General features: G+C 62.4%; 55 protein-coding genes and 1 pseudogene (2 of these 56 cut by a window edge). 30 read left to right on the plus strand and 26 right to left on the minus strand.

Going from position 1 to position 57169, the window contains the following annotated elements:
* The 5 genes from ACKAMS_RS21345 to mqo all read right to left on the minus strand — a co-directional run.
* Positions 1-1237, minus strand: the 5' portion of a protein-coding gene (locus tag ACKAMS_RS21345) for a cobyrinate a,c-diamide synthase (RefSeq protein ID WP_047888845.1). 140 nt of this gene lie to the left of the window's left edge; 1237 of the gene's 1377 nt are visible here — the first part of the coding sequence; the start codon lies at positions 1235-1237; its stop codon lies off the left edge, out of view.
* Complete coding sequence (gene cobO / locus ACKAMS_RS21350; RefSeq protein ID WP_019748043.1) at positions 1231-1845, minus strand: cob(I)yrinic acid a,c-diamide adenosyltransferase; 615 nt, start codon at positions 1843-1845, stop codon at positions 1231-1233. The genes ACKAMS_RS21345 and cobO overlap by 7 nt, the downstream gene beginning before the upstream one ends.
* 21 nt (positions 1846-1866) lie before the next feature.
* Positions 1867-3831, minus strand: a complete 1965-nt coding sequence (locus ACKAMS_RS21355) for a magnesium chelatase subunit D family protein (RefSeq protein ID WP_408989489.1) — start codon at positions 3829-3831, stop codon at positions 1867-1869.
* A 224-nt stretch (positions 3832-4055) separates the two neighbouring features.
* On the minus strand, positions 4056-4532 hold the full coding sequence (locus tag ACKAMS_RS21360; protein ID WP_003942808.1) for a GNAT family N-acetyltransferase: 477 nt from the start codon (positions 4530-4532) through the stop codon (positions 4056-4058).
* Between the two features lie 11 nt (positions 4533-4543).
* Positions 4544-6082 carry a malate dehydrogenase (quinone) gene (mqo, locus tag ACKAMS_RS21365; RefSeq protein WP_408989490.1) on the minus strand — a complete coding sequence of 513 codons (1539 nt, stop codon included), beginning with the start codon at positions 6080-6082 and terminating at the stop codon, positions 4544-4546.
* Between the two features lie 146 nt (positions 6083-6228).
* On the opposite strand from mqo, the gene ACKAMS_RS21370 reads away from it, so the two are divergent.
* Positions 6229-7278 (plus strand): alpha/beta hydrolase, encoded by a 1050-nt coding sequence (locus ACKAMS_RS21370; RefSeq protein WP_069146005.1) that lies wholly within the window; start codon positions 6229-6231, stop codon positions 7276-7278.
* On the plus strand, positions 7275-8651 hold the full coding sequence (mtr, locus tag ACKAMS_RS21375) for a mycothione reductase (protein WP_408989491.1): 1377 nt from the start codon (positions 7275-7277) through the stop codon (positions 8649-8651). Before ACKAMS_RS21370 ends, mtr begins: the two co-directional genes overlap by 4 nt.
* A gap of 77 nt (positions 8652-8728) precedes the next feature.
* Here mtr and ACKAMS_RS21380 read toward each other — a convergent pair whose 3' ends face one another.
* A complete protein-coding gene (locus ACKAMS_RS21380) occupies positions 8729-9274 on the minus strand; it encodes an alpha/beta fold hydrolase (RefSeq protein ID WP_003942671.1) in 546 nt (181 codons plus the stop codon).
* Positions 9275-9507: 233 nt separating this feature from the next.
* Positions 9508-10137, minus strand: coding sequence for a TetR/AcrR family transcriptional regulator (locus ACKAMS_RS21385; RefSeq protein WP_264614413.1), 630 nt, complete (start codon positions 10135-10137; stop codon positions 9508-9510).
* 102 nt (positions 10138-10239) lie between these two features.
* Here ACKAMS_RS21385 and ACKAMS_RS21390 point away from each other — a divergent pair, with 102 nt between their 5' ends.
* Complete coding sequence (locus ACKAMS_RS21390; RefSeq protein WP_021343973.1) at positions 10240-11385, plus strand: hypothetical protein; 1146 nt, start codon at positions 10240-10242, stop codon at positions 11383-11385.
* A complete protein-coding gene (locus ACKAMS_RS21395; protein ID WP_047271349.1) occupies positions 11378-12409 on the plus strand; it encodes a phosphotransferase family protein in 1032 nt (343 codons plus the stop codon). The genes ACKAMS_RS21390 and ACKAMS_RS21395 overlap by 8 nt, the downstream gene beginning before the upstream one ends.
* A 34-nt stretch (positions 12410-12443) precedes the next feature.
* Here ACKAMS_RS21395 and ACKAMS_RS21400 read toward each other — a convergent pair whose 3' ends face one another.
* From ACKAMS_RS21400 to ACKAMS_RS21410, 3 genes are read right to left on the minus strand one after another with little or no spacing between them, the layout of a single operon-like run.
* Positions 12444-13250: an enoyl-CoA hydratase/isomerase family protein gene (locus ACKAMS_RS21400; RefSeq protein ID WP_408989492.1), complete on the minus strand. Its 807-nt coding sequence runs from the start codon at positions 13248-13250 to the stop codon at positions 12444-12446.
* Positions 13247-13864: a TetR/AcrR family transcriptional regulator gene (locus ACKAMS_RS21405; protein WP_264614412.1), complete on the minus strand. Its 618-nt coding sequence runs from the start codon at positions 13862-13864 to the stop codon at positions 13247-13249. Before ACKAMS_RS21405 ends, ACKAMS_RS21400 begins: the two co-directional genes overlap by 4 nt.
* Before the next feature lie 49 nt (positions 13865-13913).
* The gene (locus ACKAMS_RS21410; protein WP_113682944.1) at positions 13914-14375 is read right to left on the minus strand and encodes a PPOX class F420-dependent oxidoreductase; all 462 of its coding nucleotides are present in this window, start codon (positions 14373-14375) and stop codon (positions 13914-13916) included.
* Between the two features lie 121 nt (positions 14376-14496).
* On the opposite strand from ACKAMS_RS21410, the pseudogene ACKAMS_RS21415 reads away from it, so the two are divergent.
* Both ACKAMS_RS21415 and ACKAMS_RS21420 read left to right on the plus strand, forming a co-directional pair.
* Positions 14497-15165: pseudogene (locus tag ACKAMS_RS21415) on the plus strand (PhzF family phenazine biosynthesis protein); the annotation flags it as partial.
* Between the two features lie 288 nt (positions 15166-15453).
* The gene (locus ACKAMS_RS21420; protein WP_029255162.1) at positions 15454-15879 is read left to right on the plus strand and encodes a DUF6069 family protein; all 426 of its coding nucleotides are present in this window, start codon (positions 15454-15456) and stop codon (positions 15877-15879) included.
* Here ACKAMS_RS21420 and ACKAMS_RS21425 read toward each other — a convergent pair.
* From ACKAMS_RS21425 to ACKAMS_RS21445, 5 genes are all read right to left on the minus strand, one after another.
* Positions 15876-16709, minus strand: a complete 834-nt coding sequence (locus tag ACKAMS_RS21425; RefSeq protein WP_019748033.1) for a GAF and ANTAR domain-containing protein — start codon at positions 16707-16709, stop codon at positions 15876-15878. The two genes, ACKAMS_RS21420 and ACKAMS_RS21425, sit on opposite strands and share 4 nt — an antisense overlap.
* Before the next feature lie 76 nt (positions 16710-16785).
* On the minus strand, positions 16786-17355 hold the full coding sequence (locus tag ACKAMS_RS21430) for an RNA polymerase sigma factor (protein WP_021333021.1): 570 nt from the start codon (positions 17353-17355) through the stop codon (positions 16786-16788).
* 84 nt (positions 17356-17439) lie between these two features.
* Positions 17440-18951 (minus strand): cobyric acid synthase, encoded by a 1512-nt coding sequence (locus ACKAMS_RS21435; protein ID WP_408989493.1) that lies wholly within the window; start codon positions 18949-18951, stop codon positions 17440-17442.
* A gap of 8 nt (positions 18952-18959) precedes the next feature.
* Positions 18960-19817, minus strand: a complete 858-nt coding sequence (gene map / locus ACKAMS_RS21440) for a type I methionyl aminopeptidase (RefSeq protein ID WP_007734970.1) — start codon at positions 19815-19817, stop codon at positions 18960-18962.
* Positions 19818-19846: 29 nt separating this feature from the next.
* A complete protein-coding gene (locus ACKAMS_RS21445) occupies positions 19847-20566 on the minus strand; it encodes a transglutaminase domain-containing protein (RefSeq protein ID WP_020907403.1) in 720 nt (239 codons plus the stop codon).
* Between the two features lie 53 nt (positions 20567-20619).
* On the opposite strand from ACKAMS_RS21445, the gene ACKAMS_RS21450 reads away from it, so the two are divergent.
* The 4 genes from ACKAMS_RS21450 to ACKAMS_RS21465 all read left to right on the plus strand — a co-directional run bounded on the left by ACKAMS_RS21450 (position 20620) and on the right by ACKAMS_RS21465 (position 23385).
* Positions 20620-20970 (plus strand): multidrug efflux SMR transporter, encoded by a 351-nt coding sequence (locus tag ACKAMS_RS21450; protein WP_019748028.1) that lies wholly within the window; start codon positions 20620-20622, stop codon positions 20968-20970.
* Positions 20967-21293: a multidrug efflux SMR transporter gene (locus ACKAMS_RS21455; protein ID WP_019748027.1), complete on the plus strand. Its 327-nt coding sequence runs from the start codon at positions 20967-20969 to the stop codon at positions 21291-21293. The genes ACKAMS_RS21450 and ACKAMS_RS21455 overlap by 4 nt, the downstream gene beginning before the upstream one ends.
* Before the next feature lie 54 nt (positions 21294-21347).
* A complete protein-coding gene (locus ACKAMS_RS21460; RefSeq protein ID WP_019748026.1) occupies positions 21348-22166 on the plus strand; it encodes an AraC family transcriptional regulator in 819 nt (272 codons plus the stop codon).
* 142 nt (positions 22167-22308) lie between these two features.
* Positions 22309-23385 (plus strand): ABC transporter substrate-binding protein, encoded by a 1077-nt coding sequence (locus ACKAMS_RS21465; RefSeq protein WP_020907401.1) that lies wholly within the window; start codon positions 22309-22311, stop codon positions 23383-23385.
* A 17-nt stretch (positions 23386-23402) separates the two neighbouring features.
* Here ACKAMS_RS21465 and ACKAMS_RS21470 read toward each other — a convergent pair whose 3' ends face one another.
* The gene (locus ACKAMS_RS21470) at positions 23403-23996 is read right to left on the minus strand and encodes a GNAT family N-acetyltransferase (protein ID WP_021333024.1); all 594 of its coding nucleotides are present in this window, start codon (positions 23994-23996) and stop codon (positions 23403-23405) included.
* Positions 23997-24158: 162 nt separating this feature from the next.
* Here ACKAMS_RS21470 and ACKAMS_RS21475 point away from each other — a divergent pair, with 162 nt between their 5' ends.
* Together ACKAMS_RS21475 and ACKAMS_RS21480 are read left to right on the plus strand one after the other, a co-directional pair.
* Positions 24159-24557, plus strand: a complete 399-nt coding sequence (locus tag ACKAMS_RS21475) for a hypothetical protein (protein ID WP_019748023.1) — start codon at positions 24159-24161, stop codon at positions 24555-24557.
* A 78-nt stretch (positions 24558-24635) separates the two neighbouring features.
* Complete coding sequence (locus tag ACKAMS_RS21480) at positions 24636-26081, plus strand: ABC transporter ATP-binding protein (RefSeq protein WP_046379885.1); 1446 nt, start codon at positions 24636-24638, stop codon at positions 26079-26081.
* Here the strand turns inward: ACKAMS_RS21480 and ACKAMS_RS21485 are convergent.
* Entirely contained in the window at positions 26059-26436 is a 378-nt protein-coding gene (locus ACKAMS_RS21485; protein ID WP_020969370.1) for an SHOCT domain-containing protein, read from the minus strand. The two genes, ACKAMS_RS21480 and ACKAMS_RS21485, sit on opposite strands and share 23 nt — an antisense overlap.
* A gap of 131 nt (positions 26437-26567) precedes the next feature.
* A complete protein-coding gene (locus ACKAMS_RS21490; RefSeq protein ID WP_019748020.1) occupies positions 26568-26819 on the minus strand; it encodes a three-helix bundle dimerization domain-containing protein in 252 nt (83 codons plus the stop codon).
* A gap of 219 nt (positions 26820-27038) precedes the next feature.
* On the opposite strand from ACKAMS_RS21490, the gene ppk2 reads away from it, so the two are divergent.
* From ppk2 to ACKAMS_RS21510, 4 genes are read left to right on the plus strand one after another with little or no spacing between them, the layout of a single operon-like run.
* The gene (gene ppk2 / locus ACKAMS_RS21495; RefSeq protein ID WP_408989510.1) at positions 27039-27806 is read left to right on the plus strand and encodes a polyphosphate kinase 2; all 768 of its coding nucleotides are present in this window, start codon (positions 27039-27041) and stop codon (positions 27804-27806) included.
* A gap of 27 nt (positions 27807-27833) precedes the next feature.
* On the plus strand, positions 27834-30596 hold the full coding sequence (locus ACKAMS_RS21500; RefSeq protein ID WP_408989494.1) for a cation-translocating P-type ATPase: 2763 nt from the start codon (positions 27834-27836) through the stop codon (positions 30594-30596).
* Positions 30593-32287 (plus strand): SulP family inorganic anion transporter, encoded by a 1695-nt coding sequence (locus tag ACKAMS_RS21505; RefSeq protein ID WP_019748017.1) that lies wholly within the window; start codon positions 30593-30595, stop codon positions 32285-32287. Before ACKAMS_RS21500 ends, ACKAMS_RS21505 begins: the two co-directional genes overlap by 4 nt.
* 47 nt (positions 32288-32334) lie before the next feature.
* On the plus strand, positions 32335-33300 hold the full coding sequence (locus tag ACKAMS_RS21510) for an endonuclease/exonuclease/phosphatase family protein (RefSeq protein WP_019748016.1): 966 nt from the start codon (positions 32335-32337) through the stop codon (positions 33298-33300).
* Between the two features lie 36 nt (positions 33301-33336).
* Here the strand turns inward: ACKAMS_RS21510 and ACKAMS_RS21515 are convergent, their stop codons facing one another.
* A complete protein-coding gene (locus ACKAMS_RS21515) occupies positions 33337-34335 on the minus strand; it encodes an Lrp/AsnC family transcriptional regulator (RefSeq protein WP_223257884.1) in 999 nt (332 codons plus the stop codon).
* A 136-nt stretch (positions 34336-34471) separates the two neighbouring features.
* On the opposite strand from ACKAMS_RS21515, the gene ACKAMS_RS21520 reads away from it, so the two are divergent.
* The 7 genes from ACKAMS_RS21520 (at position 34472) to ACKAMS_RS21550 (ending at position 42895) form a co-directional block, all read left to right on the plus strand.
* On the plus strand, positions 34472-35815 hold the full coding sequence (locus tag ACKAMS_RS21520) for a DUF3100 domain-containing protein (RefSeq protein ID WP_020969365.1): 1344 nt from the start codon (positions 34472-34474) through the stop codon (positions 35813-35815).
* An 84-nt stretch (positions 35816-35899) separates the two neighbouring features.
* Positions 35900-37114, plus strand: coding sequence for an amidohydrolase (locus tag ACKAMS_RS21525; RefSeq protein WP_408989495.1), 1215 nt, complete (start codon positions 35900-35902; stop codon positions 37112-37114).
* Positions 37111-38469, plus strand: a complete 1359-nt coding sequence (locus tag ACKAMS_RS21530; RefSeq protein WP_408989496.1) for an L-serine ammonia-lyase — start codon at positions 37111-37113, stop codon at positions 38467-38469. Before ACKAMS_RS21525 ends, ACKAMS_RS21530 begins: the two co-directional genes overlap by 4 nt.
* A 113-nt stretch (positions 38470-38582) precedes the next feature.
* Positions 38583-39488, plus strand: coding sequence for a hypothetical protein (locus ACKAMS_RS21535; RefSeq protein ID WP_252858551.1), 906 nt, complete (start codon positions 38583-38585; stop codon positions 39486-39488).
* Positions 39489-39614: 126 nt separating this feature from the next.
* A complete protein-coding gene (locus tag ACKAMS_RS21540) occupies positions 39615-40775 on the plus strand; it encodes a serine hydrolase domain-containing protein (protein WP_408989497.1) in 1161 nt (386 codons plus the stop codon).
* 296 nt (positions 40776-41071) lie between these two features.
* Positions 41072-41758 carry a TetR/AcrR family transcriptional regulator C-terminal domain-containing protein gene (locus ACKAMS_RS21545; RefSeq protein ID WP_020969360.1) on the plus strand — a complete coding sequence of 229 codons (687 nt, stop codon included), beginning with the start codon at positions 41072-41074 and terminating at the stop codon, positions 41756-41758.
* Between the two features lie 9 nt (positions 41759-41767).
* Positions 41768-42895 (plus strand): NAD(P)/FAD-dependent oxidoreductase, encoded by a 1128-nt coding sequence (locus ACKAMS_RS21550; RefSeq protein ID WP_070386953.1) that lies wholly within the window; start codon positions 41768-41770, stop codon positions 42893-42895.
* Positions 42896-42915: 20 nt separating this feature from the next.
* On the opposite strand, the gene ACKAMS_RS21555 is transcribed toward ACKAMS_RS21550, so the two are convergent.
* Both ACKAMS_RS21555 and ACKAMS_RS21560 read right to left on the minus strand, forming a co-directional pair.
* Complete coding sequence (locus tag ACKAMS_RS21555) at positions 42916-43512, minus strand: methyltransferase domain-containing protein (RefSeq protein WP_408989498.1); 597 nt, start codon at positions 43510-43512, stop codon at positions 42916-42918.
* 5 nt (positions 43513-43517) lie between these two features.
* Positions 43518-44261 (minus strand): GntR family transcriptional regulator, encoded by a 744-nt coding sequence (locus ACKAMS_RS21560; RefSeq protein WP_182261083.1) that lies wholly within the window; start codon positions 44259-44261, stop codon positions 43518-43520.
* A 96-nt stretch (positions 44262-44357) separates the two neighbouring features.
* On the opposite strand from ACKAMS_RS21560, the gene ACKAMS_RS21565 reads away from it, so the two are divergent.
* From ACKAMS_RS21565 to ACKAMS_RS21590, 6 genes are read left to right on the plus strand one after another with little or no spacing between them, the layout of a single operon-like run.
* Positions 44358-45485, plus strand: coding sequence for a TIGR03364 family FAD-dependent oxidoreductase (locus ACKAMS_RS21565; protein WP_408989499.1), 1128 nt, complete (start codon positions 44358-44360; stop codon positions 45483-45485).
* A gap of 25 nt (positions 45486-45510) precedes the next feature.
* Entirely contained in the window at positions 45511-46188 is a 678-nt protein-coding gene (locus ACKAMS_RS21570) for a phosphonatase-like hydrolase (protein WP_019748003.1), read from the plus strand.
* Between the two features lie 25 nt (positions 46189-46213).
* Positions 46214-47263, plus strand: coding sequence for a 2-aminoethylphosphonate ABC transporter substrate-binding protein (locus tag ACKAMS_RS21575; protein ID WP_020969356.1), 1050 nt, complete (start codon positions 46214-46216; stop codon positions 47261-47263).
* Positions 47264-47265: 2 nt separating this feature from the next.
* On the plus strand, positions 47266-48441 hold the full coding sequence (locus tag ACKAMS_RS21580; RefSeq protein ID WP_020907382.1) for an ABC transporter ATP-binding protein: 1176 nt from the start codon (positions 47266-47268) through the stop codon (positions 48439-48441).
* Complete coding sequence (locus ACKAMS_RS21585) at positions 48438-49340, plus strand: 2-aminoethylphosphonate ABC transporter permease subunit (protein WP_019748000.1); 903 nt, start codon at positions 48438-48440, stop codon at positions 49338-49340. The genes ACKAMS_RS21580 and ACKAMS_RS21585 overlap by 4 nt, the downstream gene beginning before the upstream one ends.
* Positions 49315-50100, plus strand: a complete 786-nt coding sequence (locus ACKAMS_RS21590) for an ABC transporter permease (protein WP_029255145.1) — start codon at positions 49315-49317, stop codon at positions 50098-50100. The genes ACKAMS_RS21585 and ACKAMS_RS21590 overlap by 26 nt, the downstream gene beginning before the upstream one ends.
* 57 nt (positions 50101-50157) lie before the next feature.
* On the opposite strand, the gene ACKAMS_RS21595 is transcribed toward ACKAMS_RS21590, so the two are convergent.
* Complete coding sequence (locus tag ACKAMS_RS21595) at positions 50158-51780, minus strand: AMP-binding protein (protein ID WP_019747998.1); 1623 nt, start codon at positions 51778-51780, stop codon at positions 50158-50160.
* Positions 51781-51958: 178 nt separating this feature from the next.
* Here ACKAMS_RS21595 and ACKAMS_RS21600 point away from each other — a divergent pair, with 178 nt between their 5' ends.
* Complete coding sequence (locus ACKAMS_RS21600; protein WP_060939588.1) at positions 51959-52768, plus strand: LuxR C-terminal-related transcriptional regulator; 810 nt, start codon at positions 51959-51961, stop codon at positions 52766-52768.
* A 4-nt stretch (positions 52769-52772) separates the two neighbouring features.
* Here ACKAMS_RS21600 and ACKAMS_RS21605 read toward each other — a convergent pair whose 3' ends face one another.
* From ACKAMS_RS21605 to ACKAMS_RS21620, 4 genes are all read right to left on the minus strand, one after another.
* The gene (locus ACKAMS_RS21605) at positions 52773-54587 is read right to left on the minus strand and encodes a penicillin-binding transpeptidase domain-containing protein (RefSeq protein ID WP_020907378.1); all 1815 of its coding nucleotides are present in this window, start codon (positions 54585-54587) and stop codon (positions 52773-52775) included.
* A 69-nt stretch (positions 54588-54656) separates the two neighbouring features.
* Complete coding sequence (locus ACKAMS_RS21610) at positions 54657-55493, minus strand: GNAT family N-acetyltransferase (protein ID WP_003942692.1); 837 nt, start codon at positions 55491-55493, stop codon at positions 54657-54659.
* 111 nt (positions 55494-55604) lie between these two features.
* Entirely contained in the window at positions 55605-56762 is a 1158-nt protein-coding gene (gene ispG, locus ACKAMS_RS21615; protein ID WP_007734888.1) for a flavodoxin-dependent (E)-4-hydroxy-3-methylbut-2-enyl-diphosphate synthase, read from the minus strand.
* 87 nt (positions 56763-56849) lie between these two features.
* A protein-coding gene (locus ACKAMS_RS21620) for an RIP metalloprotease (protein WP_019747995.1) crosses the window boundary here: on the minus strand, positions 56850-57169 show its end. The gene runs 901 nt beyond the window's last position; 320 of the gene's 1221 nt are visible here — the last part of the coding sequence; its start codon lies beyond the right edge, outside the window; the stop codon is at positions 56850-56852.

Below are 57169 nucleotides of genomic sequence, written 5' to 3' on the forward strand. Positions count from 1 at the left end.
CACTTCCGCAACCGTCCGCGTCTGCCGAGACGAGAGACGTTCGGTGGAACTCGTGACCGGTGACGCGGGAGCCTGCGTCGAAGAGGGTGGAGTCGCTGATCGCCACTGCTTCGCGGTACCCGAGGGTCAGGCGTTTCCCGAATGTGGCATCCACCCCGACAACACCGGCCATGCTGTGACCGTCCAAGCTGCGAGCGAGGTAGAGCAGACCGGCACACTCGGCGTGGATCGGTGCGCCGCCGTCCGCCAGGTCACGAACCTGCTGCAGCAGAACGGTATTGGCCGCGAGGTCCACCGCATGCTCTTCCGGGAACCCGCCAGGAAGGACAAGAGCAGCAGTTCCCGCGGGAAGCTCGTCCCGCAACGGGTCGAACACCTGCACGTCCGCGCCGGCAGCAGTCAGGAGTTCACGGTGCTCGGCATAGCCGAAGGTGAAGGCAGGGCCGCCCGCCATGGCAACCACGGGACGAGACTCGGCATGTGCGCCGACCTCGGCAACCGGATCCCATGCAGCTGCACCCACGTTCGAGGCGGCCAGTGCACGAACAGCATCCAGTTCGACGTGCGAGGCAATCAAGTCGGACATCGCGTCCACTGCGGCCACAGCGGCGGCGCCGTGCTCGGCCGCCGGAATCAGACCGAGGTGCCGGGAGGGAACTTCTAGTTCCGTCAACCGTGGCACAACTCCGAGCACTGCGACGCCGACCTTGTCGCACGCATGACGCAACACCTGCTCGTGACGAGCGCTCCCGACGCGATTGAGAATGACGCCGCCGATGCGCACACCTGCGTCGTAGGTCGCGAAGCCGTGGAGTACGGCGGCCAGACTCTGACTGTGCCCACGGGCGTCGATCACGAGGATTACCGGCGAACCGAGGATCGACGCGACCTGCGCCGTCGATCCCTCCGCCGACGGCTGCGAGTTGGCCTCGTCGATCTTTCCGTCGAACAGACCCATGACGCCTTCGACCACGGCGATGTCACAGCCGGCGGTTCCATGCCGGTAGAGCGGTCCGATGCGATCCGGGCCGACCAGAACAGTGTCGAGGTTGCGTCCGGGCCGCCCTGCCGCGAGTCCGTGATAACCCGGGTCGATGTAGTCCGGCCCCACTTTGAAGGGTGCAACGCTGCTTCCGGACCGTCGCAGCGCGCCGATCAATCCCGTTGCCACCGTGGTCTTTCCGCTACCCGAGGCAGGAGCGGCGATCACCACGGCCGGAGTGGAAGGACTTACCATTCGATGCCCCGTTGACCCTTTCGGCCGGCATCCATCGGGTGCTTGATCTTCGTCATCTCGGTCACGAGGTCGGCGGCGTCGATCAGTGCCTGCGGGGCATCACGCCCCGTGATGACGACATGCTGGTTGCCTGGGCGATCGCGCAGTGTCTGCACCACCTCGTCCACGTCCACCCAACCCCACTTGAGCGGGTACGTGAACTCGTCGAGGACATAGAATCGATGCTCCTCGCCTGCAAGCCTTCTCGCGATCTCCTGCCAACCCTCCGCAGCGGCAGCAGCATGATCTTCCTCGCTACCGGCCTTGCGTGTCCATGACCAACCTTCGCCCATCTTGTGCCACTGCACCGGCCCACCGACGCCGGTTTCGTCATGCAGGTTTCCGAGCGCGCGGAACGCGGCTTCCTCGCCGACCTTCCACTTGGCGCTCTTCACGAACTGGAACACGCCGATGTCGAACCCCTGATTCCAGGCACGCAGCGCCATGCCGAAAGCGGCGGTGGACTTACCCTTTCCCGGGCCGGTGTGCACGGCAAGTACCGGCGCGTTACGACGCTGACGCGTGGTCAGACCGTCGTCGGGAACTGTCTCGGGAACACCCTTGGGCATCGTGAACTCCTGAGCTGGGATCTAGGCTGCGGCGCGGACGACACCCGCGACCTGCTGCGCTGACAATTCGGCAAGGCGGACGTAACCGCCACGTAGTTCTCGGGCCAACTCGGCTGCCAGCCCCAGACGCACGAGGCCGGTCTCGCAGTCGACGACGATGGAAGCGACGGACGCGTCGGCAAGAAGATGCGCGGCGACGCGGGCGCGGTGCAGCGCGTCCTTGCCTCCGGTAGCCCGGCCGTCGGTGAGCGTGACGACGAGGGCGCGGCGCTGCGGGTCACGAAGCCGTTCACGCAGAACCACTTCGCGAGCACGCAGGAATCCCTCTGCGAGTGGGGATTTGCCGCCGGTACGCATCGACTGCAGGCGACGGACGGCGATGTCCACCGAAGAGGTCGGCGGCAGTACGAGCTCTGCTTCACGACCACGGACAGTGATGACCGCGACCTTGTCGCGGCGCTGATAGGCGTCGCGGAGCAACGAGACAACCGCACCGGTGACCGCGGAGAGGCGGTCGCGTGCTGCCATCGACCCCGACGCGTCGACAACGAAGACGATCAGATTGCCTTCTCGCCCTTCACGAATCGCGCCGCGGAGATCAGCAGGTGCCAGCCGCAGCCGTCCAGCAGTGCGACCACGGGCAACTTGAGACTCGGCTGCGGCGAAGACCGTGCTCGTCAGATGCAATCCGTGGCCACGTTCCCGCGTGGACCGCACGACTCGTCCACGCGGCGACATGGACCGCGAGCGGCGTCCCGGTGCACCTTCGCCGACACCAGGAACCTCGAGGAGCTTGGCCTTGAATTCGCCGGCCGGTGGCGCCGAGGGGCGATCGGTAGCGCGTACTCCCCCACCAGGTCCGTCAGGGTCTTCCGGGCCGTCGTCGTCCGGACCCTCGTCGTCAGGACCGCCCTCTTCGGGGCCACCATCTTCCGGGCCACGGTCTTCGTCAGGGCCACGGTCTTCGGGATTCTCGGGAGGTTCGGGCTCTCCGTCGCGCGCGTCGTCCTCTACCTGCGACTGGGCGTCCTGATCGGCCTGCTCGAGTGCATCGTCCAACTGCTGCTGATCCAAGCCGGGCTCGTCGAACGGATCGCGGCGGCGGCGGTGCGGCAGCGTCAGTTCCGCAGCCACTCGCACGTCCTCCGCAGTGACCTCACTGTCGCCTCGCCAGGCAGCGTGGGCGGTCGCGGTGCGCGCCAGCACCAGGTCCGCGCGCATACCGTCGACGTCGAACGACGCACACAGTGAGGCGATTCGACGCAGCTCGCGGTTGCTCAGCTCGACCGAGTCCAGTTTCTCACGCGCCGTGCGGATTTCGGCCGCGAGCTCCTCATCGGCGGATTCGTACCGAGCGACAAACGCCTCGGGGTCGCGCTCGTAGTCGAGCCGGCGACGCACCACTTCCATGCGTACGTCGACGTCGCGGGAAGCTGCGACATCGACCGCCAGTCCGAAACGGTCCAACAGCTGCGGACGCAGTTCTCCCTCTTCGGGATTCATCGTGCCGACGAGTACGAATTTAGCCGGGTGCGAATGGGAGATTCCGTCACGCTCGATGTGAACGCGACCCATCGCCGCGGCGTCGAGAAGCACGTCGACCAGGTGGTCGTGAAGCAGATTCACCTCGTCGACGTACAGAACTCCCTGGTGAGCCGCGGCGAGCAGTCCAGGTTGGAAAGCGCGCTCACCGTCGCGGAGAACCTTCTCGAGGTCGATGGACCCGATCACTCGGTCCTCGGTGGCGCCGACGGGCAGTTCCACCAAGCGGGCCGGTCGTGTCGTTCCGGCGTCGTCGACCGCGGGCAGCAGCGCAGTCAGCGCGCGCACGACCGTCGACTTGGCAGTTCCCTTCTCACCGCGGACCAGGACTCCACCGATCCCCGGATGCACAGCACACAGAATCAGCGCCAACCGCAATTGATCCTGGCCGACCACAGCACTGAACGGGAAGCCCGCCACTGGTCGATCTTCTTCACTTCGCACGTCGATATCCCTCCACCTCTCGGTTTCCTCGCCGAGAATTTGGCTGCACTCGAATGTCGCGGCAACCTGGCTGAGATCTCCCGGTCAGTCGGTAGAGGAGAGATCTTTCACAGTGGCGGGACCGCGCCTGGATCGAACAGGACTTCCCCGCGAACATTCGGTATCGAAAAAACCCTAGTCGGCTCGCTTTTCCACGAGCCGACCAGGGTCAAATCTCCGACAAACTAGCTGACAGCCACGAAAGGCTCTCCCCCGCCACGGCGCATCGGGGTGTGCGGGATGCCGTCTTCGATGAACTCTTCGCCGTCAGCCTTGAATCCGTGCTTGGCGTACATCTCGACCAGGTAGGTCTGGGCGTTGATCCGACACGGCGCTTCGCCGACCTCGGCAAGTGCGGCCTGCAGGAGGCGGGTCGTGTGGCCCTGGCCGCGAGCCTGACGCGACGTGCAGAGACGCCCGATTCGGAAACTCTTGTTTCCGTCGTCGTGCTCTTCGAGCAGACGGAGTGTGCACACCACCTGGCCGTCCTGCTCGAGCCAGAAGTGGCGGGTTTCCGTCAGCAGGTCCCGCCCGTCCAACTCGGGATACGGGCAGGCCTGCTCGACGACAAAGACCTCCACTCGAAGCTTCAACAACTCGTAGAAGGTCTTGTTGTCGAGGTCGAGTGCCCATGAACGCTTCAAAGCTGCTGTTGCCGTCATGGGTTGGACTATCACACAGTCGCGGCGGTATCCGCGACCGGAGCCGATTCGGAAGCACCGGCAGAATCGAGCTCGAGAACCTTCGAGGACCAATCCCAGACCTGGTTGAACAGGCCCTCGTTGTCAGTGAGTTTGACGCCGATGGACGGAACCATCTCGCGAAGCTTGCCCTTCCAACCCTGGAACTCGGTCGGGAAGCAACGCTCGAGCACGTCCAGCATCGCCGGAACGGCCGTCGACGCACCAGGCGAAGCACCGAGCAGGCCGGCGATGGAACCGTCCTCAGCGGCGACCACAGCGGTGCCGAATTCGAGAACACCACCCTTGCCCTTGGCCCGGCGGATCACCTGGACACGCTGGCCGGCGGTGATGAGTTCCCAGTCCTGCGCCTGCGCCTTGGGCGCGAATTCACGCAGATCCCAGATGCGACCGGCTTCGTTCTTGGCGAGCTCGCTGACCAGGTACTTGACCAGGCCGAGCTCGCTGACACCGACGCCGAGCATCGAGAGGATGTTGTTCGGCTTGACCGAGCCGGGCAGGTCCGTGACGCGACCCTGCTTGAGGAACTTCGGCGACCAACCGGCGTACGGGCCGAACAGCAGACCCGGCTTGTTGCCGATGACACGGGTGTCGAGGTGAGGCACCGACATGGGCGGGGCGCCGACAGCAGCCTTGCCGTAGACCTTGGCGCTGTGCTGGTCGATGAGTTCGGGGTTGGTGCAGCGCAGGAAAGCGCCGCTGACCGGGAAGCCGCCGAAGCCCTTGGCTTCCTTGATGCCCGACTTCTGCAGCAGGTGCAGGGCGCCGCCACCGGCACCGACGAACACGAAGCGCGAGCGAACGGTGCGCTTTTCGCCGGTGCGACGGTTGGTGACCTTGACGGTCCAGGACTTGTCCGAGTTCTGGGTCAGGTTGGTGACCTCGTGGCCGAAGTACATCTTGCCGCCGGTCTTACCGATGTAGCCGATGAGCTGCTTGGTGAGCGCTCCGAAATCGACGTCGGTGCCGTCTTGGCTCCAGTTCAGGGCGATGGGATCCGAGAAGTCGCGTCCCTTGGCCATGAGTGGCAAACGCTTGCTGAACTCGGCCGGATCGTCGATGTATTCCATGCCGCGGAAGAGCGTGTGGCCGGCAAGTGCGTCGTAGCGAGCACGCAAGTACTTGGCGTTGGCCTCACCGTGAACGAAGCTCACGTGTGGGATGGGGTTGATGAATTCCTTGGGCTGGGTCAGGACGCCCTGCTCGACCGCGTGTGCCCAGAACTGGCGGGACACCTGGAACTGCTCGTTGACGTTGACGGCCTTCTTGATGTCGACCGTGCCGTCGGAGTTCTCCGGGGTGTAATTGAGCTCACACAGGGCGGAGTGACCGGTTCCCGCGTTGTTCCAGGGGTCGCTGCTCTCGGCTGCAACGGCATCGAGCCGCTCGAAGGTCGAGATCGACCAATCGGGCTGCAGCTGGCGCAACAATGCACCCAGCGTGGCGCTCATGATGCCTGCGCCCACGAGCACTACATCCGTCTTCGTCTCTACCGCGTTCTGATTCGACACTGGAGAATCGACTTCCTTGTCATTAGCCGTGCGCGCATCCGCCTGCTGTGTTACGCCGAATAGGTTACCCGTGCGTACTCGCGCGGTTCACCACCCCCAATTGTGCTCTACAACGCGCACCCGAAACGACGATTAGATTGTGATTTGTGACTACTTGGGTTCCAGACGTCCTCGGTGACGGATATCAGCAGCTGACGATCCCGCTCGGAACGGATCCGGACGGCGAAGGCGAGGTGGACGCAACACTGGTCCGCTATCAACCGCGGAAGGAGGCGGTGAAGACACGTCGTGCCGTCTTGTACGTGCACGGATTCACCGACTACTTCTTCCAGAAGCACCTGGCCGAGCATTTTGCCGAGCAGGGCTACGCATTCTTCGCACTCGACTTGCGCAAGTGCGGGCGATCCCTCAAGCCGGGACACACGGCGCACTACGTCTCCGACCTTGCGCTCTACGACGCCGAACTGAACGAGGCGCTGCGCATCGTCCGCAGCGAGACCGACGGGAGCGAGGTGCTGCTCATGGCGCACTCGACCGGCGGTCTGATCGTCCCGCTGTGGCTGAACCGTTTGCAGCGCAAGCCCGGTGGCAGCGACGGCGCCGGAATCTGCGGGCTGGTGCTCAACAGTCCCTGGTTCGATCTTCAGGGCCCCTCGGTGGTGCGTAACGTGGGAACCACCGCGATCGACGCCCTCGGACGGGTATCGGCGAAGACGGTGATCCCGGGAACCGGACTACCGACTTACGGTTCCAGCCTTCATGTTTCGGCAAACGGAGTGTGGGACTACAACCTCGACTGGAAGCCGCTGGCCGGCTGCCCCGTCACCTTCGGCTGGATGCGGGCCGTCCGAGCGGGTCACGCGAAACTTCACCGCGGCCTCGACATCGGAGTGCCTGCGCTGATTCTGCGCTCGAAGAAGTCGCAGTTCGCCAAGGCGTACAACCCGAGCGTCGACCTCGCCGATTCCGTTCTCGACGTCAAGCAGATCGCACGCTGGGCGGGTTGCCTAGGCGATCGCACCACCATCGTCCCGATCGACGGCGCCCGTCACGACGTGTTTCTTTCGACCGAGAAGCCCTTGGCCACAGCCTTTTCCGAACTCGACCTGTGGCTGGAGTGGCTCGACGGCCACCTCACTCAGGCCGCAGAAAGTTCGGCAAGCACAGCAAGCAACACACAGGAGATCGCGCAGTGACGCACTACGACCTTGCAATCATCGGCAGCGGATCCGGAAACTCGCTGCCCGACGAGCGGTTCGACGGCAAGAAGATCGCAATCCTCGAAGAGGGCACCTTCGGCGGAACGTGTCTCAATGTCGGGTGTATCCCGACCAAGATGTTCGTCTACGCCGCCGAGGTGGCACGCACCATCACCACTGCCGAGAAGTACGGCGTCGACGCCACGCTCGACGGCGTCCGTTGGTCCGACATCGTCAAGCGTGTCTTCGGCCGCATCGATCCCATTTCTGCAGGTGGTGAGCGGTACCGCAGCGAAGACAGTCCCAACACCACCGTCTACCGCGGCCACGCCACGTTCACCGGCGACAAGACGATCGACACCGGAACCGGAGAGACGATCACCGCCGACCAGGTGGTCATCGCAGCCGGTTCGCGTCCGATCATCCCGGACGAGATCGCGTCGAGTGGTGTGAAGTACTACACCAACGAAGACATCATGCGACTGCCCGAACTTCCCGAGCACCTGGTGATCGTCGGCTCCGGATTCATCGCCACCGAGTTCGCACACGTGTTCTCCGCGTTGGGTTCTCGCGTTTCGATCATCGGTCGCAGCCAGAGACTGCTGCGGCACCTCGACGACGAGATCTCCGAGCGCTTCACCGAGTTGGCCGAACAGAAGTGGGACGTCCATCTGGGCTCCCCCCTCACGTCGGTACGCGGCGACGGCGACAACATCGCCGTCGAACTGGCAAACGGCACAGTCGTTTCCGGTGACGTCCTTCTCGTAGCAGTGGGCCGCCAGCCCAACGGCGATCTACTCGGTCTCGACAAGGCCGGCGTCGAACTCGACGACAAGGGCTCGATCGTGGTCGACGAATACCAACGCACCACCGCCGAGGGCGTCTTCGCACTCGGTGACGTCTCGTCGCCGTACCAGCTCAAGCACGTCGCCAACCATGAAGCGCGCGTTGTTCAGCACAACCTGCTCCAGGACGCTTGGAAGGACACGTCCGGGCTTCGCAGCACCGATCACCGCTTCGTGCCGGCAGCCGTGTTCACCGACCCGCAGATCGCCGACGTCGGAATGACGGAGAAGCAGGCTCGCGACGCCGGACTCGACATCACCGTCAAGGTGCAGGCATACGGCGACGTCGCGTACGGCTGGGCGATGGAGGATCAGGAAGACATCTGCAAGGTGATCGCCGAGCGCGGCACCGGACGCATCCTGGGTGCCCACGTCATGGGTACGCAGGCTCCGACCGTCATCCAGCCGCTCATTCAGGCGATGAGCTTTGGTTTGTCAGCTCAGGACATGGCACGCGGCCAGTACTGGATCCACCCGGCCCTGGCCGAAGTGGTCGAGAACGCGCTGCTCGGCCTCGACATCTGAGCCCCGCAGCCCTAATGACGCCGAAAAGGCGGGCACTCCGCACAGTGGGAGTGCCCGCCTTTTCGTAGGTCAGAGTTTCACCAGGGGCTGGTACGCAGCACGATCTCGGTTGCGAGTTCGGCCGGTGCCGACTTGACGACGTCGTCGACACCCGGAAGTTCCGTCACGCGGAAGTCGGAGTACACGAAACGACCGCTGGCGTCGGCGATGGCCCGACCTCCACTGCCCACGACTACGGTGGTCGGAACCTCGACCGGCGGTACGCCGGCAATATCGCTGGCCGACGGATGTCCACGGTCCACGGCGATCAAACTCGCGAAGCGGCCGAACTGACGTGCAGCCAACAGCCACGCGAGATCGGCGCCCTCCCGGTGACCGACCAGGTTCACCCAGGCGATGTTCAACTCGTCCAGAAGTACCACTGCCGAGGTCTCGTCGAGATTCTCGATCGATTCCACCGCGACGGTCCGCAGATCCGAATGGTGCAGTCGCTCACACACATCGTCGTACAAGTCGACGGGGTCGCCCTTGCCGGGGAGCAGGAGTACCGCATGCTTGCTGACCGGCCCGTCGATCCGAACGGTGCACGAACCACTGCCCACCGCTACTCGAGTCAATTCCATGTCTGGAAACGGTACGCGATCCACACTGTGGAGGACCCTGGAGTCGACAGAAGTATGACCACTCATACATTCTCACCACCGCCGGCGAGTCCGATTTGTTCGCTCTGCACCGCCTCTCCCCTGAGCGAAAGTGGCTTTCGGCGCATCTGAGGCGACGGACGTACCGTTCGCTCGAGGTGGGGAGTGGGCGAAGCACCGAGCGTCTGACCGGAGGAAGCGCCTCGGTCAGCCCCTCACTGCCGGCTGATCTCGGTTCCCGTCGACGTAACCAGCAGAACCAGTGCGTCCGCAGTGCGCGTGCAGAACGCGTCACCGTCCGCGAGGCCACTCGTGAGGCCCCGCACGATGGTGGTTGCAACGAGAATGTCGAAGGCCACATCGGCGGTCGACACGATTTCCGCGTCGGACCGCTCGGGAAATTCGACACGCACGCGCTCGGCGAGTGCGAGCCGGGCCGGGTCTTCCGATCTCCGAACCAGTTGTTCGTAGGCGCCGTCTTCTTGATGGTAGGCCGACAGCAGGCCGGGAATCGCTGCGCGCGTTGCCGGTTCGGCAACTCTCGCAAGGAACCATCTCGTCCAGGCTTGCATGTCGTCACGCAAATTCGACGTGGTCACCGGTAGCGCCGCATCCTGCATTCCGAAGACCGCATCCTCGATGATGGATTCCTTGGTCGCCCAGCGCCGATAGATTGCCGCGGTGCCCAGTTGAGCCCGTCGCGCGATGGCTGTGATCGTGGTCTTCTGGTAACCCTGCTCCGCCAGCAACTCGCGGGCGGCGGTGAGGATGGCGTCGTCCACCTGCGGATCTCGAGGGCGCCCCACTCCGACGGTGCCGATACGTCGATCTCTGCGTTCGTCCACAACTGCGGACAGTACCCGACCGGTTTCGCCGAAAACCATTACGTTGCGTAGCGCTCCGTAATAGATTGTGAACACCCCACTCCGTCGACACAAGGACCGACTGTGATCACACCGCACGACGAACTACTCATTCATCAACTCCCGACGACACTCGACCACGTCTCCCAAAGTGACCTGCGCTGGACCGAACGCATCGTGATGTACGGCTTCGACAAAACGGGCGAGATCAGCATCATGACGGGACTGGCCAAATACCCGAACCGCAACGTCCTCGACGCCTACGCGATGGTGACGCGCAAGGGTGAGGAAGCCCGCGTGGTGCGCCTGTCCACCGAGTTGAACCCTCAGACCGGAGGACTGGCAGCGTGGAGTGTGGGGCCGTACACCTATGAAATCGTCGAACCACTCCGCCAGGTACGTTCCACGGTCGACGCAAACGAACACGGATTGAGCCTGCAACTCGACTTCCACGGCGACTTCCCGGTGTACGAACAGACGGCAGCGTTCCATCGCACGCGCGGCCGCGTTCGCGAAGACGCCCGACGCTTCTACCAGAACGGCACCATCACGGGTTGGATCGAAATCGACGGCACCCGCATCGACATCGATCCCGACAACTGGTGGTTCGGCCGCGATCACTCGTGGGGCGTACGACACGGCGGTGGCGGCGGCAGTCTGTCCGAGGGCGCGAACCTGCAGCCGTCCGAGGTTCCGGACGGAGTCCTCTATTACATGGGGATATTCCAATTCGACGACGAGGTAGTGCATTTCGCGCAGCGCGAAACCAGTACCGGCGCGCGCTGGCAGTTCGAGGGCGAGGTGCTCTTCCCGATCGGTTCCGGCAAGGACGCGCTACCGATCATCGACGTCGAGCACGACCTGAAATTCCGTGACGACATGCGGGTGGTCGAATCCGGCACTTTCACCGTGCACCGAGCGGACCGGACCACCGACGTGATCGAGGTGAATCCAGTGTGCGATTTCTGGCCCGGACTGGCCGGTTACGACGAGTACCGGGGGTACGCCTCCGGCATGTACCGCGGCAAGGACTTCAGCGACAGCTTCACCGTCGACATCACGAACCTCGATGAAATCCGGCAGGTGAGCATGCTCAGCGAGACACTGTGCGAGGTCCGCATGGGAGACAAAGTCGGATACGGGCTCGTGGAAATGGTCTTCATGGGCGTGAATCCCCGCTACGGGTACACCGATTGGAGCAACACCCGGACAGGTACGAACAATGACTGACCGAACAGCCGCAGAAGACATCGCACCCGCCCTTGAACCACTTGTCCGGGAGCATATTCCGGGTACTCGAGGCGCCAAGATCGTCAATTTCAAGCGCACCGAACGCGGATTCTCGACGGAGACATACCTGTTCGACCTCGATGGCGCCACTGGCGAGTCGAGTGGTTTTGTTTTCCGGCGTCCACCGGAGGTTTCGCTGTTCCCCGATTACGATCTCCGCCGCCAGTTCCTCGTGACACAAAGGCTCGCGAAGTCCGACCTCGCAGTCCCCCACGTTCGGTGGATCGACAGCGGCGACAACCCACTCGGCAGCCCCTATTACGTCATGGACCGCATCGGTAATGCCGAGGCGCCCAGCGACTTTCCGTCGTATCACAGTGCCGGAACCTACTTCGAAGCCGATGAGGCAGGCCGAGCGAAGATGTGGTGGGGATGCGTCGAGACGATTGCGCAGATTCATCGCTTGGACCTGGACAAGCTCGAGCTCGGATTCCTCTCCTACCCCAAGTTCGGCACCCATCCGGTCGAACAGGCGGTGAACTACCTCGACTGGGCCGTTCGTTGGGCATCGCCGGACCTACCGCCGATATTCGACAAAGCACTGGCCTGGCTGAGGGAGAACATCTACCAACCCGAACATGTGACACTGTGCTGGGGCGATGCCCGGATGTCGAACATCCTCTACGGCCCGGACCAGTCGATCGCCGGGGTTCTCGATTGGGAGATGGCCTACCTCGGCGATCACGAGGCCGACCTCGCCTGGCTGTTGTTTCTCGATTGGGCGTGTAGCGAATTCGAGGGGCACACACCTTTGCCAGGCACTCCCAGCCGAGAAGAGACCATTGCCCGCTACGAGGAACTGACCGGCTGGAGGGTCGAGAACCTTTTGTTCAACGAGGTACTCGCTGCAGTTCTGCTCGCTGTTCCGCTCCTGCGCCTGTCCACGCATCTCCAACTCGGCGAACATACGGATATCACCGCGTTCTGCAAACATCGTCTCGAACAGTTGCTGCTAGACGCGTAGTCGTCCGCGTGTGATTTTCCGCAAGGCTCCCGAATCATACCGACGGGATTTCCTGCCACTCGGCGGACAAGCGCGAAACCCACACAGGCGTGCGCCGTTCCATGAATGCACGAACACCTTCCACCGCGTCCGGCTTCCCCATGACGCGTAGATGCAGGTCCGTTTCGATGGCCGCCACCGTCTCTGGTCGACAGCTGCTGCTCTGGCTCTGCCAGAGCAGTCGCTTCGAGAGTGCCACCGACATCGGTGCAGTGTTCGTCGCAATGTCTCGGGCGATCACCAACGCCGCCGAAAGCACTTCGTCAGCGGGCAGGCAACGGCTACCCAACCCGAGCGCGATTGCCTCGGCTCCGTCGAACGTCCTTCCAGTCAAAAGGATGTCGGCAGCCACAGCCATTCCGGCGACGCGCGGAACCGTCCAATGCGCCATCGCATCCGGCAACACACCGAGGCGAACCTGCGGAATTGCATACTTGGCGTCAGCTGCAAAGATTCTGATATCGGCCTGCATCGCGATGGTGAGGCCGATTCCGATCGCATGTCCGTTCACCGCTGCGATGACCGGCTTTCGCAACTCGAACGCCGGCGGATCCACCGGTGATGACGAAAACTGCTCGCCGTCAGGTGAATCGAAGGTGCCGGCGCCGTCGCCCAGATCTGCACCCGCGCAGAATGCTGGTGGCGCACCGGTCAGCACGATCACGCGAACGGAATCGTCTTCGTCGAGCTTTCGGTACGCCTGCCCCAAGTCTCGACCCATGTGCTTGTTGAAGGCATTCCGTTTGTCAGGCCTGTCGAGGGTCACGACGGCAACGCCGCCGTCCACCGAAACCGAGATCATTGCCCCACCGTTTCCGTCCCGACGGCATCGGCCGGATGCGCAGCCAGGACGTACAGAGATCGTGCGAGGGCATCTACAAAGCCGTCCTGACCCTCGAGCCCACGGGTCAACCCCTGCATTGTCGTCGTCCCGGCCAGCAGGTCGAACAAGAACATCGCATCCGCACCTGCCGGGATCTCACCACGCCTCACCGCGTCGTCCAGCAGATCCTGAAACGCTGCACGAACCGGTGCACCGATAGCCAACAGACGTTGTCGCGCCTCCACCGTCCGCGAATCGGCAAGCAGGCCAGGAACTCCGGCCCGCGCCGCGGGTCGGGCAGCGCGAACCAGGAAGATGTGCACCCACGTCGTCAGATCCACCCGCAAATCACCGGTCGACCGAGGCAACGGATGTCCGCCTGGTCCATGCACTGCTTCTTCGATCAGGGCTTCCCGTGACGGCCAGCGACGGTAGATGGCCGGCGTATTGACACCGGCAGTCCTGGCAATCGCCGAAATGGTCGTCTGCTGGTACCCGACTTCGGCCAGCAGTGTGCGAGCTGCAAGCAGCACAGCCTCGTCCTTGCCTGGGTCGCGTGGTCGTCCGATACGGGCGGGAGACTCGGTTTTCACCATTACATATTAACTCGTAACGTTATCTCCCTACCTGAACGAACGCAGTTCAGGTACCGGACGGCTTGGGGAGCCTCGTCATTCCGTAGACGTGATCAGCGCGCACCGTGAGGATCTGTCGACGCTCCGCAACCATCGCTTCGCGGTACTCCTCCCAATCGGGATGATCCTGGCCGCTGATGTCCCGGTACAGCTCGACCAGTGCGTCAGACACTTCGTCGTGAGGATCGGCCGCGACGGGTGTCACCATGGCAAGTCCTTCGATCACGGCGTAGCTCCAGAAGTCGGGCGCGCTGACGTGAAGGGAAACCCGCGGATCGCGGATCGCATTTTTACTCTTGGCGCGATCGGCTGTGATGGACACTGAAGCCGTCTTCGACTCGCCGTCCCAGCGGTAAATGATGTTGGACAACTGTGGGCGGCCGTCACGCTTGACGGTTGCCAGCACGCCTTGTTTTCCCTGGGCCACGAGTGCGAACAACGCTTCGGCGGTGTCTGTGTCATTGCTCATATCTGCACCAACGACGCCATGCGGCCGGTTTGTTCCGGAGGCAGTCCAGTTCGAAGATCGCGGACCGCAATCGCGCGATGTCTCTTCCCCCGATGGACGACAGCGGACAAAGATGGTCGACATGGCAACTTCTCACGACATCCTCCGACTGACTGCGTTCAGTTCGGATCCGGCCGGCGGTAATCCCGCCGGCGTGCTGCTCGACGCCCGCGGGCTCGACGACCCCGAATTACAATCCGTTGCAGCCGAAGTCGGGTATGCCGAGACGGCGTTCCTCATCGAACCGGAACTCGGAGGCAACCCGCGCCACAGCCGGATCCGGTACTTCTCCCCTATCGCCGAAGTACCGTTCTGCGGTCATGCCACTATTGCGACGGCCATCGCTCTCACCGAGCGAGACGGCGACGGAACCTTCACATTCGAAACACCGATCGGACCGGTATCCATCGACACGGCGACCGACGAGGACGGAAGGTCGACCGCGACCTTCATCAGCGTCGAACCGTCGGTCTCGCCGATCGATCATGCTGTGCTGACAGCGCTGCTCGGGCTCATCGGCGTCGATTCGTCTGCGCTCGACGCGCGGTATCCCGCAATGCTTTCGTACGCCGGCAACACTCACCCGATCGTCGTACTTCGTGATCAGTCGACATTCGACGAGTTCACCTTCGATCCCGTAGCGATGAGAACCCTGATGGACGCGCAGGGGTGGGCCGGCACGGTGACAATCCTGCACCCCCTCGACGACAACACCTTCGAAGCCCGAAATCTGTTTCCGGTGGGAAACATCGTCGAGGATCCTGCAACCGGGTCCGCAGCGGCGTCGACCGGCGGTTACCTGCGCAAACTCGAACCCGGCCACTCCGCGGCGGATCACCATCCACCAGGGCCGACACGTCGGGCGTCCCAGTGTGCTCGAGGTCGACATCCCAGTCGACGGCGGTATCTCGGTCACCGGCACCGCAGTGCCCGTCGTCGACGGGCAATAGTCAACCTCAGCGATGAGTTTCTGCCCGCCGGCGGGTCTATTCACCAAGAGCGACGTCACAAGACCATCGCATCGAGCCGGGAGAACACCATGTCTGCAATCACGTCAACCGCACACAACCTCCACGTCACCAAGCCACGTGCCGTACTCGGCGCCACGGTAATTGCTCTCGTCGTCAATCTGATCCTGTGGTTGATCGGCCTCGCATTGGGCGGATCCTTCGAGATGACAGATCAGGGAAAGCCGGCGAGCGTCGCGCCTGGTGGGGTCATCACATTGACGGTGGTGCCACTGCTGGTCGGTTTGTCGGTCGCAATGTTGATCTCACTGAAGTGGGAGCCGATCATCCGCATCGCCCAGATCGTGGGTGCAGTCGTGGCGCTCGGCACCATCGCTTTGACCATTGCCGCGGACTTCGACGCCGCCAGCACGGTCATGCTCGCGCTGATGCACGTGGTTGTCGCCGCGGGCGTCGTCGTCGCGCTCGAGGCTGTACGTCGGTCCCCCTCGAACTAGACAGCGGTAGGCGGCGCCGAATACGTCTCGACGATCTCGGCCGCCACGTCGCGCAACCGGGTATTCGTCGTCTGAGACTGCTTGCGCAGCATGTGAAATGCGGTGTCGGCGTCGATCCGATGGATGGCCATCAGCATGCCTTTGGCCTGTTCGATCGGCGCCCGGGTCTCGAGCGCACGTTGCAAGGCATCAGCCACCGCCTTGGCGGACTTGAAACGAGAGAAGTCGCCGATCGCGCGTGAGACCGTTGTCGTGAGAATCTCCATGACATCCGCGTCGACGCGGTCGAATGCCGCTGAGGCGCGTCCGTACAGGTTGAACGAACCCAGTCGCTGATCCGGCGTGAAGAGCGGCGCCGCGAGAAAGGACTTGATCCCTTCGTCCTTCGCCGCCGCCGCGAACCGCGGCCAGCGTTCCGCGCTGGTCTCGGCATCGACGACAACGGTTTCACCGGTTCGAGCGGCGTGCAGACATGGTCCGTCGCCGGCGTCGTACTGCTCGATGTCGACACGCAGAGTCCGCGAATCGGTATGAACGGCGGTGTAGGTCTGCCCGGCCAGATCGATGGTGACGCCGATGCTGTCGGCGCCCTCGATGGCGTCGTTCGCGATTTCGACGGCGCGCTGGAGCAAAACCACGAGTTCGTCCTCGTCGCCGATACTTCCTCCGAGCGCTGCCAGCAACTCCCGGACCGCGCTTGCAGTCAGCCGAGTTTCCGCAGCCTCGACGGCGACGTCAGCACCCGTTGCCGTCGCATCGTCCGGCATTACCGACGGCACCGAATCCTCGGTTCTCGGGTCGAAGCCTCTGGGGTCGAAAGCGGTATCCACGACGAAGCATTCTTCCAGCTACCCGAGCCGTCAGGAGAGTGAGTTCGGTGACAGAACCCGGCAAACCGCCGAGTCGTCATCGCCATCGGTCGAGCGCGAGACCCAGATTCCGCCTCGCCCGAGTGTGTTGGCCACGAACCGCGTCCGGACTCAGTTCCAGGACAACTGCGATCTGTGGATACGTCATGCCCTCCACTTCCCGCAAGACCCAGGCGGCGCGCTGACGCAGCGGTAGACGATCGAGTTCGGCTTCAAGAGCGTCGAGAAATGCTGTGCCGCATACTTCCTCGCTCGGATCGCGCAATCGAGTATCGACTTCGTCCCGAAGTCCGTCCACATCGGCGGCGCAGGAGCCGACTTTTCGATGGACATCCGAGATCTTGCGAGAACAGATCGCGAACAACCAGGTCTTGATGCTCGAGCGCCGCTGAAACCCCGGAAGTTGGCGCCAGGCGGCAACGCAGGTTTCCTGGACGATGTCGTCGACGTCACTCTCACTGGTGACGAGTCGACGGGCAAATCGATACAAGTGCGGGCCGTATCGGCGAACGATGACGTCGAAGGCCGCATGATCGCCGAGCATTGCCGAGTCGACCAGCACCTCGTCACTGAAGTCGGTAAGCAAGCCGTCGAATTGATCTGTCATCGCGCACACTCCTACTAGGGAGCCGTCGCGGGAGTGAGGCCTGGCTATTCTACCGCGTGCACGCCGACGCCCGCGGGAGCGCTCTCAGGCTTCGAGTGCGGAGGCAATGACGGGAAGCCCGACAGGCGCCCCACCGTTGATCAGTTTCTCGAGTAGATCCTGATCGAGGTGCTGCTCGACGAGATCAGCGAGAAGGTCGAGTTGTTGTTCTCGCACCGCGGCAACCGAGGTGTCGGGTGCAGCAACAAAACCGGGAACCGCGATCTCACGCAGCAGGCTGCGCCGAAAGTCGTCACTCTCCAGGAGACCATGCCAGTGTGTCCCTCGAACAGACCCTCGCACACTGCCTTCCGGCACACCGCCCGAGTCCGCCAGCAATGGACGGTCCCCGTTGTGCACGACGCGTCCGTGATGAATCTCGTACCCCGACAACGAGATACCGTCGGCGGAACCGGTTACCTGCGCCAGCACTTTGTCCGAAGCGAATTCGATGTCGAGGTCCAGCAGACCGAGTCCTGCGGTGATCCCTGATCCTGATTCGACCTCGTCGACGATCGAATTACCCAGCATCTGGTATCCGCCGCAGACTCCCAGCACTGCCTGCCCGCGGCCCGCTCGGGCGATGATCTCGTCAGCCAGGCCGGTACTCCGCAACCACTCGAGGTCACTCACGGTGGACTTACTACCGGGGATCACCACGAGGTCTGCGTCGCGGATCCGCGACGGATCGGTCACCCACGAAACTGCCACGCCCGGTTCACATGCCAGCGCCTCGACATCCGTCGAGTTGGAGATACGCGGGAGCCGAACCGCAGCAACGGTGAGCCAGGCCGAACCGACGGGTGGGCCAGGGCGCCCTACCGGGGCGTTGCCGGTGACGCCAAGCGAATCCTCGGCGTCGAGCCAAAGATCGTCGGCAAACGGGATCACTCCGAGAGTGGGTCGACCGGTGAGGCTGCGCAGTTGATCCAGTCCGGGTTCCAACAGTGCAACGTCACCGCGGAATTTGTTGATCACAAATCCCGCGATCAATGCCTGGTCGCTCGGCGAGAGCACAGCAACGGTCCCGAACAGATGGGCCAGGACGCCGCCGCGATCGATGTCACCGACGACGACGACCGGAATCTGCGCAGCCTCAGCCAATCCCATGTTGGCAAGATCCGTTGCGCGCAAGTTGATTTCGGCCGGTGAACCGGCGCCTTCACAGATCACGACGTCGAACTCGGATCGAAGCGATTCGAGATCTTCGGCCACGACGGCGCGAAGCCACTGCCGATGCTGCATGTAATCGCGAGCACCCACCGTGGTCATCGCCTTGCCCCGAACGACCAGTTGCGAAGTGCGATCACTCCCCGGCTTGAGCAGCACGGGATTGAATCGAACACTCGGCTCCAGACCGCATGCCCGCGCCTGAAGTGCCTGCGCACGGCCGATCTCTCCGCCGTCCAGCGTGACCACGGAGTTGTTCGACATGTTCTGTGCCTTGAACGGCGCCACTCGGACGCCTCGACGCGCCAACATGCGACACAATCCGGCTACCAGAACGCTCTTGCCTGCGTCGGAAGTAGTGCCGGCTACCAGCAGAGCGCCGCGCATCGCCGAACTCAAGGCAGGGTGAGAATCTCTGCACCGGTCTCGGTGACCACCAAGGTGTGCTCGAACTGCGCCGTCCACTTACGGTCCTTGGTGACGACGGTCCAGCCGTCCTCCCAGATCTCGTAGTCGATACCACCGAGGTTGATCATCGGTTCGATAGTGAAGACCATGCCCGGTTCGATGATCGTCTCGACCGCGGGCTCGTCGTAGTGCAGGATCACGAGGCCGTTGTGGAAGGTCTCGCCGATTCCGTGTCCGGTGAAGTCCCGGACGACGCCGTACCCGAACCGATGGGCGTAGGACTCGATGACGCGTCCGATCACGTTGAGCGCGCGGCCGGGCTTGACGGCTTTGATGGCCCGCATCGTTGCCTCGTGTGTGCGCTCGACGAGCAAGCGGTTCTCTTCGGACACGTCACCGGCGAGGAACGTCGCATTGGTGTCCCCGTGCACTCCGTTGATGTATGCGGTGACGTCGATATTGACGATGTCTCCGTCCTGGATCACGGTCGAGTCGGGGATTCCGTGGCAGATCACCTCGTTGAGAGACGTGCAGCACGACTTGGGAAAGCTCTTGTAGCCCAACGTCGACGGGTATGCGCCGTGGTCGAGCATGAACTCGTGTGCGATGCGGTCGAGCTCGTCGGTCGTGACACCGGGAGCGACAGCCTTGCCGGCTTCCTGCAGCGCGCCGGCAGCGATCTTGCTGGCGATGCGCATCGCCTCGATCGTCTCCGGCGTCTGAACCCAGGGCTCGTTGCCCTCTTTGGCGGTCGGCTTCCACGCGTACTCGGGCCGCTCGATCTTCGAGGGCACAGCGAGGACGGGAGAGACGGTTCCAGGGACCAATGGGGTACGCACAGACATGCAGAACAGCCTAGACCTCGCGTCGCGCGTCAGCCGGATGCACTCCAGTTCCGGAAAACCGGATCGACGAGAATTCTGATGGGGGTCGACATCGTCTGTCCGAATTCCTCGAAGAGCTTGTCGCGAGATTCGAAGGTGCCCAGATCACGGTCGACGAATTCGGAGAAGTCCAAGCAATCGCACGAAATTGATTTGCCCCAACTGATCGGAGCGCGTCCGATCGCGTCGAACAGTGTCTCCTCGCCGGTATTCGTGAACGGTTCGAGCGCTGAGACCACCGCAGGTGAAACGATCTCGGAGATGTCCTGCCAGCGTCCGTCGACCAGAAATTCCGGCCACGCCAGCAGCACTGACTTCGGAATCACCGCATGTAGACGCCGAAATCTCGGGTACCAGAACTCCCCACGAAGTACGAGACCGCGAACTCGGGTGGCGATACCTCGGCGGCGAGCCAACGCTTCGACGATAGCCAGTCTCTGACTGCAGGATCCGCGTCCTCGGCTCAATGTCACCGAGACGGGTTGCCGGTCGTCGAGGCCGTACACCGGCCGAATATTTGCAGCGACGCTGCGATGCGCCGACACCAGGAACTCCTGCGCCGACTGGATCGCACCTTCTGCAATGTCCTCGTAGAGGCGAGCCACGTCATCGTGGCCCCAGTCGAGAATCGGCGTCGCGGTTATATCGCCACCGGACACATCGTGGCGGATGTCACCTTGGCGGATTCCGCCGAGCAGCACGCACGTCATGTCTCAACCGTAGTGCGCGACCGGAATCGGTGGAGCCTGACAGAATCCGAACCGTGAAGAAATGGCTCCTGTTGATCACCGCGATCCTGACCGAGGTGTCTGCGACTCTGTCTCTGCGCGCGGCCCTCGATCACCCCGCCTGGTACGTCGTGGTCGTCGGCGGATATCTCGCAGCATTCACCGCGTTGTCGTTCGTCCTGCGGGAGGGCATGGGACTCGGTGTTGCATACGGAATCTGGGGCGCAACCGGAGTTGTCCTGACCGCGGTGTTCGCGACTTTCCTTTTCGGCGACCCCCTGACAGCCACGATGGGCGTCGGCATTGCCCTGGTCATCGGCGGAGTCCTCTGCGTTGAACTCGGTTCCCAGGTTGCTGCCGACAGCGGGCCGGCGGACCCGGCATGACTTTCGTATTTCTGATCGCTGCAATTATTTCCGAGGTCACCGCGACGTTGTCACTACGGATGGCGTCGCAGGACGGCAGCGACAAACGATGGCTCGCGGTTGTCACCGTGGGGTACCTCGCCGCTTTCGCTTTCCTCACGCTCGCACTCGACGCGGGCCTGACAATCGGCGTTGCGTACGGCATCTGGACTGCTTGCGGGGTGGCGCTGACGGCAATCGCATCCCGCATTCTCTTTCGCGAACCGCTGACCAAGCTCATGATCGTGGGGATCGGCCTTATCGCGGCAGGCGTGCTTCTCATCGAACTCGGTGCGGGCCACTGAGCCCAGCAAACAAGGTGTAAGGTTTACCTAACTTTGCTTTGGAGGTAGTCCGCGGTGCCGATCCCTGCCCTTCGTGAAATCGACGGTGGCCTCCACCTGTCGGATTCCGACCGCCACACTCCGATGGCGCGCGCCGTCCCGGCGCCGTTCCAACTGACGACGTACATCGTCGAGACCGACCACATCACCCAGTGGCCACAGCACGCTCATGCCGAGCACGAACTCATCTGGTCCGACCGCGGTGTCGTCAACATGATCATCGACAATCAACTCTGGACCGTCACGCCCGGCGTCGGCCTGTGGATCCCTCGCGGGGTCCTCCACGAAGGTCAGGCCAATCCCCACGTCGCATTCCGCGCCACTCTCTTCACCCCCGAGTTGTGGACTCCCGCCTGGAACGAACCGTGCATCGTGACGTTGAGTGAGGCAGCCCGGGTACTGCTGATACACCTCGCCCATACCGGAATGCCTGCAGAACAACGCCTTCGGGCACAGCAGGTCTGTGTCGATCTCCTCACCCCGGCATCGGCACCTCACTTCGACGTACCGATCCCCCGCGATCCCCGGCTTCGACAACTCGTCGACAAAGTGTTGTCGGATCCCGCCGACGATCGGTCACTCGACCAGTGGGCGCACGTTCTCAACCTCAGCCGACGCACGGTCACCCGGATTTTTGCCGCGGAACTTGCGCTAAGTTTTGCGCAATGGCGCACTCTGGTTCGCATGAGTACAGCGCTGGGCATGCTGGGGACCGGGATGAGTGTGAACGCCGTCAGCCGTCGAGTCGGGTACGGGACGTCGAGCTCGTTCATCGCTGCTTTTCGTAAGACGGTCGGCTACACCCCTGGCAATGCGCTCGCCGCTGTCAACTGACTCGAGCCTGACCTGTTGTCGACATCTGCTGGCCCCTTCGCTACACGCACGCGCCCTAGATTCACTTAGGTAAGCCTGCTCTCATGTGCGTACCGCGCTGAGTCGTGCAAGCACTTCCCCGATCTATCCCGAGGAGTTTCGCGTGTTCAGATCTGCCCGTCAGAGAATTCGTCCCCAACGGAAGAGGCGAATTGTCGTTGCGCTGATGGTGGCGGCCGCACTGCCTCTGACCGCCTGCACGCAGTCGTCATCGGACGCCCAGGAAAATAGTTCGTCGGCATCTGCTGTCGAGGACGGCGCATACCCCGTCACGATCGAGCACGCATTCGGCGGCACCACCATCGACAAGGAACCGACCAGGATCCTCACCCTCGATTCCGCAGCGGCCGACACTGTCATCGCCCTTGGCGTCACTCCGATTGCAATGCAGAAGGACTCGTGGGCCGGCGACGCCGACGGCTTCCTCCCGTGGACGCGCGCGGAACTCGAGAAGTCGGGCCAGCCGCTGCCCACACCGGCGCCGTACTACTCCGACAGCGGTGAGCTTCTGTTCGAGCAAATCCTCAATGCCGCACCCGACCTGATTCTGGCCCCGTACTCCGGTTTCTCCGAGCAGGACTATCAGCGCCTGAGCTCGATCGCCCCGACACTCCCCTACGACACCAAGCCGTACCAGCCGAGTTCGTGGCAAAACCTCGCCACCGATGTCGGCAAGGCCTTGGGGCGCCCGGCCCAGACCGCGGATTTGATCAAGTCCGTCGAAAAGACGGTGGAAGAGTCGAAGACCAGCCATCCTGAATTCAATGGAGTCACGTTCGCCTTCGGGTCCTACATCCGCGAAGGCGAAACCGAGACCGCCATCTACGGCCCGGACGATCCGCGCGTGAAGTTCGTCGAAAACCTCGGGCTCACAGTTGCTCCCGACGTGGTCAACGGTGCCAAGAACTTTGCAGGCGACTCGTTCCTGTTCGGCATCAGCATGGAAAAGCTCGACACGATAAACACCGACGTATATCTCGGATGGGCAAGCGATCAGTCGGAAGTCGACAGCACGTTGGCCAACACCCTGTTCGCACGGTGGCCGGTTATCGCCAACGGGAAGGACTTGTGGATCACCGACAATCGCCTGACAGCCGCCACCATGTACGTCAGCGTTTTGAGCGTTCCATGGGCAACTGACGAGCTGGTCCCCCAGTTGACCGAACTGGTTGCGAAGTAGCAGCTCGGCCCTCCTGATCAGAGACTTGTAGGCCACTCACTGCGCAGCGTTGCAAAAACCACAGTGTCGGTCCACTCGTTCTTGATCCACGCGTTCTGCCGAAAATGCGCCTCTCGCCGCAACCCGATTCGCCGCGCGAGTCGCGCCGAGGATTCGTTTCTCGCATCCATCTGCGCGACCACGCGGCGCAATCGGGGTGTCGCGAAGACCAGGTCGATCAGAGCGGTCACAGCTTCCGTCGCGAATCCTCGGCCGCCGAAGTCGGGCGAGAATGCCCACCCGACTTCGGCGGTGCGCTCGGTGTCGACAGCGTCCCCTGATTCGTCGACTAGCCATGCACTCACGCTTCCGACAACCCGGCCCTCGTATCCGACAACAAGAGCCACCGCGCCCGCTGCCAGGTCGCGGCGAGACATTCTGGTCTGCACTGCCTCTCGCGCATCGTCCGGGCTCCAGGGTTCGTTGAACAAATACCGGCACACGTCGCTACGCCCGTAGAAGGTGAGAAGGTCCTGATGATCGCCGGGACGGTAGGTACGAAGCACCAGTCGATCCGTCCGAATTGTTACCGGCGCAGTCGTCGGCGTCATGCCTGCGTCCTCCACATCCATGCCGTCACGGTAGATCCTCTCGGATTCGTGGGCGAGCGAATATCGCGAGGATATCCAGCGCTCAATGTTTGATTTGCCCCGTGGCGGGATACTTCACCACCGTAAATAGTCGCAATACGGAGTTACGCCAGGCAATTTCGCACTTGATACCAAGGGGCGGTCATGGCCGAGGAATCACTGGTCAAGCAAGGTGTGGCAAAAGGAAGCGCGCTGGGCGGAGCCGTTCTTCTCGTCACCGTCGGCGTGCTCGAAATTCTCCAAGGCATCTCGGCGATATCCAAAGACGATGTGACCGTCGTCGGCCCTGAATACGCGTACCAATTCGACCTCACCTCCTGGGGATGGATTCACCTCGTACTCGGCGTGCTCGTCACCGCTGTCGGAATCATGCTCTTCACCGGCGCGACGTGGGCACGGGTAGGCGCGATAATCTTCTGTTCGCTGTCGATCCTCGCGAATTTCCTGTGGCTACCCCACTCTCCGTGGTGGTCGATCACCATCATCGCGCTCGACGTATTCGTCATCTGGGCTGTCGCGACATGGAATCCCGACGTGATCTGAGGTCTCGACTCCGGATCCACCCATCGAATTCAGCGTTTTCATCTGTGCGGCAGCAGTTTCCCTCCGGAGAGGAACATGATGGCAAACGGCACGAACGACGGCCCACTCCAGGAGGACGAACGTGCCGAACTATCCAGGTTGCGGCAAGAGGTTGCAACGCTCCGCGAGCAGACTCCCAGCGCCCGCGAAACGACCGTCGAGCAAGTCTCCCGGCCACCTCGACACGGACTGCGGTGGACTGCCGTGGCGATACTGCTGGTGTTGGTCGCGCTCCTTGCCGTCTTGTCCGTGACCACCCGCTTCACCCGTAGTCAGATACTCGACACGGACCGCTACGTCAGTACGGTCGCGCCACTGGGCGAGAACCCCGCCGTTCAGGCCGAGATCACGAATCAGATCACCGACGAGATCTTCGATCGTGTCGACGTCGAGGGGCTCACCACCGACGCACTCACCGCACTGACCGACGTGTCGAATCTTGCGGCCAACGCGCCGCGTCTGGATCAAGCCGTAGTGGGGTTGGCACCGGTGATCGCCGGCCAGGCAAAGAGCTTTGTTCATGACACGGTGGGCTCGCTCGTTCGGTCACAACAGTTCGAGGACTTGTGGATTCAAGCGAACCGATCGGCGCACAACGCACTGGTCTCGGTCATGACCGGAGATTACGGCCCCAATTCCGTCGAAGTCGATCAGAGCGGAACCGTCAGCATTTCGCTCAGTACGATCATCGACAGGGTCAAAGCAGCTTTGATCGACCGCGGCTTCGCCTTCGCAGACAAAATCCCCTCCGTGGACAAGGAATTTGTTCTCTTCCAGTCCCCCGAACTGGTGAAGGCTCAGCGAGCCGTCTCGGCACTCGACAAGGTCTCAGCGGTGCTGCCGTGGTTGGGAATCGCTTGCGCGGCAGCCGCTGTCGCCGTTGCGCCAACCGGTCGCAGGCTCCGCGCACTGTCCCTGGTCGGCCTGTCGATTGCGTTGGGAATGCTGGTTCTCGCGATCGGAATTCTCATCGGACGCGCAATCTACCTCGACAGTGTGCCCACCGATATCCTCTCGCCAGACGCCGCGACTGCCGTCATCGACACAGTTCTGGTACCACTGCGCACGAGCCTGCGAGCGGTCGCGGTCCTCGGCGTGGTGATAGGGCTCGGGGCCTACCTGGTCGGTGGGTCGTCGTCGGCGATCGCCGTTCGACGAGGCTACGGGCAGGCATTGGACTTCGTCCGGCATTCTTCAAGCGGCCGTACGCCGAATCAGGTGGAGCGGTGGGCCAATCAGCTTCGTGTTCCGCTGCGCTGCGCCATCATCGGCATCGCCGCACTGTTGCTGCTCTTCTGGCGCTACCCCACCGGTCTGGTCGTGGGTTGGATCGTCATCATTGCGCTGGTTGCACTCGTAGCTCTCGAAGTGCTGGTTCGTCCCGCACGCGCCGCCGCGCAGGACGCCCGGCCTGACGACGCCGGAACCGACGACGCCAGGCCTGGGGCAGAAGATACAAAAACTACGCCAGCGCCTTTGCCTTGATTGCCTGGAATTCCTCTTCGTTGATCGCGCCGGAGTCGAGAAGCTCTCTGGCGTCGGCAATCTGCTGAGTCGGAGACCTGCCGGCGACGGTTCGAATGTAGTCACTCTGCGCGTGTATGTGCTGTTGAGCGGCCTCCATCGACCGCCGAGTCATTCCGTCATTCTTGACAACCACGTAGATCATCGCGGACAAGAATGGAATGACGAAGAGGAAAATCATCCACAACGCCTTGGCCCAACCCGAAGTCTCGTGATCACGGAACAAGTCGGTGATGATCGAGAACAACACGCTCAAATACGCCACAAAGGCAAAGCAGACGAAGATGAACCAGAAGAATTCCCAGAAACCTTCCATGTCAACGCTCCCTGTACTCGGTTTACACATAAGGAGTTCGGGAGGCTGACATTCCGCGCCTGAAATCTGCAGTCGGCCAAAACTCCCTGGTCCAAGGTCATTTCAGTATGCGCCGACGACGTCCGTTCCGGCTACAGTTCGAGAGGGTTCAGCACTGCGGACCGTTCATCCATTATCGGAATCACGATCATCCGGTTCGAGATCTCGTGTCTGGCCGCCTTTTCGACAAGGAGAGGCACGAAATCACGTATCCGACACCCCGCAAAACGTTGGTGAATTGTTCGCACTCTGTTTTCGATCTCCGGTGGAGGAACATTCGGATACCGGGAAATCAGGCGAGTGATCACCCGCTCGACGTGGAGCAACTCTTCGTCGCCAGTCATCAATTAATACTCGCGCCGATCGCTGACACCGTCAAGACTCGAAACGGGCTCGAAAACAACACGATTCGAGTCGCGATCCCGGAGAGAATAGGTTGACCGAATATGGGGCATACACATACGAGCGGACGATGCCCCGCGCGCTCACGTCTCCAAGGAGTGGAAGTGGGAAAGAACGCTCGGATTCTTCACGACGACGCGGCACTCGTCGCAGAAAAACCGATGAAGAACAAGGTATACCGCCACGAACTCAAGCCGATGCACGGTGAGCTCGTGGCTTTGCAGGAGTGGGTCAAATCGTCTGGCGCCAAGGTCTGCATCGTGTTCGAAGGCCGAGATACCGCGGGGAAGGGCGGAGTAATCAAAGCCATCACCGAACGCGTGAGTCCACGAGCGTTCCGGGTGGTTGCTCTACCGGCGCCGACCGAGCGAGAGCATTCGCAGATGTATGTCCAGCGCTACGTCCCACATCTCCCGGCGGCGGGCGAGATCGTCATCTTCGACCGAAGTTGGTACAACCGTGCCGGAGTCGAACGAGTGATGGGCTTTTGCACCGAAGAACAGGCTCATCAATTTCTCCAGCTCATTCCGACCGTCGAACGCGCGATCGTGGAATCGGGAGTCATCCTGCTCAAGTACTGGCTCGAGGTCAGCGAAGAACAGCAGCTCTTACGTCTGCAAAGCCGGATCGACGATCCTCGAAAGATCTGGAAGCTGTCGAATCTCGATCTGAAGTCGTTCAGTCATTGGTACGACTACTCGCGTGCTCGCGATGAGATGTTTCGCTTCACCGACACCGGCTGGGCGCCCTGGTATGTCGCGAACAACGACGACAAGAAACGCGGACGACTCAACATCATCAGTCACATTTTGAGTCAGATCCCCTACGAGCCCGTGCAATCCACTGACATCACCCTGCCGAAACGGCAGAAGGCCCACGGCTACCAGACGCCCAAACAACCGCTTCACTGGATTCCGACCCGGTATTGACGATCGCCAAGGAAAGGACGTGCGGTCATGAGCCCCACGCCGTGGCATGCGCAGAGTGGCGAATCAGTCGTGTCCGTACTGCAGTCGGACCAGCAGCGCGGACTGCAATCGAGTGAGGCCGACCAACGTCGACAACGCTACGGGTCGAACGAAATCACCTCGACGCCACCGCCGTCGACGTGGTCGATCGCACTGTTGCAACTGAAAGATCCGATGAACTTGATGCTCGTCGCCGTGGCCGCGGTCAGCATCGCCATCGGTGAAGTGCCGACAGCGATCGTGGTGGCGGTGCTCGTCGTGCTCAACATCGTCCTCGGAACTCGACAGGAGTTGAAGGCACGGGCCAGCGTCGACGCGCTCGCCAAGATGCAGACACCCCAAGCGCGGGTCATTCGTGACGGGAACCTGATTCAGCTCGACGCTACCGAACTGGTGCCGGGTGACGTCGTCCAAGTCGAGGCAGGAGACATCATCGCTGCCGACGGGCGGTTGCTCGCCTCGACCACCCTGGAGACACAGGAAGCCGCATTGACCGGGGAAAGCGCGCCGATCCCGAAGGACCCGAAAACGCTGAGCAATGAGGATATTCCACTCGGAGACCGCAGCAATCTGGTGTTCCAGAACACCTCGGTCACCCGCGGCACAGCGACCATGGTGGTCACCGAGACCGGAATGCAGACGCAGATCGGCCAGATCGCGTCGATGTTGTCGGCCGTCGCCCCTGGCAAGTCGCCACTGCAACGAGAATTGGACTCTCTCACCAAACTTCTCGGCATCATCGCGTGGACGGCCGTGATCGTCATCGTCGTCATCGGACTCATTCGTGGTCAGGACCTGACAACGCTTCTGCTCCTTGGTATCGCGATGGGAGTGTCCGCGATTCCGACCGGCCTGCCAACCTTCGTCCAGGCAATGCTGGCCTACGGGGCCCGTCAACTGGCCGACGCCAAGGCCGTCGTGAAGAACCTGACCGACGTCGAAACTCTCGGCGCGACCAGTGCAATCAACTCGGACAAGACCGGCACGCTGACCATGAACCAGATGACCGTCCGATCGCTGTACGTCCACGGCCGTTGGTACACGGTCGACGGCGAAGGCTACGCCAAAGCGGGAAGGATCACGCAGGTTGCCGGCGAGGCACCGCCCGACTTCACCCTTCTCGCATACGGACTGTGTCTCGACAGCGATGCAACGGTTTCCGATTCCGGGGAAGTTGTCGGCGACCCGACCGAGGCCGCACTCGTGGTGCTCGCGGCAAAGATCGGTGCCGACGCACCACTCACCAGACGGACCTACCCGCGGGTGGCGACGGTTCCGTTCGATTCCGCGTACAAGTTCATGGCCACGTACCACCATCTCGAAGTCGACGGCGTAAGTCAGTTCGTCGGATTGGTCAAGGGCGGACCCGATGTCGTCCTCGCTCGGTGTTCTTCGGCCTTTCTCCCCGGCCGTCGGCAGGTCCCGATCGAGGAAGTCCGAGACGAACTCACGGCAGCAAATCAGTCCATGTCCGAGAAGGGTCTTCGGGTGCTGGCATTCGCGGTCAGACGCCTCGACAGACGGGAAGACGCTGTCGTGGCGGACCCTATGTCCTTTGTCGAGGACCTGACGTTTGTCGGTATGGCAGGCATCATCGACCCGCTGCGTCCGGAGGCGGTCGATTCGATGCGAACCGCACACCGGGCCGGCATCGAGGTCCGCATGATCACCGGCGACCATGCCATCACCGCCGCCGCGATCGGTGCCGAACTCGGACTCGGCCCGGGCGCGGTCGGCGGAGCCGAATTGCAAGCGATGACCGATGACGAACTCTCGGCCGCGTTGCCGAACCTGCACGTGTTCGGCCGAGTCACTCCGCAGGACAAACTTCGCTTGGTCGATGTCATGCAGAGCGGTGGCGCCGTGGTCGCGATGACCGGAGATGCTGTCAACGACGCCGCCGCGTTGAAGAAGGCCGATATCGGCGTCGCCATGGGCTCGGGCAGTGAGGTAACCAAACAGGCGGGCAAGATGGTGCTCACCGACGACAACTTCGGAACCCTCATCACCGCGATCACCCTGGGCCGCAACATCTACGGGAAGATCGTCTCGTACATCCGCTACCAGATGTCGAAACTCTTCTCGTTGGTACTCCTCTTCCTCGCTGCGAGCATCTTCAACATCAACGAGGGTGTGGCACTGACACCGCTGATGGTGCTGTTCCAGCACTTCTTCATCACACTGTTCCCCGTCGCCGTGATCATGCTCGACCCGCCGCCACCGGATCTGATGAACAAGCCGCCACGCGATCCCAAGATGCCGATCGCACATCGAAGCGCAGTCGCTCAGTGGCTCGCGTACGGCGTCTTGCAATTTGCCGTGACACTCGCAGCGATGCTTCTCGCGCCCGGCGAAATGAGCACTACTGAGGCGAATGTCCCCATGACCACCGCATTCGTAGTGCTCTCTCTCGGTTCGATATTCGCTGGGTTGACCATGCGGCGTGATCCCGAGTCCGGCCTTGTTCCGCCGGTTCTCGGTGCCATCAAGATCTTGACCATCCCCACGGTCGTGACCGTATTTGCCGTCGAGGCGGGTGTTCTCCAGGATCTCCTCATGACAACCTCACTGACCGGCGCCCAGTGGCTCGTCTGCCTAGGCTGGTCGCTGATCATCCCGGTTGTCGTCGAGTTGGAAAAGGCGATCCGACGCCGCCGCCTCTCACCGACACCTGTCGCCATCACCGCGACCACTGCAGTTGCCCCCGAGCGCGCCCGTCACTCCTCTGAGGGAGGGACAATCACACGATGACGTGGACGGAGGGTCTAGGTCGGCTACCGGGGATCGCGACTGCCCGCGGGTACCGCCGCGAATGGCTGCGAACCGACATCACAGCAGGGCTCGTCTTGACGGCCCTGCTGATCCCGGCGGGGATGGGCTACGCCGAGGCCGCCGGATTGCCCGCGTACGCCGGTCTGTACGCAACCATCGTGCCGTTGCTCGCGTATGCGGTAGTCGGACCGTCGAAGATTCTTGTACTCGGACCTGATTCGTCGCTGGCACCGCTCATCGCCGCCGCAGTCATACCGCTGGCGGTGGTCGGCGATTCGGAGAACGCGCTTGCACTAGCCGGAGTTCTCGCCGTTCTTGTCGGGCTCATCCTGGTGATCGGCGGATTCCTGCGTCTGGGTTTCGTGACCGAACTCCTCTCGAAACCGATCCGCCTCGGCTACCTCAACGCCATCGCGCTCGTCGTCGTAATCGGTCAGATTCCCAAGCTGCTCGGTTTCTCCGTCGACGCGTCCGGCCTCCTCGGTGAAATCGGTGAGATCGGAAAGGCTCTGGCCGGTGGAGATGTCGATCCCCTCGCTGCCGTCATCGGCGTGGGTTCACTCATTGTCATTGTGGTCTTCCGGCTCTGGGTACCTGTTGTACCCGGTGTGCTGGTCGCCGTCGTCGCGGCAATAGTCTTGTCCGCCGCCGCCGGTCTCACCGATGACATCGGCATGGTCGGCGCACTGCCGGAAGGACTTCCCCTCCCCTCTCTCGGTGGAGTCACCTGGCAGGACGTCGGGCACCTGATCGGACCGGCGGCAGGTATCGCGCTGATTGCCTTCGCCGACACCGGCGTTCTCTCGCGCACCTTCGCCGCCCGCCACGGCGAGGACGTGAACGGCAGTACCGAGATGAAGGCGATCGGTGTCGCGAACGTGGCCGGCGGACTGTTCGGCGGATTTCCGATATCGGCGAGCGGATCACGGACGCCGGTAGCCGAACAGAGTGGGGCGCATACACAATTGGCCGGTGTCGTCGGAGCACTCGCCGTCCTGGTGTTTGTCCTCGTCGCTCCCGGACTCACGGCATATCTGCCCGATGCAACACTGGCCGCCGTCGTCATCGTCGCCGCGTGTGCACTGATCGACGTGGGCGGCATGGTCCGCATGTGGCGCATGAGCACCGTGGAATTCGGCCTCGCCGTCGCGGCGTTTCTGGGCGTTGCCCTGGTCGGGGTGCTTCAAGGCATCCTTGTTGCGATCGGACTCTCCTTCGTAGCGGTCATCGCGCAGGTATGGCAGCCACATCGAACCGAACTCGTCGAGACGGGCGAACCCGCGGGATTCCACGACGTCGAACGCCACCCGGACGGACATCGCATCCCCGGCCTCGTGTTGGTGAGATTTGACGCACCACTGTTTTTCGCGAACGGCGAGATCTTCGACGAGTACGTTCGCTCCGTCGTCGCCAAGGCACCCGACCCGGTCGAATGGGTGGTCATTGCCGCCGAGCCGATCACCGGGCTCGACACGACCGCCGTCGACGAACTCGTCGATCTGGATACATTTTTGGAGGGCAAAGGAATTCGATTGGCATTCGCGGAGATGAAAGGTCCGATCAAGGATCGACTCATCCGATTCGGGGTCGGCGACAGGTTCGATTCGACGCACTTCTACCCGACCATCGAAGCGGCCGTGAACGCATTCCGCACCCGAACCGGCGACTGACAACGCCAGGCAATCGGGAGCCTAAGCTGCATTAGGTACCGTTTGGTATGGGATTCACGACGGACAACGTTCCGGCTCGCCGTATCGCTCAGGTCGCCGGGGTGGGTGGGATTGCCGTCGGTGTCATTGCGCTGATCTCGTTGTACTCCACCAAGCCGATCAACCCGTTGATCGCCGTGGCCTCCTTTGTCCCGATGCTGCTTGCAGTCACACTCGCAGCGTCCCTGATATGCCTGGTTTTTCGCCGCTGGATCCTGCTGGCGATTTCGGTGGTACTGATAGCGGTGGGCGCGTCGGTGATCAGTCCATTGTATGTAGCAAACAGTTCCGAAATCGACGGGCCGTCTCTGCGTGTAATGCAAGCGAACCTTCTCTTCGGGCAGGCAGACCCCGTCAGTTTGACTGCGACGGTGCGTGAGAAGGCAGTCGATGTCCTGACGGTTCAGGAACTGACCACATCACTCGAAGGCTCTCTGAGAGATCAAGGGCTCGAGCAACTGCTGCCGCATCACTACTTGGTACCGGACGAGGCCGGCGGGGGTGGCGCAGGTATTTACAGTCGTTATCCGCTGACGGAAACTCGGGAATTGAACGGCTTCGGACCTACCAATCTTGTTGCCGAAGTGGGATTCTCAACCCCGTTCACCCTTCTGGCGGTTCACCCCGGACCGGCGTACGTGACCCCGCCCGACGTGTGGACTGCCGAGCTGAGCACTTTGCGAAACGCGCTCGACGCCGCTGCCGCGGAGGGAACCGTCGTCGTCAGTGGCGATTTCAACACGACCTTCACGCACAAGCAATTCCGTGACCTTCTCGACGTCGGCTACTCCGATACCGCAGACCAATTGGGAGTCGGCATCGTTCGCACCTACCCGGCGGACAAAAAATTTCCCGCGATCGTCGGCATCGACCATGTACTTCTGCGGGGTGCACAGGCGAAGTCTCTCGAGCGCATCGAGATCGAAGGTTCCGATCACTACGGCTTGATCGTCGACGTGGCGATCCCCCAGTAACCGGAGAGCACCCGATCCGCGCGAACGCGTTACGGATCACCCGTGCTTCGGCATGCTTCGACCCGACACATCGATCGTTCGATGTAGATGATGCGGCGTACGCAGGACGATCGACCGGTCCACCACGGATACGCCCGGAAACTGCTCGGCGAGATAACCTTCCAAACGCTGCACGTCGTCGATCGAGCGCAGCCACACCGCCAATGCGATGTCGTAGCTGCCGATCGTCGAAGCAACAAGCCTCGCCTCACGCAGGAGGGAAAGGCGCTGAGCAATGGCTTCCTTTCGCCCCTCGAGACGTAAGAAATACCAGGCGTAGACCGGCCAGCCGGAGTAGGGCCGAGCAATCTCCGTGCGGACGACCAGGCGCCCCGTCGACAGCTCGTGAGAAAGGAGCGCCCCGGCGCGAGCCGGCGTGACGCCGAGGGCTGCAGCGAGGGCCGAGACGGTAATTCGTGGTTCGCGAGAAAGGATGTCGAACAGCTTCGACTGTTCCTCTTCGCTGGCGCGTACCCCACGACTCTTCGCCGCCGGGGCCGACTCGAGCGCGGCAATTTCTTCCGCATCGAGAGCACGTAGACGCCAGTTTCGTGCGTCGGAATTCGCCGAGGACACGATCTGAGTTCGCATCGCAGTGACCATCGGCAGCGATCGTGTTCGTTCCAAGACATACCTGGACAATTGATCGAGGTCAGTGCAGGTGAGCGTGACGAGTAGATCCCGATTGCCGGTTGTGAGATCGACTGTGAGAACTTCGGGATCGTGCGCGATCTGTTCGGCCACGCTCAAGGTCTGTGCCGGTGCGCATTCGATCTCGAGCAGTGCGGTCGCCGACACGATGGGACCCCCACGGTACGCAGCGATCCACGCTATCCCTTGCGAGTGCAGACGCTCCCAACGCCTGGTCAGGGTGACCGGGTCGGAACCGATCGCGCGTGAAAGCTCGGACCACGAGGCTCGCGGCCTGATCTGCAGTGCGTTCAACAGCCGAAGATCTTCGTCCTTGAGCACCTGATCCTGCACCGAGGACCTCACTTTCAAAAGAATGCTGCACCGAAACAGGATCGAAACGCATCGATCCTAACTTCATCACATCAATAGTCCACCAAATCCTGAACCTCGAGAACGCTTGCTTCTTGCGTTCGTTCGCCCCCTCGAGAAAGACACCGACATGACCGAAGCATTCCCTGTCTCGCATGACGATTCTCCGGTCAGCGATCAAACCCCGACGCAAAAGATCGTTTTCGCCTTGAGGTCGCCACGGCTGTGGATCGTGGCGATTCTGCTCCTCGCGCTTGCGGCAGGCGCCCAACTGATCGGCCCCGCAGTGATTCCTGTCGGCGCTGCCGCCATCACGATCTTGCCCATGGTGTGGGGACTGATTGCCGGCGGTGCCGTCTCGAGCCAGAAGTGGAAACCTCTCGGCCTCGATCTTCAGGCCGCAGCCTCGGCAATCATGGGGCTGGCTGTTCTCTTGCTTTGCGCGAGACTGTCTTTCACCATCGGCCCGAACATCCAACTGTTGTTCGAGGCGGGCCCCGCCCTGCTACTGCAGGAACTGGGGCACTTGTTCGGCACTATCGCTCTCGCACTCCCGCTGGCGGTACTCCTTCGGATGGGACCGGCCACCGTCGGAGCCACCTTCTCCATCGACCGCGAGGGGTCCTTCGCGATGGTCAGTGAACGCTACGGTCCCGATTCCGACCAGTACCGTGGTGTCCTGTCGATGTACGTCTTCGGCACTCTGTTCGGTGCCGTGCTGATCAGCCTGATTGCGTCGCTGGCGACATCCTTCAACATCTTCGACCCCCTTGCATTGGCGATGGGTGCTGGGGTCGGATCCGGCTCGATGATGGCTGCCGCTGCCGCCAGCGTCGTTTCGGCGCACCCCGAGATGGCCGACCAGGTACTCGCCGTAGCGGCAACATCCAACATCATCACCGGCCTCCTCGGCGTGTATGTCGGCATGTATGTCGCACTCCCCCTTGCCGATCGAATCTACGGCGCACTCACCAAGCGCTCGAAGACGACCAGCGAACGGAAAGCCGACACTGCCCCACGAGCGGTTGCGCCGAGCGTCACCGTGCCGCTGACCACCATCGTTCCGATTCTGTTCGTCGGTGGGGTCATCGTCTCCTCGATCGCAGCGGGTGGCGTATCTCGATCGATCATCGTCGGTTACCTGATCCTCACCGGCTTGTTGCTCCTGGGCGTCGGCGTGGCCCGCCTGACGCGCGGCAAGATCGCGGCGATGATCGCAATCATCACCATCGGCGCCTTGGCGACAACACCGTGGTCCCCCATCGGTGATTTCGTCTCGAGCACCGTCGGGACTGTCGACTTTCTCTCGATCTGCACCCTCACCTTGACTGTCGCAGGTCTCAGCCTCGGCAAGGACCTTCCCTTGCTCAAGACGATCGGCTGGAAGATCGTGCCCGTCGGAATCGTCGCGATCCTCGCCTCTTACCTACTTTCCGTGGTCGTCGCGGAGTTCGCGCTGGGCCTCTGGCACTAGAACTGCACCCGAAGACGCTCAGAACTGAAGACACCGCGATCCGAAGACACAGAGAACCAAAGATGTTGAAAGGAAGCAATACCCATGTCCATCGCTGACACCCTCACCCACACAGACTCGGTTTCGAGCACGATCGAGAAGTGGGCATCACGCCTCATCGATGTCAGCCACACGATCCATGCTCACCCAGAGCTGGCATTCGAAGAGCATCGGGCGTCCGCCCTCTTGGCGGACGCCGCACAGGAAGCCGGCTTCACGGTTACTCGCGCCGCCTACGGCCTCGAGACGGCATTCGAAGCGGTGCGAGGCTCCGGCCCCTTCCGTGTCGTCGTCTGCGCCGAGTACGACGCCCTTCCCGACATCGGTCATGCGTGTGGTCACAATGTCATCGCCGCTGCCGGACTGGGAGCAGCTATCGCGCTCGGAGAGGTCGCGGAGGAACACGGCCTGACCGTCGTCCTTCTCGGTACGCCGGCCGAAGAACATGGCGGCGGGAAAGTCTTGCTGCTCGAACGTGGCGCATGGGAGGGCGCGGCGATGTCGATCATGGTCCACGGCGCTGCAGGTGAAGACGTCAGTTGCACGGTCACCGGAACGCAGGCAGTCGACCGGTTCGACGTGACCTACACCGGACGAGCCGCACACGCGGCCGCTGCGCCACACAAGGGCATCAACGCAGGTGACGCAGCCACGATCGCCTTGGTCGCCATCGGACTTCTCCGTCAACAACTTCCGTCCGACGTCAGGCTCAACGCCTATGTCGAGCACGGCGGCGAAGCAACAAACATCATTCCGGCCTCGACGTTGGTGCGAGCGGAAGTTCGGGCCGCAGAACTCGACGTGCTGTTGGACGCCAAGCGTCGCATGCTCTCCTGCTTCGAGGGCGCAGCTGTGGCCAGCGACTGCTCCTGGTCGACCGAACGCGCCGAACCGCGCTACGAGGAGCTTGTTCAACATCGCGTGCTGGCGACGATCTGGGACGAGGAGATCGCGAGCCTGGGCCGCACCGCGGCCGCCCGAACTCCCCTGACCGGCGGCTCGACGGACATGGGCAACGTGTCGAAGGTGGTCCCCTCGATCCACCCGATGATCGCGTTGCGCGGCGTCACCGGAGTTCCTCACACTATCGAGTTTGCCGCTGATGCCCGCTCCGCAGCGGGCGACGAAGCTGTTCTGCACGGAGCAATCGCAATGGCGCGCACAGTGATCCGAGCCGCCACCGCGGACTCGCGCTCCAATCTCCTGAAGATTGCGGCCCAGCGCGAGTCAGGAGCGACCACCGTCACGAGCGCCGAATGAGCACCACCGGCGTCTATGTTTCCGCTCTCGAATTCTTCTCCATCGGCATCGGACCCTCCAGTTCACACACGGTCGGTCCGATGCGCGCCGCTCGCACTTTCGGCGGCGAGCTCTCCGCCGCCGGCTTGACCGCGTCGGTCGACCGAATTCGCTGCTACCTGCACGGCTCTCTCGCCGCCACCGGAATAGGTCACTGCACTCCCGACGCGGTGATTGCGGGACTTCGTGGGTTGGATCCTGAAACGTGCGAGCCGACCGACGTTCACGGGCGCTGGGCCGAACTGTCGGACGGCGGATCGGTGATGCTCGTCGGTGGCTCACTCGAACACGTAGTGTTCACTCGCGAGGACATGGTGTTCGAGCCACTCGTTCGCCGTCACGGGCACCCCAACTCGATGACACTGACAGCCTTCAAGGGTAACGAAATCGTCTGTACGAGTACATATCTGTCGATCGGTGGCGGATTCGTACTGCGCGCCGGAACGGAGACGCAAGCAAGCGCGCATTCGATCAACTCACGCTATCGAACCGCGAAAGAGCTACTGGCGGAATGCGGCTCCGGAACCATCGCCGAGCTGGCACTGTCGGACGAAATCGCGATGCATGGCCAGGATCGAGCATTCACCGGCATCGACGCGATCTGGTCCGCGATGCGCGTCTGCATCGAACGCGGCACCCAGACCGAAGGTGTATTGCCCGGGCGTCTCGGAGTTCGCCGACGAGCACGGTCTGCGAACACTCAACTGGAACAACGTAACTGCGACCCCTCCTCACGCGAGTGGCTGACCGTCTACGCCATGGCGGTCAACGAAGAAAATGCAGCAGGTGGCCGCGTGGTAACGGCTCCGACGAACGGCGCTGCGGGCATCGTGCCGGCGGTGCTCTATCACCACATACGCGCTACGGGCGCCGGCGCTCACGACGTTCGAACCTTTCTCCTCACCGCTGCCGCAATCGGATCGATCATCAAGGCGAATGCCTCGATCTCGGGTGCGGAGGCGGGGTGCCAGGGTGAAGTCGGAGCTGCCTGCGCGATGGCGGCAGCCGGCTTGTGCGCTGTCATGGGCGGATCACCACGACAAATCGAGAATGCAGCTGAGATTGCCATGGAACACCATCTGGGGCTGACCTGCGATCCGGTTGGTGGCCTGGTCCAAATCCCCTGCATCGAACGAAATGCCGTAGCCGCCTCGACTGCAGTCACCGCAGCTCAGCTCGCATACCTGGGTGACGGGACGCATGTGGTGAGCCTCGATACCGTCATCGAAACCATGCGCCAAACCGGAAACGACATGTCCGTGCGTTACAAGGAAACCAGTGAAGGCGGACTCGCCGTCAATGTCGTCGAGTGCTGAGGGGATGTCGACGGCGGGCGGACGCCATCACCGGAAATATCACCCTCTCGAACGATGAAGTCCGGTGTACCGATTTCTACACTCGTTGACATGACCTTGTGGACGGTGACCAGATGATCGCTCATCACGCTGGAGGAATCCCACTGCACAACACTCCACGGCACAACACTGCGGGGCCGTCGCGCTCGACGCAGCACTCCGGTCGCAAGATCGCCGCGTTGATCGCGTTGGTCGCCGGTTTCTCCGCTGCCTTCGTTCTCGCCCCGGGCATGCTGACGAGTAGGCCGGGCGATGGGTACGCAGGCCAGGGGGAACTCGTCGAGACGGTCCGCGCCGCGTTCGTCGAATACTGGAGTTCCGGTGTCCAAGCCGTCTCTCCGAGCTTGGAGTCCGCTGTCGACTACTGGCTGCGCTACCACGTGGCCAAGGCTGTGATTGCGGTAATCCTGCTGACGGTTCTGCTCGCACTCGGCCGCATGGTCAAGGCGTCGTTCGTGAACGCCGGCCCTCTGACGGTTGGAAAGAAACTCGCATTCGTCTCGGCGGGAGGCCTGGTCACGCTCCTCGCGCTGTTCTCTTCGGTACTCGTGATGGCAAATGTCCAAGGTGTTGTCGCACCCTTCTCTTCGCTGATCTCGATGTTGCCCGTGGCCCAGACGGATGGGGCACTCTCCGAAACTGTCGGGCAGGTCCGACAACAGCTCGCTCAGTCGACGGGCACCGGAAATCAGCAAAGTCCCGCCCTCGAACTGATGATCAGCGACTTCGCGCGGTATCACTTGGCCATGGCGGTGATCGCGCTGATCGCGGCAGCAATATCACTGGCCGTGACTGTGGTCGTGTGGGCACGCTTCGCGAGAACGGCACGATCCGACAGGCGGACGAGATTCATGTCGGGGTCGATAGGTCTTCTCACTGCACTGTTCACGCTGGGATTGATCGTTGTCGGCGTAGCAAATATGGGCACCGCGGCAGACCCCGCACCGGCCCTGGCGGCGTTCTTCGACGGCGGGCTCTGACCCAAGTCAAGGGTTCAGACCAGGGTTCCGTAGTCCCCCGGTACCGGTTGAGGAGGTACCTGGGGACTGCGTCTGCCGTACCCGGGGTCGATGTGTGAGTGCCCTCGGACAGGCAGAGTTCGACTCATGAAATCCGGAGCAAGACGCATCATGCTTGTCGGCCTGTGCAGCGCCGTGGTTGCCGGCGCTGTAATCAGCTGCAGCACGGACAAATCCGCAGACAATCCCACATCCACCACTGACAAGGTCATGGACTCTGCCATCACCGGCCAGCTCGATTCGATCATCGACTCTGCGGTGAATTCGACGGGGATTCCCGGTGCGATGGTGGGCATTTGGGGACCCGACGGCAACTATGTGAAGGTTGCAGGAGTCGCCGACACTGCAACCAAGGCACCGATGGAGACCGACTTCTACCACCGGATCGGTAGCGTCACCAAGACATTTACCGTCACCGCCCTGCTGCAATTGGTCGACGAGGGAAAGATCGGTCTCGACGATCCGATCTCCCAGTACGTCGACAGGGTCATGGAAGGTGATGCGATCAGCTTGCGTCATCTGGCAGGGATGCGCAGCGGTCTCGTGGACTACACGACGTCTGAACAGTTTGTGATGGAATATCTTTCGGATCCTCGCCGAACTTTCACACCGGAGGAACTCGTCGGATACGTCAAGGACCTCCCACTCCAACTTCGACCAGGGACCACCGTGGACTACTCGAACACCAACACTATTCTGCTGGGAATGGTGATCGAAAGGGTCTCCGGCTCCAAACTGTCGGACGTCATCGACACCAAGATCACGACACCACTCGGCATGGAGCACACCAGCTTTCCCACGACCAACGCGTTCCCGACACCACACGCACAGGGTTACACCAACCAAACGCTCGACGAAACCGTGACCGCGGCGACGGACTGGAATCCGTCGTGGGGCGGCGCCGCGGGTGCAATGATCTCGTCGTTGGACGACATGCGCATCTGGGTTCCGGCGCTGGCCAAGGGCGATCTCCTCACCGACGACACTCAGAAGCAGCGCCTGCAGACCGTGAACTTGAGCGAAGGGGACGACAGCTCCGGCTACGGACTCGGATTGTTCAACAGCGGTGGCTGGATCGGTCACAACGGAAGCCTGCCCGGCTACAAGACAGTCTCGGTCTACTTGCCCGAGAAGGACACCACCCTGGTCGTCTTCATCAACACCGACATCGACGGCGAGACTGATCTGACAAGCGCATTGATGGTACCGATCACCAAGTTGATCAGCCCCGACAACGTCTACGGCTGATCACCTCAGGTCCGATCCACAATTCAGACAAAAGTGACATATCGGGTTCGATCTGTCGATAAGCTCGACCGTCGGCAGATCGAAACCCGAAAGAGGCGCTCACGGGATCGTTGAACGACTGGCTACTCAACAGCGACAGCCCGCTCGTGGGCATAGTCGGCGGCATCCTGCTGACGATCGCAATGCTCTCCGGCGGTACGGGCATGTAGCCCATTAACATCAGCATGTGATTCGTGACATCTTCACGTGACTCAACGAACATGTTCGTTACGAACATGTTCGTGTACGGTGAAAGCATGCCCAACCAGCCAGCAAGTCCATCAAGCCGACGCAATCGTCCGGCCAAACCCGCTCTGACACGCGAGGGCATCGTCAGCACTGCGGTGGAAATCTTGCGGTCGGAGGGGTTGCAGAAGTTGACCATGCGTCGACTCGCCCTCGAACTCGACACCGGACCGGCGTCGCTGTACGTATACGTTCAAAATACCGCCGAATTGCACGCCGCCGTTCTGGACGAACTGCTCGGAGTCGTGGACCTCGCCGAAAATTCCTCCGGCACTTGGCAAGCGCGCCTCGAACGGGTGCTGACGTCCTACACGGCCATACTGTTCGATCATCCCGGCCTTGCCCAGTCGGCTCTCGTTTCCCGGCCCAGCGGAGTTCACTACGTACGCCTGCTCGAGCGCCTGCTGGCATTGCTCGACGAAGGCGAAGTCCCTTCGGGTCAAGCCGCGTGGGGCGTGGACTTGCTGCTGCAGTACGCGACGTCCACTGCTGCCGAACACTCGGCGCCGAACAATTCCGCCGACTCGGATGCCCAATGGAGCGCGTTGACCGACGCAATCCGGAACGCAAACCCGCAGACGCACCCACTCGTCGCAGGCCATGCAACAGCTCTACTTGCCGGTGAACCCACCGCGCGCCTCTCCTGGGGATTCCGCACGCTCATCACGGGCATCGAGAACACCCCACTCACTTCTTAGGAACCCACCATGAACCACTACCCCATCGCAATCATCGGCGCCGGCCTCGGCGGCCTCACCCTCGCCCGAGTCCTCCATCTCCGCGGAATCGATTCGGCGGTATTCGATTTCGAATCCGGACCAACAGCTCGGACCCAAGGCGGGATGCTCGACATCCACGAAGACTCGGGCCAGATCGCGCTTCGTGCCGCAGGCCTCTACGACGAGTTCCGCGCACTCGTTCATCAAGGCGGCGAAGAGACACGCGTCCTCGATCGAAATGCCGTCGTGCACCTGAGCGAGCAGGACACCGGAGACGGCGACCGCCCGGAAATCGACCGCGGCCAGCTGCGTGACCTACTGCTCAGCTCAATTCCGAAAGAAACAATCCGCTGGGGAGCAAAGGTCCGCAGTGCCCATCCGTTGCCGGACGGTCGGCATGAAGTCCACCTCGTGGATGGCACCCACTTCACCACCGATCTCCTGGTCGGCGCCGACGGCGCGTGGTCGAAAATTCGCCCACTGGTTTCAAACGCCGCTCCTGCCTATAGCGGAGTATCTTTCGTGGAGTTCGACCTTCACGACGCCGACAACCAGCACGCGAAGGCCGCTGAAACAGTCGGCGGCGGAATGATGTTCGCGCTCAGTGCCGACAAGGGCTTCCTAGCCCACCGTGAGACCGACAACAGTCTGCACATCTACGCCGCCCTGCGGGTTCCCGAGAACTGGTCAGCGAGTGTTGACTTCTCCGACGATCATATTGCGAAGAAGATTCTGCTGGAACACTTCTCGGACTGGGACGAGTCGCTGCGGTCACTGATCGTCGAAGCGGACAGCTCGCTGACCCCTCGCCCCATCCATGCCCTTCCCATCGGGCACAGGTGGAGCCGTACTCCCGGGGTCACTCTGCTCGGGGACGCAGCGCATGTCATGTCGCCGTTTGCCGGAGAGGGTGCGAACCTGGCAATGCTCGACGGCGCCGAACTCGGCCAGGCGATCGCGTCACATAGCGGCACGGAGGAAGGACTTGCTGCCTACGAAGAACGACTCTTCCCGCGCAGCGCCGCATCGGCACAACAGTCGGCTGACGGTCTGGACATGTGCTTCGGCGAGAACGCACCCCAGGGGCTCCTGGACATGTTCAACTCACAACCGTGACCGGAACCGCTGCCTGTCTGTCAGTTCGCCCGTGCAATGACATGCAACCAATCGGCAGTGGGGCCGACCACGGTGTCGATTGACAAAGTTTCCCACCCGCATGTGGCGAGCACCTGACGCAGTTGGCCCTCCTGCCAAAATGTGAAGTGGCGCGGCAAACCCAGTTTCGCTTTGCTCCAACTGGTTCCGTCGCCCTTCTTGACCGTGAATGCGAACATTCCCTCTGCCCCGACTACACCTCGCGACTTTCTCGCCACGAATTGGAACTCGTCGCGTCGCAAATGAAGCAGAACCGCATTTGCCACCACGGCATCGTATGTTCCGTTGAACTGTCCAGTTCGAATGTCGAGGACTTCAGCTGTAAAACCCTCTGCCCTCATCATTTCTACGAAGGCGAGTGCGCCGTCAGTACGCGTCACCGATAGTCCGAATGATTCGAGGTACTCGGCATCACGGCCGGGGCCACTGCCAAGTTCCAGAATCGTCCCTCCGTCCACCAGCTTGGCGATCCGGGCGAGGTACCGGGCCATCGCCTCCCCCATGACATACGGTCTCGCTGCATACAGATTCGCACCGGCCTCGTAACTCGCGAGCGTGATGTCGCCTGCATCGCCCACCGCAATCACTCCCGCAACGTCGTCAAGAAGGCAATGCGGTCGCCGCGGTAGAGCGAGCGAACGCGCTCGATCGGCACACCCTCCGGATCGACGGAGGTCCGGTGCAGCAGAAGCATCGGCATCGAGGTCGTGGACTCGACGAGCGTTGCCTCACGCGGTGACGCGAGCACCGTCTCGATCCGTTCGGTTGCGGAGGCGAAGACCACGCCGATCGAGCGAATGGCCGCGTAGAGCGATGTCGTCGCGTCGAAAGCGTCGAGCATCTCACCGAACCTGCTGTCCGGCAGGAAGGTTGACTCGAGTCCGATCTTCTCACCGTCGGCGAAGAGGACACGCTCGAGATGAACGACGCTGTCGCCCAACTCGATACCCAACTCCGTGGCGAGACCGTCGTCGGCCGACATTCGTTCGAACGTCACAACCTTACGACTGGGCACTCGCCCAGCACTCAGTGCGCCTTCGGTATAAGAACGAATCGAGAGCGGCTGAACCAACTTCGGACTCGCGACGACAGTGCCCCGCCCCCGCCGCTCGATCCGTCCTTCGACAAGCAGATCACGAAGCGCTTGACGGACCGTCTCGCGAGCGACAGTGAACCGTGCCGCCAATTCCCGCTCGGACGGGACTGCGTCGCCCTCCTCGAGCCCACTGAGAATGGTCTCGATCTCGGTGCGCACCCGGTAGTACTTCAGCTCCGGTTCGATCACGACGCTCGAGGTCCCCGGCCCGGTGGACGTCTGCTGATTCATGGCGCAAGCGTACAAGAATTCGGTCTATACCAATTGTTAACCTGGAGTTCGTCTCGATTCCCCCTATTGGTCTAGACCAAACGTCACTATCTCTACATGCGAATTTTGATTGTGGGCGGAGGAATCCTCGGAACGGCGCACGCCGACGAGGCAATCCGCCGGGGACACGACGTCATCCATCTCGAACGCGAGCCCGAAGCCCGCGGTGCAACGGTACGGAACTTCGGATTGGTCTGGGTATCCGGGCGCGCTCCGCACGAACTCGAAGCCGCGCTGCGTTCGCGCGAGCTGTGGGCGGACCTTGCCGCCCGTGTCCCCGGCGTCGGATACCGCCCGGCCGGCTCCATCACCCTCATGCGCACCGAGGAGGAGGTCGCGGTCGCGCAGGAAGCATTCGCTCGGCCGGACGCCGACAACCGAGGGTTCGCACTTCTCGATCCCGACGCCGTTCGCGTCGTCAACCCCGCGCTCCGGGGCAAGTTTCTCGGCGGACTGCACTGCACCCTGGACGCCGCTGTCGAGTCACGGCAAGCGCTCCCCGCCATCCGTTCTTACCTCGAATCCACCGGCCGTTACACCTTCCACGCCGGAACGGAAGCCCGCGAGATCACGACGAACACCCCCGGCGTACACATCCGCGACGACCACGGTCGCAACTTCGACGCCGATCTCGTGATCGTCTGCCCCGGAGCAACACTCGGCGGATTGGCCCGCGATCTCGCCGGCGATCTCCCGTTGCGACGTGTGCGCCTGCAGATGATGCAGACCGCCCCACTCGGCGAAAAGCTCACCACCGCAATCGCTGACGGTGACAGCTTCCGCTACTACCCCGGTTTCGCCGGATCTGCCCTCGATCACCTTCGCACGGTGCAGCCACAGGAACCGACTGCCGAGGAGCACCGCATGCAACTCCTGTGCGTGCAGCGCTTGCACGGCGGTCTGACCATCGGTGACACCCACGAATACGAGGAGCCCTTCGACTTCGACGTCGACGAGGCGCCCTATCGCCATCTGTCCGAAGTGGTGGAAACACTTCTGGGGCGCGATCTTCCGCCCATCGTCAAGCGATGGGCGGGCGTCTACAGCCAGTGCCTCGACCCCTCACAACTTGTTCACCGCGCACAAGCCGCCGACAACGTCTGGGTGGTTGCCGGTCCCGGTGGTCGCGGCATGACGCTCGGCCCGGCACTGGCGGAACAAACCGCCGACCAGCTCGGTCTCTGAATCCTTCCGACAAGAAAGACTTCTCATGTCTCCCATCACCCTTGCCGTTCTCGACATGGCCGGCACCACCGTCGCCGACGACGGACTGGTTCTTCGCGCGTTCGCCGCCGCTGCCGAAGCCGGCGGACTGCCTGCCGAAGGCCCGGAAGCCGACGCCGCTCGCCAGTACGTCCTCGACACCATGGGCCAGTCGAAGATCGTCGTGTTCCGGGCGATCTTCGGTGACGAGAACCGCGCCCAGGCCGCGAACGCCGCATTCGAAACCACTTACGATTCCCTCATCGACCAGGGGCTGGCCGAGCCGATCCCTGGCGCGGAGAAGGCGATCACCACACTGCGCGAGGCCGGCATCAAAGTTGCCTTGACCACCGGGTTCAGCCGATCGACGCAGGACAAACTCCTCGTCGCGCTCGGCTGGGAAACCCTCGCCGATCTCACCCTCTCCCCCGCCGAGGCCGGTCGCGGTCGACCGTACCCGGACCTGATTCTGACTGCCCTGCTCAAACTTTCGATCGACGACGTCCACCAGATCGCCGTACTCGGCGACACGTCCAACGACGTGCTCAGCGGCATTCGTTCCGGCGCATCCATCGTCGCCGGAACTCTGACCGGCGCACACGACGAGCAACAGCTTCGCGACGCCGGAGCCACCCACATCGTCCCGTCGGTGACGGAGTTCGCCGAACTCCTCACCCACTCCTGATCTCACCTCCGAAAAAGGAATCGTCATGCGTCTACGCCCGAGCATCGCTGCGGCCGCTCTCGCCGTGTCCGTCCTTTCGTTCACCACTGCCTGCGGTGGCACCGGCACTGCTGCCGGATCAGACACCGAAACCGTCACCGTCTACAGCGCCGACGGTCTGTCCGGTTGGTACAAGGGAAGATTTGACGCCTTCACCGCGCAGACCGGTATCGCCGTCAACCTCGTGGAAGCCGGATCCGGCGAGGTCGTCTCGCGGGTCGAGAAGGAACAGTCCAACCCACAGGCGGACGTGATCATCACGCTGCCGCCGTTCATCCAGAAGGCCGACGCCCAAGGTCTGCTCGAGCCCAGCGGAATCGACACCTCCGCCGTTCCCGCGGACGAGAAGGACGACGCCGGCAAATACGTACCCGTCGTCGAGAATTACCTCTCGTTCATCGCCAATCCGACTGCGTCACCCGCCCCACAATCTTGGGACGACCTGCTCACTGATCAGTTCAAGGGCAAGTTGCAGTACTCCACGCCCGGCCAGGCCGGCGACGGTACCGCGGTGTTGTTGCTGCTCCAGCATCTGATGGGCAAGGAAGGCGCACTCGACTACCTCGGAAAGCTCCAGGCCAACAACGTCGGTCCCTCGTCCTCCACCGGAAAGCTCCAGCCCAAGGTCAGCAACGGGGAACTCCTGGTCGCCAACGGTGACGTCCAGATGAACCTCGCCTCCATCGCCGACGACGGCTCGAAGTTCGACATCTTCTTCCCCGCGGGAGCCGACGGCACTCGCACCACCATTGCACTGCCCTACGTGATGGGCCTCGCCAAGAGCGCACCGAGCAGCGAACAAGCCAAGAAGTTGATGGAGTTCCTGCTCTCCGAAGAATCCCAGAAGACCGTCGCCACCGATGCACTCGGCGTATCGGTCCGCGAGGACGTCCGAAGCAGTGCCGGTGAATCGACCGACAAGAACACGCCTTCGGGAGTTCTGCAGGGCGTCAACGTGTGGACCCCGAACTGGAACGACGTCCTCAGCTCGCTCGACGCCGACATCGCCGCTTACCAGAAAGCCACCGGGAGCTGATCATGGCAAGAACCAGACTGGGGCGGACGCTCCCCGAGACCGTCGGTGTTCACGGAGCGATCGAACATTCCGCTCCGGCCATCACCTTCGATCGCGTCAACGTCGCCTACGGCCGCGGGAAGACCGCAACCCATGCACTCGTCGATTTCAATCTGCGAGTGGCACCGGGTGAAACTGTGGCACTGCTGGGGCCCAGTGGATCCGGCAAGTCGACCGCCCTGAAGGCCCTCGCGGGATTTGTCCGCCCCACGTCCGGTTCCGTCAAGCTCGGCACCCGAGACGTCACCAATCTGCCTCCCGCACAACGCGGTATCGGCGTCGTCGTTCAGTCGTACGCTCTTTTCCCGCACATGCGAGTTTCCGAGAACGTAGCCTTCGGACTCCGAGCCCATCGCGTGCCGCGCTCGGAGATCGGCCCTCGCGTAGCCGAAGCCCTCGACATGGTCGGGATGTCGGCGTACGGAAAGCGCCTTCCCCGTGAGCTTTCCGGCGGTCAACAGCAGCGAATCGCAATCGCCCGAGCCTTGGCAATTCGCCCTGGAGTACTCCTCCTCGACGAACCACTGGCCGCCCTGGATGCGCAACTTCGCGAGAGCATGCTCGGCGAACTGGCGAGACTGCGCGCCGCACTACCTGACACAGCCATGCTCTATGTGACGCACGATCAGAGTGAAGCCCTGGCGCTCGCAGACCGAATCGCAGTGATGCGCAACGCCAGACTCGCGGACATCGACACCGCCGAGGCCTTGTGGAAACGCCCGCCGTCCAGCTTCACCGCGGCCTTCCTCGGGGGTGCCAACCTGCTGCCCTGCACCGTCACACGCGTCATCGGCACCTCCGCACTGGTCTCGATCGGTGGCACGCCGTTCACCGCTCACGCCCCGCAGCCCGAGATCGGGCACATCGAATGGGAGTCCGACATGGACGCCTACCTGTGTGTTCGTCCACACGCGGTAGGCGTAACCGGCGTCGGCGCACGAGGATCATTCCCGGCGCGCATCGTCTCGAGCGTCTGGCGCGGTTCCACGACGCGTCTGACGCTGGCTGTCCGTGGCCTCGACGACGTCCGCGTCGACGCGGATGTTCCAGGGCACGACGAACGACCGGTCGACACCGAAGTGGGCGTCGTCTTGCCCACGGACGGCAGTGTCCTGGTTCCGGCGGATCGCCACCCATGACGACAACCTTGGAACGCCCCGAAACCGCTGTGCCCCAGCACAAAGACCCGATCCCGTGGCGCCGGATCGGGTGGACGCTACCGCCACTGCTTCTAGTCCTCGTGTTTGCTGTCTACCCCACTGCGCGTGTCCTCACGGAATCGCTGAGCACCGGAAGCGGCACCGGGTTGTCCACGTGGTCCTCCGTGCTCGGTTCGGAACTGTTCAGGACCGCACTCTGGCGGACCATCCAGATCGCCGTGGCGTCGACTCTGGGGTGCCTGATCCTGGGAACCTTCCTCGCCTTGGTGCTTGCCTTCGTTCCATTCGCCGGATCCAAGGTGGTGGGGCGATTGATCGACACCGTGCTCGCCCTGCCGTCATTCCTGATCACGCTGGCGTTCACGTTTCTGTACGGCACGGCCGGCGCCGTCAACGCCTTGATCATCAGCATCACCGGCGACGCGAGCGGCCCGCTGAACTTCCTGAACACTCCGTTCGGAGTCATCGCGGCCGAAATCACCTTCTTCACGCCCTTTGTCGTGCGTCCGCTGTTGGCCGCGTTCACCCAGATTCCGCGTGAACAGCTCGACGTTGCAGCCAGTCTCGGCGCGTCACCCGTCCGAGTTCTGCGGCAGGTGGTGATGCCGGAAGCGTGGCCAGCCCTCCTGGCCGGTGGATCACTCGTACTTCTGATGACACTGAATGAATTCGGCATCGTGCTCTTCACCGGAGCAAAAGACGTCGTAACTCTTCCGGTCCTCATCTACACCCGCGGCATTGTCACCTTCGACTTGCCCGGCGCGGCAGTGATCGCGACGGTCCAGGTCGCACTCTCACTCGGCCTGTACTGCCTCTACCGATTCACCTTCAACAGATTGATGGGAGGCAGCCGTGCTGCTGTGGACACGAAGCTCTAGGGCTCTCGTACTCGGATTCTTCACCCTCGTCGTCGCGGTGGTTTTTGTCGCGCCCATCGCCACCGTCGTCGCGGCTGCCTTGGCCGGATCGTGGACCGGTCCACTTCCGTCGAATCTCGGCGGCAAGAACTTCTCCACGGCGCTGTCCGACGAGAACTTCGCCAGCCTGATCGTCAGTTTGCAGACTGCATTCATCGCGGGGGCATTGGCATTGATCGTCGGAACGTGGGCCGCGCTGGCCTCTCGTGAGGCACCGATGTGGCTGCGGCGCATCACCGATGCCGTATTCCATTTACCGATTGCAGTTCCGTCGGTCGCGATCGGCTTGGGTCTGTTGATCACTTTCAACGAGCGCCCACTGCTGCTCGGCGGCACCAAATGGATCGTGATTCTCGCTCACACGGTTTTGGTGCTTGCCTTTGCCTTCAGTTCCGTATCGGCCGCGCTCGAACGGCTCGATCCCGCCTACCGTCAAGCTGCCGAATCACTCGGCGCCGGCCCAGTGCGGGTGCTGACCCGGGTGACGCTACCGCTGCTGCTCCCAGCGTTGGGTGCGGCCGCCGGGCTTTCCATCGCACTGTCGATGGGTGAGCTGGGCGCAACGGTCATGGTCTACCCGGCGACATGGAAGACCTTGCCGGTCAGCATCTTCGGACTCACGGACCGCGGCCAGGTATTTCTTGCCGCAGCAAATACGACACTGCTGCTCGCAGTTACCCTGATCGCCCTCATGGTGGTCGGCAGAATCCGTCGGCGCTGACCTTGCTGTGCGCCTTTATTAACCGCCCGCGGTTAATAAAGGCGCACAGCAAGGGGTTTATCCCTTCCGCAAGATGTACCGCTGAACCTTGCCGCTCGGGGTCTTGGGCAGGTTCGGAACAAAGTGCACTGTGCGCGGGTACGCGTGTGCTGCAAACTTCTTCTTCACCAGGGTTTGCAGTTCCTTCTCGAGTTCGTCGTCGCCGTCGACACCTTCGCGAAGTACGACGAACGCCTCGAGAACCTCACCGCGCAACTCGTCGGGCATGCCCACCACTGCCGCCTCGATGACATGCTCGTGCATGACCAGCACGCTCTCGACGTCGAAGGGACCGATGCGGTAGCCCGCCATGATGATGACGTCGTCGTCGCGCGAGGAGAAGAAGAAGAATCCGTCCTCGTCCGTCATTCCGGCGTCACCGGTGATGTACCAGCGACCGTCTTCGCTGAATCGCTGCTTCGTCTTCTCCGGCGCATCGACGTACCCGGTGAACCACATCAACGGGCTGTTGTGAGTATCGATCGCAACGCGGCCCTGAGTGCGGGCCGGTGCGATGTCATCCGAATTGTCCTCCAGCACAGCGGCAGACCAGCCCGGCAACGGACGACCCATGGATCCGGGACGGACGTCCTCGCGGAGTCCGTCGGCCCAGGCGTTGACGATGAACATGCCGTGCTCGGTCTGGCCGTAGTGATCACGAACCTCGACGCCCAACGAGTTCTTCGACCACGCAACAACATCCGGAGTCAAGGGCTCACCGGCCGAGGACGCGCGGCGCAACGAGATGCCTTCCGGAACGGGTGCCTTGTCGGCACGCAGACTGCGGTACACGGTCGGAGCAGCGGCAAAATTGGTGACACCGAACTTCTCGATGATCTGCCACGTCAGCGGCGCGGAGAATCCGGCGTGCAGCAGAATGCTTCGCGTTCCCGCGGCAAGCGGACCGAGCAACGCGTAGTACAGCCCGTACGCCCAGCCCGGGTCTGCGGCGTTCCAGAACACGTCGTCCTGACGGACGTCGAGGCCGAACTCCTGGTAGGCGTGGAACGACGCGAGCGCGCGCACCGGAACCGGCACGCCCTTGGGTGTCCCCGTGGTGCCACTGGTGAACAACTGCACCATCGGTGCGTTGCCGCCGACTGCCTGAGCAGCGCCCTTCGGGTCTTCGGCATCCTGAGCTGCGACAAGTGCATCGAAGTCCAACTCGTCACCGGCCGCGCCGCCCGCGACGATGACCTGCCACGCTGCGTCGGCGGGGATGTCCTCGCCCGGCGCGAGCTTGTCGAGCTGATTGGCGTCGGAAACGACCACCTTCGCGCCACTGGCCGTCAAGCGGAAAGCGATGGCCGGCGAAGCGAACGCCGTGAACAAGGGCACGTGGACCGCGCCCCGGCGCCAGATTCCGAGGAGTGCGACCACGAGGTCCGCAGACTTGCCCATCAAGGTCGCGACGTTGTCACCCGGCTCGACTCCGAGGTCCGCCAGAGCTGCCGCGAAACGCGCGGACTGCTCACGTAGATGACCGTAAGTGAGGTCCACCGAGCTAAGGTCTGCCTCGACGACGGTGAATGCAACGCCATCCGCGGGATGCCGATCGCAGAGCAATTCTGCGGCGCTGGCATGCGGGGTGTCGTACTGGTCCAGCAGCTCGCGCACCCGTGCGGTGGGATCGGTGCTCATCAACTTGCTCCTTATCGATCGTCGTATGGTTGGCCCGACCGGTTACGTTGGCGGCTCGTCATACGTACTGTTCACCCCCTATGATCTAGCTCACAAGAGAACTTCACTACCCCCAGAAAGGGGTACCTGCGTGAATCGACATGCTTCGTCACTTCTGCGTCCCCGCGACGGGGACGCTATGCGCGGTGAACTCCGAACAATTGCAGCTCAGGGCGTTGTTCCCGTGCTGTTCGGAGGCGAGGTCCAGGACGGAACCCTGCACCTGAGCGAATTCGTCGGCACCCGCACCAACAATCTCAAGGGCTTGGCCATCCCGCCGCGCTCGGGCATGGGCGGACGCGTCGTCGCCCAGGGTTCACCGATCACCGTCAACGATTACGGCAATTCGCAGTCCATCACTCATCATTTCGACCGGCCTGTTCTCAGCGAGGGCCTGCATTCGATCATCGCCGTTCCGGTCATGGTGTCCGGCAAATCGCGCGCTGTCCTCTACGCCGCGATCCGTGATTCCGCTCCCCTCGGCGATCGCACAGCAGACGTCATGGTCAGCGCATCCCGGCGTCTCGGGATGGAGTTCGCCATCCGCGACGAGGTCGATCGTCGCCTGCAACTACTTCAGGCCGCCGCCGCGACCACCGCCGACGGTATGTCTTCGGAAGAGATCCGCGGAGTCCACGCCGAACTACGCAGTGTCGCCCAGACCGTGACCGACACCGACTTGCAGACCAAGCTCCGCGGACTTTCCCAGCGTTTGGCCAACCTGCTGCGCCCTACCGCCGACGCCGAATCCGCCGTCGCACTCACCCCACGTGAAGTGGATGTTCTCTCGCAAGTCGCACTCGGCTGCACCAACATCGAAGCCGGCCAAAGGCTTTCCCTTCGACCTGAAACAGTCAAGAGCTATCTGCGAAGCGCGATGGGAAAGCTGGACGCGAGCTCACGCCACGAAGCCGTGGTGACCGCCCGCAGGTTGGGACTGCTCCCCTGACGGGTCAGTAGCCCTCCGGCAGAGCGGTGAGCATGTCGCGGGTGACTGCGACGGCGTTGTCCGAACTTCCGCCCCGCACAACCAGAGTGGCGAAGGCCAGGTTGCCGCGATAGCCGACGAACCACGCATGCGATCCCCCGTCGACCTCGGCTTCACCGGTCTTGCCGTACACCTCACCCTGATCTTCGACGCGTTCTGCAGTACCGCTCGTGACCACGAGTCGCATCATGCCGCGCAGACCGTCGACCATGGCCGGCGTGATCGCCGGGCGCTCACCGTCGATGGTGGTTTCGCGCCCCGAAATCAGTTGCGGCACCGGAGTCGAACCGTTCGCGACCGTCGCAGCTGCCATCGCCATTCCGAACGGACTGACCACGACCTTGCCCTGACCGAACCCGTCTTCGGTCCGCTGGACCAGGTCCGACGCCGGCGGCACCGAACCGGAATCGATCGGCAATCCCACCACGTTGTAGTCCTGGCCGATGCCGAACTGCGCTGCCGCAGTGGTCAACGTGTCTGCCTGCATCTCGCTGGCCAACTTGGCGAAGGACGTGTTGCACGAACGCGCGAAGGCCGTTGCCATCGGCACCGTGCCGAGTGCGAACTCGTTGTAGTTGGGGACGCTGCGCTCGCCGATCTCGATTCGGCCCGGGCATGGCACCATCGTGTCGGGGGTCGCCTGACCGGTCGAAATTGCCGCACCTGCCGTGATGATCTTGAAGGTCGAACCAGGCGGGTACTGACCCATCGTCGCGACCGGCCCGTCGCGGTCAGCTGCCTTGTTCTGCGCGACGGCCAGGATCGCGCCACTCGACGGTTCGATCACCACCATCATCGCCTGATCCTTGTTCACGTTCACCGCGCGCTGAGCAGCGATCTGGATGTTGCGGTCCAGACTGATACTGAACGACGGAACCGGTTGTGGCGCAGTCTCGGTCAACACGTCGGTGTCGACGCCGTTCTGGTTGACCGTGACGACACTCCAGCCGGCTTTGCCGTCGACCTCGTCGATGATCGTCTTCTTGATCTGCCCGAGAAGGTCAGGCGCGAACTCCGGGTCGGTCGACACGAGATCCGATTCGTCCGATACCGATACTCCCGATATCGCACCCAACTGCGCCGAAACTTGGTCGTAGTCGTCACTGCGCAGCCGCGTCACCAGATAGTCACCCTTGACGGCCGTCGAGGATTCGGCGATCGACTGACCGGTCAGCGACGCATCGAACCGCCCGAGAACACTTGCGAGACTGTTCGCGGAACCGATGATGTCGTTGCTCTTGGAGCGATCGAACTTCACTCGGTAGACGATTCCCGGCACCAGGACGTCGGTCCCCGAATGCTCGTTGACCCGCGCTCGCGGCGCCGCGGTTGCCCGCAACGACATCGTCTGCTTGTCACCGAGGCGCGGATGAACGTCCGTCGAACTCCAACGGACGGACCAGTCGCCGTCCTTGCGTCCCATCTGCAGCTCGCCGTCGTACGTCCAGACGCGGTCTTTCGGCAGGTGCCACTCGTAGGTGTAGCCGACCGTCGCAGTGTCACCGTTCATCTTCACCGACGTGGTCTCGGCAGTCATCGACTCCGCCTGAAGCGCATCCCAGGTGTCACTCAATACAGGACCCGCGGAATCAGGCCGGTCCGTCATTTTTGCTGCCTCGTCGATGTCCCTGTCACCGAACGCACTCAGGAACTGCTGCGCGACGGGCTCGGGGCCGGCGGGTTTCGGAGTACACGAACTGATCCCCACCGCCAAAAAAATCACGGTGCAGGAGGCCAACAGTTGGGCCGAGCGACTACGAGAGAAATGCCGAGTGTTCATCGAGCCCCATAGTAGGGCGACAAATGCTCCACCCAGCGTAGGCGCGACCATTGCACGCAGCTTGGACGCTCAGTCGAGCAGCACCGTCGAGAAGGTCGCGACCTGCCGGAACCCCACCCGCGAATAGGTCGACCGCGCAATCGTATTGAAGCTGTTGACGTACAGGCTCGCAATGCGACCGGTCGCCATGATCGACTCCGCTACAGCCGCTGTACCGGTCACGCCGAAGCCCTGCCCACGAAATTCCGGGTTGACCCACACGCCCTGAATCTGGCCACAGCGAGCAGACATCGAACCGACCTCCGCCTTGAAAACGACCTGGCCGTCCTCGATATGCGCCCACGCTCGACCAGCGGCGATCAGGCTTGCCACACGATGTCGATATCCGCGCCCACCGTCGTTTGCACGCGGATCGACGCCAACCTCTTCGATGAACATCGCAATCGCGGCAGGCAGATAGATCTCGAGTTCGTCCGAGCGAACCTGCCGGACCAGTGGATCCGACGGGCATGCCAGCGGCTCGGATACCGCGAGCAACGGCTGTTCGGGGCGAACCTCCCGCGCAGTTCCCCAATCGAGCTCGAGCATCTCCCACAGCGGCAACGCCAATTCGGCGCGGCCGACCACCGACGAGCACATGCGCGGAATCCGACAGGCGCGGTCAGCGAATGCCCGAATGTCATCCGGATCGCCTCGAAGTGGAACCAGATTTGCCCCGGCAAAGCACAGCGAGGACAACGGCCCGCCTCGACTCCACAGCTCGCCGTGAATCATTCGTGGGTCGACACCGCATTCTTCGACGCGCGCGGCAATCATGCAGGCGGCCACCGGATCGGCGTCGAGTACCCGTCGGACGTCTTCGAGATCTCGACTTCCGACCTGCTTGGCTCCGAGGAGTTTGAGCATCCGTCAACCCCCTCGACTCGACTGCGCGTCCACGAATATCACTACCCGATCATGATGCACTCAGATTGCCACGAACCTGACACCGACGGGGAAGATTCATCCGGCAATCACTCAACTCACGGTGACGACCGGCGCACCCTCCGAAGCGTCACCCTCCATGCTTTCGGCAATTTTCATCGCTTCTTCGATCAAAGTCTCGACGATCTGCGCCTCGGGCACCGTCTTGATGACCTTGCCCTTGACGAAGATCTGGCCCTTGCCGTTGCCGGACGCCACACCGAGGTCAGCCTCACGTGCTTCACCCGGTCCGTTCACGACGCAACCCATGACTGCCACGCGCAGCGGGATCTCCATGCCTTCGAGGCCGGCAGAGACCTCGTCGGCAAGGGTGTAGACATCGACCTGTGCACGGCCACACGAGGGGCAAGAGACGATCTCGAGCTTGCGGGGACGCAGGTTCAGAGACTGCAGAATCTGGTTACCGACCTTGATTTCCTCGGCCGGCGGAGCCGAGAGCGAAACCCGGATGGTGTCGCCGATACCCTCCGCGAGCAGCGCACCGAAGGCGACCGCGGACTTGATCGTGCCCTGAAACGCCGGCCCTGCCTCCGTGACGCCGAGGTGCAACGGGTAATCGCACTTCGCGGCGAGTTGGCGGTAAGCCTCGACCATGATCACCGGATCGTTGTGCTTGACGGAGATCTTGATGTCACCGAAGCCGTGCTCTTCGAACAACCCGGCCTCCCACAGCGCGGACTCGACCAACGCTTCGGGCGTCGCCTTGCCGTACTTCTCCATCAACCGAGGATCGAGCGATCCCGCGTTGACACCGATACGAATCGGAATGCCTGCATCACCGGCAGCCTTGGCTACCTCTTTGACACGGCCGTCGAATTCCTTGATGTTGCCCGGATTGACGCGCACCGCAGCGCATCCCGCATCGATTGCCGCGAAGATGTAGCGCGGCTGGAAGTGGATGTCGGCGATAACCGGAATCTGGCTCTTCTTCGCAATGATCGACAACGCGTCCGCGTCTTCCTGACGCGGGCAGGCGACACGGACGATGTCGCAACCGGACGCGGTCAGTTCCGCGATCTGCTGGAGCGTTGCATTGACATCGTGCGTCTTCGTGGTGCACATGGACTGCACCGAGATGGGGAAATCGCTGCCCACACCTACCGTGCCGACCTGCAGCTGCCGTGTCTTGCGTCGAGGAGCAAGAATCGCTGCGGGTGCCGAGGGCATTCCCAGTCCGATAGGGATGGTCACGTCTGTGCCTTCTTTCATAGCTTCACTGCAAGTTTAGCCGGGCGATCGCCGCACTACCGCGCGGCAACCGTCGCCATGCTCACACGGTCAGAAGATCTTGATCGGATTGACGATGTCAGCCGTGAGTGTCAGCAACATGAACGCGCCACCGATCACGATGAATACGTAAGTAATCGGAAGGAGTCTCGTGTAGTCGACGGGACCGCCCGGAATCAAGCCGCGGCGAGCGCGGAACCAATCGCGGATCTTCTCGTAGAAGACCACCGCGATGTGACCGCCGTCTAGCGGCAACAGCGGCAGGATGTTGAAAACACCGAGGAAGAAGTTGATCGACGCGAGCAGTCCGACGAACGTCGCCCACTGTGCACGGTCCGCCGCTTCACCGCCGATAACGCTGGCACCAACCA

Source organism: Rhodococcus sp. 5A-K4 (assembly GCF_046097995.1).
GTDB classification, from domain to species: domain Bacteria; phylum Actinomycetota; class Actinomycetes; order Mycobacteriales; family Mycobacteriaceae; genus Rhodococcus_F; species Rhodococcus_F erythropolis.

Coding starts and splice junctions, on each gene's coding strand:
- ACKAMS_RS21520 (WP_020969365.1), top strand. CDS start 34,472: ATGACCGAAGCATTCCCTGTCTCGCATGACGATTCTCCGGTCAGCGAT.
- ACKAMS_RS21560 (WP_182261083.1), bottom strand. CDS start 44,261: ATGAATCAGCAGACGTCCACCGGGCCGGGGACCTCGAGCGTCGTGATC.
- ACKAMS_RS21475 (WP_019748023.1), top strand. CDS start 24,159: ATGGCCGAGGAATCACTGGTCAAGCAAGGTGTGGCAAAAGGAAGCGCG.
- ACKAMS_RS21525 (WP_408989495.1), top strand. CDS start 35,900: ATGTCCATCGCTGACACCCTCACCCACACAGACTCGGTTTCGAGCACG.
- ACKAMS_RS21535 (WP_252858551.1), top strand. CDS start 38,583: ATGATCGCTCATCACGCTGGAGGAATCCCACTGCACAACACTCCACGG.
- ACKAMS_RS21420 (WP_029255162.1), top strand. CDS start 15,454: ATGTCTGCAATCACGTCAACCGCACACAACCTCCACGTCACCAAGCCA.
- ACKAMS_RS21595 (WP_019747998.1), bottom strand. CDS start 51,780: ATGAGCACCGATCCCACCGCACGGGTGCGCGAGCTGCTGGACCAGTAC.
- ACKAMS_RS21490 (WP_019748020.1), bottom strand. CDS start 26,819: ATGACTGGCGACGAAGAGTTGCTCCACGTCGAGCGGGTGATCACTCGC.
- ACKAMS_RS21485 (WP_020969370.1), bottom strand. CDS start 26,436: ATGGAAGGTTTCTGGGAATTCTTCTGGTTCATCTTCGTCTGCTTTGCC.
- ACKAMS_RS21570 (WP_019748003.1), top strand. CDS start 45,511: ATGTCTCCCATCACCCTTGCCGTTCTCGACATGGCCGGCACCACCGTC.
- ACKAMS_RS21585 (WP_019748000.1), top strand. CDS start 48,438: ATGACGACAACCTTGGAACGCCCCGAAACCGCTGTGCCCCAGCACAAA.
- cobO (WP_019748043.1), bottom strand. CDS start 1,845: ATGCCCAAGGGTGTTCCCGAGACAGTTCCCGACGACGGTCTGACCACG.
- ACKAMS_RS21565 (WP_408989499.1), top strand. CDS start 44,358: ATGCGAATTTTGATTGTGGGCGGAGGAATCCTCGGAACGGCGCACGCC.
- ACKAMS_RS21430 (WP_021333021.1), bottom strand. CDS start 17,355: ATGACAGATCAATTCGACGGCTTGCTTACCGACTTCAGTGACGAGGTG.
- ppk2 (WP_408989510.1), top strand. CDS start 27,039: ATGAAGAACAAGGTATACCGCCACGAACTCAAGCCGATGCACGGTGAG.
- ACKAMS_RS21380 (WP_003942671.1), bottom strand. CDS start 9,274: ATGGAATTGACTCGAGTAGCGGTGGGCAGTGGTTCGTGCACCGTTCGG.
- ACKAMS_RS21510 (WP_019748016.1), top strand. CDS start 32,335: ATGGGATTCACGACGGACAACGTTCCGGCTCGCCGTATCGCTCAGGTC.
- ACKAMS_RS21550 (WP_070386953.1), top strand. CDS start 41,768: ATGAACCACTACCCCATCGCAATCATCGGCGCCGGCCTCGGCGGCCTC.
- ACKAMS_RS21470 (WP_021333024.1), bottom strand. CDS start 23,996: ATGGATGTGGAGGACGCAGGCATGACGCCGACGACTGCGCCGGTAACA.
- ACKAMS_RS21435 (WP_408989493.1), bottom strand. CDS start 18,951: ATGCGCGGCGCTCTGCTGGTAGCCGGCACTACTTCCGACGCAGGCAAG.
- ACKAMS_RS21505 (WP_019748017.1), top strand. CDS start 30,593: ATGACGTGGACGGAGGGTCTAGGTCGGCTACCGGGGATCGCGACTGCC.
- ACKAMS_RS21580 (WP_020907382.1), top strand. CDS start 47,266: ATGGCAAGAACCAGACTGGGGCGGACGCTCCCCGAGACCGTCGGTGTT.
- map (WP_007734970.1), bottom strand. CDS start 19,817: ATGTCTGTGCGTACCCCATTGGTCCCTGGAACCGTCTCTCCCGTCCTC.
- ACKAMS_RS21605 (WP_020907378.1), bottom strand. CDS start 54,587: ATGAACACTCGGCATTTCTCTCGTAGTCGCTCGGCCCAACTGTTGGCC.
- ACKAMS_RS21410 (WP_113682944.1), bottom strand. CDS start 14,375: ATGAGCAATGACACAGACACCGCCGAAGCGTTGTTCGCACTCGTGGCC.
- ACKAMS_RS21545 (WP_020969360.1), top strand. CDS start 41,072: ATGCCCAACCAGCCAGCAAGTCCATCAAGCCGACGCAATCGTCCGGCC.
- ACKAMS_RS21360 (WP_003942808.1), bottom strand. CDS start 4,532: ATGACGGCAACAGCAGCTTTGAAGCGTTCATGGGCACTCGACCTCGAC.
- ACKAMS_RS21600 (WP_060939588.1), top strand. CDS start 51,959: ATGCGCGGTGAACTCCGAACAATTGCAGCTCAGGGCGTTGTTCCCGTG.
- ACKAMS_RS21575 (WP_020969356.1), top strand. CDS start 46,214: ATGCGTCTACGCCCGAGCATCGCTGCGGCCGCTCTCGCCGTGTCCGTC.
- ACKAMS_RS21395 (WP_047271349.1), top strand. CDS start 11,378: ATGACTGACCGAACAGCCGCAGAAGACATCGCACCCGCCCTTGAACCA.
- ACKAMS_RS21445 (WP_020907403.1), bottom strand. CDS start 20,566: ATGACGTGCGTGCTGCTCGGCGGAATCCGCCAAGGTGACATCCGCCAC.
- ACKAMS_RS21400 (WP_408989492.1), bottom strand. CDS start 13,250: ATGATCTCGGTTTCGGTGGACGGCGGCGTTGCCGTCGTGACCCTCGAC.
- ACKAMS_RS21455 (WP_019748027.1), top strand. CDS start 20,967: ATGACTTTCGTATTTCTGATCGCTGCAATTATTTCCGAGGTCACCGCG.
- ACKAMS_RS21540 (WP_408989497.1), top strand. CDS start 39,615: ATGAAATCCGGAGCAAGACGCATCATGCTTGTCGGCCTGTGCAGCGCC.
- ACKAMS_RS21530 (WP_408989496.1), top strand. CDS start 37,111: ATGAGCACCACCGGCGTCTATGTTTCCGCTCTCGAATTCTTCTCCATC.
- ACKAMS_RS21480 (WP_046379885.1), top strand. CDS start 24,636: ATGGCAAACGGCACGAACGACGGCCCACTCCAGGAGGACGAACGTGCC.
- ACKAMS_RS21610 (WP_003942692.1), bottom strand. CDS start 55,493: ATGCTCAAACTCCTCGGAGCCAAGCAGGTCGGAAGTCGAGATCTCGAA.
- ACKAMS_RS21500 (WP_408989494.1), top strand. CDS start 27,834: ATGAGCCCCACGCCGTGGCATGCGCAGAGTGGCGAATCAGTCGTGTCC.